The organism is Streptomyces sp. NPDC007095 (genome assembly GCF_040634475.1).
Lineage (GTDB): Bacteria > Actinomycetota > Actinomycetes > Streptomycetales > Streptomycetaceae > Streptomyces.
Map to the genome: position 1 here is coordinate 1 of NZ_JBEYFS010000046.1, position 57671 is coordinate 57671.

Genomic DNA, 57671 nt, shown 5'->3' on the forward strand with positions numbered 1-57671 from the left:
AGGGTGGTGAGGTCGGTGAGGTGGGCGAAGCCGATGACGCGGCGGACGATCTCCGCGCCGGCGAAGCCCAGGGACTCGGTCCAGACGCGGTCCAGTTAGCCTGGAGCGTCAGACTCCAGCCAGCTCAGTGAGGGGCGCAAGGATCCCGTGCGCATCGCCAGGTTCTCCATCGACGGCAACGTCGCTTTCGGCGCGGTCGAGGGCGACAAGCCGGACGAGCTCGTCCTCGACATCATCAAGGGCATTCCGTTCGCGGACTTCGAGCTCTCCGGTACGAAGGTCCCGCTGAGCAAGGTACGGCTGCTGCCGCCGGTGCTCCCGAACAAGGTCGTGGCCTTCGGCCGCAACTACGCGGAGCACGCGAAGGAGCTCGGCAACGAGGTGCCCGACGCCCCGTTCGCCTTCTTCAAGCCGTCGACCTCGGTGATCGGCCCCGGCGACGACATCCAGTACCCCTCCTTCTCCAGTGAGCTGCACCACGAGGCCGAGCTCGCCGTGGTCATCGGCCGCATGTGCCGCGAGGTCCCGCGCGAGCGCGTCAAGGACGTCATCCTCGGTTACACCTGCGCCAACGACGTCACCGCGCGTGACGTCCAGAAGCGCGAGAAGCAGTGGGCCCGGGCCAAGGGCTTCGACAACTCCTGCCCGCTCGGCCCCTGGGTGGAGACGGACCTCGACCTCGCCGCGATCGCCGAGGGCATCACGATCCAGTGCACGGTCAACGGCGCGCAGCGCCAGCTCGGCCGCACCAGCGAGATGATCCACTCCGTCGAGGACCTGATCGTCAACATCACCGAGGCCATGACGCTGCTCCCCGGCGACGTGATCCTCACCGGCACCCCGGCTGGGGTCGGCCCCCTGAACGTCGGCGACGAGGTCGCCGTCACCATCGAAGGCATCGGCACTCTCACCAACAAGGTGATCAAGCGTGGCTAACGCGAACTCCCCCAAGTCCTCGACTCCGCTCGGACAGGGGGTGCCCCCACGCGTACGTTTCTGTCCGTCCCCGACCGGCAACCCCCACGTGGGCCTGGTCCGCACCGCCCTGTTCAACTGGGCGTTCGCCCGGCACAACGAAGGCACCCTGGTCTTCCGCATCGAGGACACCGACGCGGCCCGCGACTCCGAGGAGTCGTACAACCAGCTGCTCGACTCGATGCGCTGGCTGGGCTTCGACTGGGACGAGGGCCCCGAGATCGGCGGCCCGCACGCGCCGTACCGCCAGTCGCAGCGCATGGACATCTACAAGGATGTCGCCCAGAAGCTGCAGGACGCCGGCCACGCGTACCACTGCTACTGCTCCACCGAGGAGCTGGACGCCCGCCGCGATGCCGCCCGTGCCGCCGGCAAGCCCTCCGGCTACGACGGCCACTGCCGCGACCTCACCGACGAGCAGAAGGCCGCCTACGTGGCCGAGGGCCGCACGCCCATCGTCCGCTTCCGGATGCCCGACGAGGCGATCACCTTCGACGACCTGGTCCGCGGCGAGATCACGTACCTCCCGGAGAACGTCCCGGACTACGGCATCGTCCGTGCCAACGGCGCACCGCTGTACACCCTGGTCAACCCGGTCGACGACGCCCTGATGGAGATCACCCACGTCCTGCGCGGCGAGGACCTGCTCTCCTCCACCCCGCGGCAGATCGCCCTCTACAAGGCGCTGACCGAGCTGGGCATCGCCAAGGAGACCCCGGCCTTCGGCCACCTCCCGTACGTGATGGGCGAGGGCAACAAGAAGCTCTCCAAGCGCGACCCGGAGTCCTCGCTCAACCTCTACAGGGAGCGCGGTTTCCTCCCCGAGGGCCTGCTGAACTACCTCTCCCTGCTCGGCTGGTCGCTCTCGGCGGACCGCGACATCTTCTCCATCGACGAGATGGTCGCCGCCTTCGACGTCACGGACGTGAACCCGAACCCGGCCCGTTTCGACCTGAAGAAGTGCGAGGCGATCAACGCCGACCACATCCGCCTGCTCGACGTGAAGGACTTCACCGAGCGCTGCGCCCCCTGGCTGCGGGCCCCGTTCGCCCCCTGGGCGCCGGAGGACTTCGACGAGGCGAAGTGGCAGGCGATCGCCCCGTACGCCCAGTCGCGGATGAAGGTCCTCTCCGAGATCACGGACAACGTCGACTTCCTGTTCCTGCCGGAGCCGGCCGTCGACGAGGCCTCCTGGACGAAGGCCATGAAGGAGGGCAGCGACGCCCTGCTCCGCACGGCCCGCGAGAAGCTGGACGCCGCCGACTGGTCCTCCCCGGAGTCCCTCAAGGAGGCCGTCCTGGCCGCCGGTGAGGAGCACGGCCTCAAGCTCGGCAAGGCCCAGGCCCCGGTCCGCGTCGCCGTCACCGGCCGCACGGTGGGCCTGCCGCTCTTCGAGTCCCTGCAGATCCTGGGCAAGGAGAAGACCCTGGCCCGCATCGACGCGGCGCTGGCGAAGCTGTAGCCGCACGTCGTACGACGAGACGAGGGGGCGACGTCCGGTTCGGACGCCGCCCCCTCGTCGTGTGCCGTGGCGCCGCGTCCGGCCCAACTTCCGCCCGCGGGCCGGCGTTCGAGGCCTTCGCCGACGGTTCACGGGCGTGACAAGCGTCAACCGGCCGACACGGGAACCACACTCCGGGATACCGTCGGACCATGACCATCAGGGCCGTGATCTGGGACGTGGACGACACCCTCTTCGACTACACCACCGCCGACCGCACCGGTATGCACGGTCATCTGGCGGCCGAGGGGCTGCTCGACGCGTACGAGTCCGCCGAGCAGGCCCTCGCTCACTGGCGGGAGATCACCGACCAGCAGTGGGCGCGCTTCTCGGCGGGGGAGACCGACTTCGAGGGGCAGCGCCGGGACCGTGTCCGGGTCTTCCTGGGCGAGCGGCTGACGGACGCCGAGGCCGACGCCTGGTTCCAGCGGTACCTCACGCACTACGAGGCCGCCTGGACCCTCTTCCCGGACGTGCTGCCCGTCCTGGACGCCCTCGCCGCCAGTCACCGGCACGGGGTGCTGTCGAACTCCAGCCTCACCGTCCAGGACCGCAAGCTGCGCGTCCTCGGCGTGCGCGACCGCTTCGAGGCCGTCCTGTGCGCCGCCGAGCTCGGCGTCTCCAAGCCGGACGCCCAGGCCTTCCACGCGGCCTGCGAGGCCCTGGAACTCGCCCCGCGGCAGGTCGCGTACGTCGGCGACCACCCGGAGATCGACGGGCGGGGAGCCGCCGACGCCGGTCTGCTGTCGGTCTGGCTCGACCGCGAGGGCGGCCGGGCCGCCGTCGACACGCCCGTCGACACGCCCGTCGGCCCGCACCGGATTGCCTCGCTGGCCGAACTCCCCGCGATCGTCGGCGCCGATACCCGTTTTGGAGCGCCGTCCACCTTCAGGTAATGTTCTTCCTGCGCCGCCGGAGAGAGGGCCGAAAGGTCCGAAACCGGAGGCGCAAGCTAAAACAAGATCCCCACAGGGGATTGAGTTTCAGTGGCCTATGGTGTAATTGGCAGCACGACGGTTTCTGGTTCCGTTAGTCTAGGTTCGAGTCCTGGTAGGCCAGCTCGCAGAGCTTATCTGCAAACGCGGAGGTCAACTCCGCAACGCCCCCGTTGTGTAGCGGCCTAGCACGCTGCCCTCTCACGGCAGTAGCGCCGGTTCGAATCCGGTCGGGGGTACAGATCCTTCCCAGGAAGGCAGTCAGGGTCGCACCCGCTGCCTCTCATGCAGGATCGCTAGGGCCCCCGTTGTGTAGCGGCCTAGCACGCCGCCCTCTCAAGGCGGTAGCGCCGGTTCGAATCCGGTCGGGGGTACTCGGTGGTCTAGACCACCTTTGGGCTATGGTGTAATTGGCAACACGACGGTTTCTGGTTCCGTTGTTCTAGGTTCGAGTCCTGGTAGCCCAGCTGGATCAGTTGTGATCCTTGCCCCCGTTGTGTAGCGGCCTAGCACGCCGCCCTCTCAAGGCGGTAGCGCCGGTTCGAATCCGGTCGGGGGTACGTGAGTCCGATGGGCCTCCACTTCGGTGGGGGTCCATCGGCGTTTGCGGGGGCCGGAGCCGGCGGTGCCGCCCGCCGGGGTCACGGACTCCGCCGCCCCGGATGCCGTACGCGTCACTCGATGCCGTAGCGCCGGGCCGACTCCTCTTCCTGGGCCAGCCGGTGCAGCGCCTTGAGGACCGGCTCGAAGAGAATCGCCGCCGCGACCGCCGTCTCGACCTTCTCCTCCTCCGACGGATGCTTCTCCAGGAAGTCCAGGTCGCGGACGGCCGCCTGGTGCATCAACTGCGCGTACGGTGCCATGAGTTCGGCGTCCCAGGCGTAGCCGAGCCGGATGAGCGTGGCCACCGCCGACACCAGGGAGCGGTGCACGGGGGAGAGGGTGCTCAGCTCCCGGGCGGTCTCCCAGCCCAGCGACTCCAGCAGCCGGTCCACCTCGTGGCGCGCGGACTGGACGGCCGGGTCCCGCTCGTCCGGTTCGGGCTCCTGCGGCAGCGCCCACAGGGCCGCGCCCAGCCGGATAGTCCGGCCCAGGGACTCGTCGTCGACGTGACCGAGGATCTCCTTGGCCGTCGCCACGGGGACCCGGCCCGCCTGGATCAGCGCCCGCACCAGCCGCAGCCGGCGCAGATGGCTCTCGTCGTACTCCGCCGTCGTCGCACTGATCCGGCGGCCCGGAGCCAACAGCCCCTCGCGCAGGTAGTACTTGATCGTCGCGGTGGACACCCCGCTGCGCTCGCTCAACTCCGACAGCCGCATCCCTTGCGCCCTTCCTTGGGTGGCGGCACTATCCAAACAGACGTCATCGGATAGTGCCGCTAACCAACAGGGGACGACATGTTCGGGAAGCCCGTGGCCGCAGGCCGTACCACCGCGGCAGCCGAGGGGGACGTGGTCGTCCTGCTGATCGGCATGCGCGTCAACCACTTCTGGGCGGTGCACCAGTGGGTGCCGGTGTTCTTCGCCATGCTGCGCATGGTGCGGGATCTGGAGAGGGACGGCAGTCGCGGCCTGCTCGGCCGGGTGCTGCTGACGGCGTCACCACGGACGTACTACGTCGTCCAGTACTGGGAGTCCAAGGAGAAGCTGTACGCGTACGCGTCGGCGCCCGACATGTTCCATCACAGGGTGTGGGCGATCATCAACCGTAAGGAACGGGCTGGGAAGGTGCGGCAGCACGTGGGGATCTGGCACGAGGCGTATGTGGTGCCGGAGGGGTCGTACGAGTCGATCTACGCGGACATGCCGCCCTTCGGGCTCGCGGCCGCGCACGGGGCGTTGCCCGTGGAGAAGCGGGGGCGGCGGGCGGCGGACCGGTTCGCTCACCGGTCGCCCAAGGCGGGGGCGGAGGCCGGGGGAGCGGCGGGTTGAGCGGATCGTGCGGGTAGGTGTCCGGGGGATGAGCCTGCCGCGGCGTTGAGGCCGGCTCGTCTCCCGGTGTCGTACTGAAGGGGTGGCTCAGCCCGTGCGGCGGAGGGCCTCGGAGAGGCGGGCGGCGGCGTCGATGACCGCCTGGGCGTGCATGCGGCCCGGGTGTCGGGTCAGACGCTCGATCGGACCGGAGACCGAGACGGCGGCCACCACCCGGTTCGAGGGACCGCGTACGGGCGCGGAGACCGACGCGACTCCCGGCTCGCGCTCGCCGATCGACTGGGCCCAGCCCCGGCGCCGCACGCCCGAGAGCGCCGTGGCGGTGAAACGGGCGCCCTGGAGACCGCGGTGCAGGCGCTCCGGCTCCTCCCAGGCCATCAGGATCTGCGCCGAGGAACCGGCCTTCATCGTCAGCGTCGAGCCGACCGGGACCGTGTCCCGCAGGCCGGACAGGCGCTCGGCCGCGGCGACGCAGATGCGCATGTCGCCCTGGCGGCGGTAGAGCTGGGCGCTCTCGCCCGTGACGTCGCGCAGGTGCGTGAGCACCGGGCCTGCCGTCGCGAGGAGACGGTCCTCGCCCGCGGCCGCGGCCAGCTCGGCGAGGCGGGGGCCGAGAATGAAACGGCCCTGCATGTCACGCGCCACCATGCGGTGGTGTTCAAGTGCCACGGCGAGGCGATGTGCCGTGGGTCGTGCCAGTCCGGTCGCCGCGACCAGTCCCGCGAGGGTGGCCGGACCGGACTCCAGAGCGCTCAGGACAAGGGCTGCCTTGTCCAGAACGCCGACGCCGCTACTGTTGTCCATGCAACGATACTCGCGTCTCACTCTGTGAAACGCAAGTTCAATTTTCGGTGGAACGCGCCACTCTTGTAGACACAGCGGCCCGCGGACCAACGGGCCTGGTGGAGGGCGTCCGGACGAGGGGTACGGACGCCGCCGCCCCGGAAATCTCTAGTTGGGCCGGCGCCACACAGGCCGGCCGGAGGGAAAGCGATGGGTAGGACACTCGCGGAGAAGGTCTGGGACGACCATGTCGTCCGGCGCGCCGAGGGCGAGCCCGACCTCCTCTTCATCGATCTGCACCTGCTGCACGAGGTGACCAGCCCGCAGGCCTTCGACGGCCTCCGCCAGGCGGGGCGTCCCGTGCGCCGTCTCGACCTCACCATCGCCACCGAGGATCACAACACCCCGACCCTCGACATCGACAAGCCCATCGCGGACCCGGTCTCCCGGGCCCAGCTGGAGACCCTGCGCAAGAACTGCGCCGAGTTCGGTGTACGGCTGCACTCGCTGGGTGACGTCGAGCAGGGCGTCGTCCACGTGGTGGGACCGCAGCTGGGTCTGACCCAGCCCGGCACCACCGTGGTCTGTGGCGACTCCCACACCTCCACGCACGGCGCCTTCGGCGCGCTGGCGTTCGGCATCGGCACCTCGCAGGTCGAGCATGTGCTGGCCACCCAGACGCTGCCGCTGGCCCGCCCCAAGACCATGGCTATCACGGTCGACGGCGAGCTGCCCGACGGCGTCACCGCCAAGGACCTGATCCTGGCGATCATCGCCAAGATCGGTACGGGTGGCGGCCAGGGCTACATCCTGGAATACCGCGGCTCCGCCATCGAGAAGCTCTCGATGGAAGCCCGGATGACCATCTGCAACATGTCGATCGAGGCCGGCGCCCGCGCGGGCATGATCGCCCCCGACGAGACCACCTTCGAGTACCTGAAGGGCCGTGCGCACGCCCCCGAGGGCGAGGAGTGGGACGCCGCGGTCGCGTACTGGAAGACCCTGAAGTCGGACGAGGACGCGGTCTTCGACGCCGAGGTCGTCATCGACGGCCCGTCGCTGGCGCCGTTCGTCACCTGGGGCACCAACCCCGGCCAGGGAGCGCCGCTTTCGGCGTCCGTCCCCGACCCGGCTTCGTACGAAGACGCTTCGGAGCGCATGGCCGCCGAAAAGGCCCTGGAGTACATGGGGTTGACCGCCGGACAGCCGCTGCGCGACATCAAGGTCGACACCGTCTTCGTAGGTTCCTGCACCAACGGCCGCATCGAGGACCTGCGCGCCGCCGCCTCGATCGTCGAGGGCCGCAAAGTCGCCGACGGCGTACGGATGCTGGTGGTCCCCGGTTCCGCGCGGGTCGGTCTGCAGGCCGTCTCCGAGGGCCTGGACGTGGTCTTCAAGGAGGCCGGCGCCGAGTGGCGGCACGCGGGCTGCTCGATGTGCCTGGGCATGAACCCCGACCAGCTGGCCCCCGGTGAGCGCTCCGCGTCCACCTCGAACCGTAACTTCGAGGGCAGGCAGGGCAAGGGCGGCCGTACGCACCTCGTATCGCCGCAGGTGGCCGCCGCGACCGCGGTGCTGGGCCACCTGGCCTCCCCGGCCGACCTGTCCGACGCCCCCGTGCCCGCTGGAGTCTGAGAAGTCATGGAAGCATTCATCACGCACACCGGCCGGGCCGTTCCGCTGCGCCGCAGCAACGTCGACACCGACCAGATCATCCCCGCCCACTGGCTCAAGAAGGTGACCAGGGACGGTTTCGAGGACGGGCTGTTCGAGGCCTGGCGCAAGGACTCGTCCTTCATCCTCAACCAGCCCGAGCGCAAGGGCGCCACGGTCCTGGTCGCGGGCCCCGACTTCGGCACCGGCTCCTCCCGCGAGCACGCCGTGTGGGCGCTGCAGAACTACGGCTTCAAGGCCGTCATCTCGTCCCGGTTCGCGGACATCTTCCGGGGCAACTCGCTCAAGAACGGCCTGCTCACGGTGGTTCTGGAGCAGAAGGTCGTGGACGCGCTCCAGGAGCTGACGGAGAAGGACCCCGAGGCCGAGATCACGGTCGACCTGGAGGCCCGCGAGGTGCGCGCCGAGGGCATCACCGCCGCCTTCGAGCTCGACGAGAACGCCCGCTGGCGGCTGCTGAACGGCCTAGACGACATCTCCATCACCCTCCAGAACGAGGGCGACATCGCGGAGTACGAGGCCAAGCGGCCGTCGTACAAGCCGAAGACGCTCCAGGTCTGACGCCCGGGCCGCTTCGCGGCTGAGGGAGGGCTGATTTCAGCCACCGCAACACCCCTCTGTACCCCCAATCGTGGACGGTTGGGGGTACAGCTGTGTCTGCCTCCGAAGGTCCCCGGAGCGCCTCTTCGAGGGTCCTCAACTCCCCTAGTTACAAAGGAGATTGCCTGGGTACGCGCCTCTTGGGGCCGCGGCGCTCCGGGGCGCTCAGGACCCTCTCCAGGGACGGCAGTTACCCCCTGGGCAGGCGACAACTCGCCCCAGATGGCACAATCTGTGCATGGAACACGACGGCCAACTCGAGCTCTATGCGGCAGTCGCGGCCCAACTGAAGGAAGCGCACACAAGAGTGCGCGCACTGCAAGTCCCGGAGGGCGTACGGATGGCGCTGACCCGGAAGCTGCTGGTCATTACGGCCGTGGCCAAGCACGATCTCGCCGACGCGACAAGGCGGCTGGAGCGGTTCACCACCGACCTCGACGAGGGTCGATTCCTCGAAGGGGAACGCTGAGGAACTCCGCGACAGCCCGAGTTCGTTGCGGCACAAGGGTGATTAGCCCGTTTCGTGTTTGATTTGCGGTATATATCTGCCTAACGTGCGAAAAAGCTTGAACGCATTCGTTCGGGCAATGTCTCCGAAGGGGAAGACGTGAACAAGGCGCAGCTCGTAGAAGCGATTGCCGACAAGGTCGGCGGGCGTCAGCAGGCCGCCGACGCGGTCGACGCCGTACTGGACGCGATCGTCCGTGCAGTTGTCGGCGGGGACCGGGTCTCGGTCACCGGCTTCGGTTCCTTCGAGAAGGTCGACCGTCCGGCTCGTTACGCCCGCAACCCGCAGACCGGTGAGCGTGTTCGGGTCAAGAAGACCTCTGTGCCGCGCTTCCGCGCGGGTCAGGGCTTCAAAGACCTGGTGAGCGGCTCGAAGAAGCTCCCGCGTGGTGGCGAGGTCGCGGTCAAGAAGGCGCCCAAGGGCAGCCTGACCGGCGGCGCCGCGGCGACCGTGAAGAAGGCCGCGGCCAAGAAGGCCACCACCGCCAAGAGGGCGACGGCCGCGAAGAAGACCACCGCCGCCGTGAAGAAGACGGCCGCGAAGAAGACCACCACCGCGGCGAAGAAGACCACGGCGACCGCGAAGAAGACGACCGCCAAGAAGACGACGGCGACCGCCAAGAAGACCGCGGCGAAGAAGACCACCGCCAAGAAGGCGACGGCCAAGAAGGCCCCGGCGAAGAAGGCGACCGCCAAGAAGGCCCCCGCCAAGAAGTCGACGGCTCGCAAGACCACCGCCAAGAAGGCCACCGCCCGCTAGAAGCTGGGGCGCACGGCAACTCACGCGCCGGGCCGGACTCCCACGGGGAGCCCGGCCCGCGGCGTGTCCGGGACCTGGTGAGAAGGCCTGGTCAGACGGTACGGCGAAGGTCTGGCGAAGGCGCGGTCGGAAGGTGCGGTCAGAAGGTCTGGAGCGTCACCAGGGTGATCCGGCGGGCCTCGCCGTCACCCTCGGTCTCGATGCGCACGCGCTGTCCCGGGCGCAGCAGCCTGAGCCCGCCGGCGTCGAACGCCGCGCCGTCGAAGGGCACCGGCGTGCCGTCGTCGAGCAGCACCTGTCCGCTGTGGGTGTCGGGGTCGTACGTGTACGCGGTCGCCTGCATGCCGAAAGCCTATCCAGCGCCGATGCGCGCCGCCGGTGGGTCCGGCGGACCTGACCGGGCTTCGGTGAACGCCGGTTCGCGCGGCAAGGTGCGTTCAGGTGCCGGGTTGGCCCGGGATCAGGAGTTTCGCCGCCAGTGTGGCCGTGCGCGGGCCCACCCCCAGGGCGAGCGCCGCGCGCAGATCGTCGCCGGTGTCCACGTCCTGGCGTACGGAATCCACCGCGGTGAGGAGGAGTTCCGCGGCTCCCGAGGCACGATGACGGGCTCGGGAATCGGTGCCGAAGGCGGGGCGCAATTCCCGGCCGGGGGATGCGGCCAGCAGAGTGGTGCCGATTGCGGCCGCATCGGAGAGAAAAGCACGCGGGAATTCAGCGGCGGCATCGAGTACCCGGGTCAATTCCAGCGGACGCAACGCGGGCAGATCGGCGTTCAGGGCGGCCACGGCGCATTCGGGGCTTCGGGAGCGTACGGCCGCCGTCCCGTGTGCCAGCGCGGCGTTCAGACCGCCTCCCGGCTCGTCCGGCACGATCCACGCCCCCAGTGCGGCCAGCTCCCGCCCGGCCAGCGCGTCGTCCGTGACGACCGCCACATCGCCGACCGCCGCGCAGGCCAGCGCCGCCGCCACGGTGTCCTGCGCGAAGGCGAGGGCGAGTCCGGGGCGCACCGCGTCGGCGGCGGTGTCCGAGAGCCTGCTCTTGGCCCGCGCCAAGGCTTTGAGGGGGATGACCAAGGTCCACTGCACGAGCGCTCCGTTCCTCCCTTGTCGCTCCCATTCTGACCCGGCACCCCTGGCGGTCCGGACGTCGGGGCGTACGGTGTTCTCGACAGACAGGCGGCCTGGGGCGACACTTGTGCGGCCCCCCAGGCCCTAAGAGGAAGGTGTCCGCGTGCCCCGCCGCAGAATCGGCTTCTGGTACCGCTTCGCAGCGGTCCTCTGCAAACCACCACTAGTGGTTCTGATCAAGCGGGACTGGCGCGGAATGGAGCACATTCCGGCTGAGGGCGGATTTATCACCGCGGTGAACCACAATTCGCATGTGGACCCGTTCGCGTATGCCCACTATCAGTACAACACTGGGCGTGTTCCGCGTTTCCTGGCCAAGGCCGGGCTTTTCAGGAAGGGATTCGTGGGGGCCGCGATGCGCGGCACCGGACAGATCCCCGTGTACCGCGAGAGCACCGACGCGCTGAGCGCGTTCCGGGCCGCGATCGACGCCGTGGAGCGCGGCGAGTGCGTCGCGTTCTACCCCGAGGGCACCCTCACCCGCGACCCCGACGGCTGGCCGATGACCGGCAAGACCGGCGCCGCCCGGGTCGCCCTGCAGACCAAGTGCCCGGTGATTCCGGTCGCCCAGTGGGGTGCCAACGAACTGCTGCCGCCGTATGCCAAGAAGCCCAACCTCCTTCCGCGCAAGACCCACCACGTTCTCGCGGGCCCTCCGGTGGACCTGTCGCGTTTCTACGACAAGGAGATGAGCCCGGACCTCCTGAAGGAGGCCACCGAGGTCATCATGGCCGCCATCACCGCGCAGCTGGAGGAGATCCGCGGCGAGAAGGCCCCTGAGACGCCCTACGACCCGCGCCAGGTACGGATCGAACAGCGCAGGCGTACCAGGGCCCAGGAGAGGGCCCAGGAGCGGGCACAGGCACAGCAGCAGGCACAGGCACAGCAGGAAGAGGGGCAGAGCACGTGAGCAAGCCGGTCAAGGCGGCCGTCTTCGGGACCGGATCGTGGGGTACGGCCTTCGGCATGGTGCTCGCCGACGCGGGGTGCGAGGTCACCCTGTGGGCGCGGCGCGCCGAGCTCGTCGAGGCGGTCAACTCCACGCGTACGAACCCGGACTACCTGCCGGGCGTCGAACTCCCCGAGAACCTGCGGGCGACGACCGACGCCGCCGAGGCCGCGCGTGACGCCGATTTCACCGTGCTCGCCGTGCCCTCGCAGACTTTGCGCGGCAACCTCGCCGAGTGGACGCCGCTGCTGGAGCCCGACACGGTCCTGGTCTCCCTCATGAAGGGCGTCGAACTCGGTTCCGCGATGCGGATGAGCGAGGTGATCGAGGACGTCGCCAAGGTCGGCGCCGACCGTATCGCCGTGGTCACAGGACCGAACCTGGCCCGTGAGATCGCCGCCCGGATGCCGGCCGCCGCCGTGGTCGCCTGCACCTCCGAAGCGGTCGCCCAGCGCCTTCAGGCCGCCAGCCACAACCCGTACTTCCGCCCGTACACCAACACCGACGTGGTGGGCTGCGAGCTGGGCGGCGCGGTGAAGAACGTGATCGGTCTCGCCGTCGGCATCGCGGACGGCATGGGTCTGGGTGACAACGCCAAGGGCTCGCTGATCACGCGTGGACTCGCCGAGACCACCCGACTCGGCATCGTCATGGGCGCCGACCCGCTGACCTTCTCCGGGCTCGCTGGCCTCGGCGATCTGGTGGCCACCTGCTCCTCGCCGCTGTCGCGCAACCACACCTTCGGCACCAACCTCGGCAGGGGTATGACCCTCCAGGAGACCATCGCGGTCACCAAGCAGACCGCCGAGGGCGTCAAGTCCTGTGAGTCCGTGCTGGATCTGGCCCGCAGACACGGCGTCGACATGCCCATCACCGAGACGGTCGTCGGCATCGTCCACGAGGGCAAGTCGCCGGTCGTCGCGGTCAAGGAGCTGATGGGACGCAGCGCCAAGCCCGAGCGCCGCTGAGGATCCGCGCCGCGGAGCCGGGAATCAACGCTCCGCAACGGCTCGTACGACGCTGAGCGACCACCCGTGCGACGTTGGACAACGGCCGCGGTGGGGCGCTGACTCAGCGCCGTACCAACGGGTACTCTCAACGCGATATGAGCACCGAGAACCTCCCCCAGAGCCCTGAGCAGCCGCCTCGCAAGCCGTGCGTGGCCGTCGTCTTCGGCGGCCGCAGCTCCGAACACGGGATCTCCGTGGTCACGGCCGGCGCAGTCCTGCGCGCCATCGACCGGACGAAGTACGACGTCCTGCCGATCGGCATCACCCGGGACGGCCGTTGGGCGCTCACCGCCGACGAACCGGACCGGATGGCCATCGTCGACCGGCGCCAGCCGGACGTGGAGCAGCTCGCCGAGTCGAACGAGGGCGGCGTGATCCTCCCCGTCGACCCGGCCAACCGCGAAGTCGTCTACAGCGAGCCCGGATCGGTCCCCAAGGCCCTGGGCGAGGTCGACGTCGTCTTCCCCGTGCTGCACGGCCCCTACGGCGAGGACGGCACCCTCCAGGGCCTCCTGGAGCTCTCCGGAGTCCCGTACGTCGGTGCGGGTGTGCTCGCCTCGGCCGTCGGCCAGGACAAGGAGTACATGAAGCGGGTGTTCACCTCCTTCGGACTGCCCGTCGGCCCGTACGTGGTGATCCGGCCCCGTGAGTGGGAGCGCGACGAGTCCGCCGCCCGCAAGAAGATCATCGACTTCGCGGGTGAGCACGGCTGGCCGCTGTTCATCAAGCCCGCGCGCGCGGGCTCCTCGATCGGCATCACCAAGGTCGTCTCCCTCGAAGGCCTCGACGAGGCGATCGAGGAGGCCCAGCGCCACGACCCGAAGATCATCGTGGAGGCGTTGCTGCGCGGCCGCGAGATCGAGTGCGGGGTGCTGGAGTTCGAGGACGGTCCGCGCGCCAGCGTGCCGGCCGAGATCCCGCCCGTGCAGTCGCACGCGTACTACGACTTCGAGGCGAAGTACATCGACTCGACGCCCGGCCTCGTGCCCGCCCCGCTGACCCCCGAGCAGACCGCCGAGGTCCAGCGGCTCGCGGTCGACGCGTTCGAGGCCGCCTCCTGCGAGGGCCTGGTGCGCGCGGACTTCTTCCTCACCGAGGACGGCGAGTTCGTGATCAACGAGATCAACACCATGCCGGGCTTCACGCCCATCTCCATGTACCCGCAGATGTGGGAGGCGAGCGGCGTGGCCTACCCGGAGCTGGTGGACCGCCTGATCCGGGCGGCGCTGCGCCGCCCGACGGGGCTTCGGTAGACCTGGGGCACCGGGGCTCCGGTTCAGGGCACACGCCCCCGCGCGCACGTGTGTACGTCAGTCGGCGATCCCTTCGGGGATCGCCTTCTTGATGGGCGAGGCCAGGTCGACGAGCGAGTCCGACCCGTCCCGCTGTACCCACTTCTTGGGCACGCTGACCTCGACGTACGCGCGCCGCAGGCTCGTGGTGAAGCGGTACGACCCGTCGTCCTGCTTCTCCATGAGCCAGCCGACGCCGTTCACCTCGCCGCTGAGCGCGTTCTGGTCGCTCATCTTCGCGGGTCGTTCGACACCGCAGCGCAGTATGATCGCCGGGCTTCCCCAGCCCGCGGTCAACGCGGACCGGGGCTCGGGATCGTTCCGGTCGAGGCCGTCGATCTTCTTCGGCAGCACCTTGTCCAGGTTCTGACACAGCCCGGTGACCTTCGCCCCCGGGCTGGGAACCACGGCCGATCCGCCGTCGTCTGCTGAGGAGCAGCCTGTGGCGGCGATCAACAGGGCGAGAACGGGCAGCCCGAAGAGAGCGGTGTGCCGGTGACGGGAGAAGTCCACCGGCCAAGGGTAGACGGGGGCTAGAGGTGCACCACCGGGCAGGTCAGCGTACGGGTGATGCCGTCCACTTGCTGGACTTTCGCGACCACCATGCGGCCGAGTTCGTCGACCGTTTCGGCCTGGGCGCGCACGATCACGTCGTACGGTCCTGTCACGTCCTCGGCCTGGATCACCCCCGGGATCTTGCTGATCGTCTCGGCGACGGTCGACGCTTTGCCGACCTCCGTCTGGATCAGGATGTACGCCTGTACCACGGAACCTCCAGGGCGGCCACGAGGATCATGTGGGGAAAAGGAACGCCACGGTATCGCGTCGCCGCTCGCCACGGGGAGACCCGCGGTGGCTGGGGCTTGCGCGCCGGGGTGCACGGAGTGCACAAGTTGACGGTCAACTCGACCGTACCGAGTACAGAGACGGCTCGCGACCGGGCACGGGTAGCGGCAGAGGGAGCAGTACGATCATGAAGGGCACCGTGGGCGAGTTGGGGGAGTTCGGGCTCATCAAGGAGCTCACCTCGCGTCTCACCACCACCCCGGCGGTCCGGGTCGGTCCGGGCGACGACGCCGCGGTGGTGGCCGCGCCCGACCGCAGGGTGGTGGCGAGCACCGACATCCTCCTGGAGGGGCGGCACTTCCGCCGCGACTGGTCCACGGCGTACGACGTCGGGCGCAAGGCGGCCGCGCAGAACCTCGCGGACATCGCCGCGATGGGCGCCGTACCGACCGCGCTGCTGCTCGGGCTGGTCGTCCCGGCCGAACTCCCGGCCACCTGGCCCTCCGAGATGATGGACGGGCTGCGCGACGAGTGCCAGGTCGCGGGGGCGTCCGTGGTCGGCGGCGATGTCGTGCGCGGCGACACCATCATGATCTCGATCACCGCGCTCGGCGATCTGCGCAACCATGAGCCGGTCACCCGGGGCGGCGCCCAGCCCGGTGACGTGATCGCCGTGACGGGCTGGCTGGGCTGGTCGGCGGCGGGGCACGCGGTGCTCTCCCGCGGCTTCCGCTCACCGCGTGCCTTCGTAGAGGCCCACCGCCGCCCCGAGCCGCCGTACCACGCGGGTCCCGCCGCCGCCGGGCTCGGCGCGACGGCGATGTGCGACGTGAGCGACGGGCTGATCGCCGACCTGGGCCACATCGCCGAGGCGAGCAAGGTGCGCATCGACATCCGTTCGGGCGCGATCGACATCCCCTCGCAGATGAACGACATCGGCCAGGCCGTCGGCGTCGACCCCATCCAGTGGGTGCTGACCGGCGGGGAGGACCACGCGATCGTGGCGGCCTTCCCGCCGGACGTGAAGCTGCCCGCGCGCTGGAAGGTGATCGGCGAGGTCCTCAACCCCTCGGCGCTGCCCCAGGTCACGGTGGACGGCGCGCCCTGGACCAGCAAGGGCGGCTGGGACCACTTCGGGGACATCGAGTCGTAGCCGCCCATCCCGTCAGGCGGGGTATTCGCGGAGTTCGATGCCGGTGGCCGCCTTCTCGGTGAGCTTCTTGAAGAAGCCCGCCAGGAGGCGGGAGCTGAGCAGCCGGTACGTGCGGTCCCGGCTGCGGATCCGCCGCTCGGTCGGCGGCGCGAAGAACGGCCCCGCGTTGCCCGAGATCTTCTGGCAGCCCTTGGCGAAGTCCCGGACACGGGTCTCGTACTCGGCGAAGGCGGTGCGGTGGTCTCCGCCCGCGAGGGCCAGCTCGCCGGCCAGGACGTACGCCCCGACGATCGCCACTCCGGTGCCCATGCCGCCCATCGTGGCCCCGTACCCGGCGTCCCCGAGCAGCGCCACGCGCCCCTGGGTGAGCCGGTCGACATGGATCTGGGCGATCGCGTCGAAGTACAGGTCGTCGGCCCGCTCCAGGGCCTTGAGGACTCCTGGTGTCTCCCAGCCCATCCCCGCGAACCGTTCCGCCAGGATCCGTTTCTGCGCGGCCACGTCACGGCGGTCGAACTCCAGCTTCTCGGACCGGAAGACGAGCAGCGCGCCCGCCCGGTCCGGGTCGCCGTCGTAGTTGCCGACGACCACCGCCCGCCCCGGTTCGCAGTACAGCCGTCCGGTGCGGTCGAGCCCCAGGTCGTTGGGGACGCCGAAGGCCGCCACGTAGTGGTCGAGGAAGCGCAGGTGGCGGGACTCCTCACCGAAGACGAGCCGACGGGTGAGGGAGTGCAGTCCGTCGGCGCCCACGACGAGGTCGAAGCGGCGCGGGGCGCCACGCTCGAAGGTCACGTCGACGCCTTCCGGGGTCTCGGTGAGGGTGGCGATCGAGTCCCCGAAGACGTACTCCACCTTGTCCTTGGTGCGTTCGTACATGATCCGCGCCAGCTCACCGCGGAAGATCTCCACGTCGCCGCTCATCATCTCGGCCGGCAGGTCCACGCGCGGGGTGCCGTCGGCGTCGACGACGGTCTGACGGCCCATGTGCGTCTGATGGGCGTGGATCTCGTCCCAGATGCCCATGGCGGTCAGGACGGTCCGGTGGACGTGCCCCCGGAAGTCGACCGCGAATCCGCCGGGCCGCAGGTCGGGTGCCTTCTCGACGACGGTGACGTGGGCGCCGTACCGGATCAGGTTGAGGGCGACAGCGGGACCCGCGACGCTGGCGCCGGAGACGAGGACGTGGAGGTGGGCGAGTTTCCCCGCCGGGTTCTCCGCCATGTTCTGTGTCGTGTTCGTTGTCATGGGCAGGAGCTTGGCGGGAGGCGCTGACCGTGCTCCTACCGTTCGCTGACCGTGTGCCCGGCCGCCGGTCAGCGCCGCCCTCCTAGTCGGCGGCGAGTGCCGCCGCCCCGAGCACTCGCCCCTGCTCAAAGGCCCTTTCGTATGCTTCGGGGGACAGCTTTTCGCGGATGTCCCGCTCATTGCGTACGGCTTCGGGGTCGCCCCGCAGCGCCGCCCCGCGCAGGCCGACGGCGGCGCCCAGCAGGACGGCGGCGCGCTCGGGCGAGTCGGCGAGGACCGCCAACGCCTCCGCGGACTCGGCGAGTTCCAGTACTCCGGGACTCTCGAAGGCGAGGCCGGCCGCCTGGCGGGCCCAGTCACGCGCCTCGTCGAGGCGCCCCTCCGCGGCCGCGGAGCGGCCCAGACCGATGAGGATGCGCACGGTCTCCCCGATGCTGAACCAGTTGGCGGCGCAGGCTTCCAGGGCGCTTTCGTAGTGCACACGCGCGTGGCCGGTGTCTCCCGCGAGCCGAGCGGCGTCGCCCAGGCCCCGCAGGGCACCCGCCGCCTTGTCGGTGAGGCCCACGGTGCGGGCCAGCGTCAGTGCCTGTCCGAAGTGCTCCCTCGCCTCGGCCAGTTCTCCCTGGTGCAGCAGCACGGTCGCACGGTTGCGCAGCAGGTCCGAGGTCTCCTCGGGGGCGGCCAACTCCCGGACGTACGCGAGCCCTTCGTCGAGCAGTTCGAGAGCGTGCCGGTGTTCCCCGCGCCAGTCGGCGAACATGCCCAGCGGGTCGAGGCAGTTCGCCATGCCCCAGCGGTCCCCGGTCGCGCGAAAACCCGCCAGAGACCGTGCGAACGACTCCTCGGAAGCCGCCGGACGCCCGGCGAACTGCTCCTGGAAGCCGAGGCCGACATCAAGAAGAGCCCGCCCCCACGCGTCGCCCCCGACCTGCACCCGCACCCGGTCGTTCGCGTCGGGCCGTGGTCCGCCCACCACCGACCACAGCACCACGGTGAAGGGCAGCCGCAGGGGTCCGCTCAGCCCGGCCAGCACGTCCTCCACGCGGGCCAGGCGCTGCTGGTCGGCCGGATCGTCGCTCTCACCCGAGAGCGCGTTGATCACGCACAGGGCGTACTCCTCCGCGAGACCCGCCGGCGGCTCGGCGCCCACGGCCGCGAGCAGCTCCCTGGCCGAGGACGCCTGCTCTCCGTAGAGACCGCGCAACCGCCAGAACCAGGAGAGCCCGGCCATCAGCCGCAGGGCCTTCTCCCGGTCGGCGCGCACGAGATGACGCAAGGCCGCGTCCAGGTTTGCGTGCTCGGCGGTCAGCCGGTCCAGCCAGGGCAACTGGCCACCGCCGCGCAGAAGCGGCTCCGCCCGTTCGGCCAGACGCAGGAAGTACGCGGCGTGGGCGTCCCGCAGCCGGCGCTGCTCGCCCGCGCGGACCAGGTGCTCGGCGCCGAACGCGCGGATGGTCTGCAGCATCCGGTAGCGCCCCTCGGTGACCTCCAGGAACGACTTCTCGGCCAGCGAGGCCAGCAGGTCCTCCGGAAAGGGCGTCCCGCACACGGTCTCGACCGCCTCGACCGTCGCGCCCCCGGAGAACACGGTCAGCCGTCGCGCCAGCTCCCGCTCCTCCTCGTCCAGCAGCTCCCAGCTCCACTCCACGACGGCACGAAGGGTGCGGTGCCGGGGTGCCTTGGTGCGGTCACCCCGGGACAGCAGTCGGAAGCGGTCGTCCTCGACGTGCTCGGTGAGGCGGTCGGCCAGTTCGTCCGGGGTCAGCGTCCGCAGCCGCGCCGCCGCCAGCTCGATCGCCAGCGGCAGCCCGTCCAGGGCGGCGCAGATGTCCGGCACGCGCGCGTGCCCCGCGAAACCGGGGCGCACGGCGGCCGCCCGGTCCAGGAACAGTCGGGCGGCCGGTTCCGCCGACAGCGGTGGCACCGGGAACAGCACCTCACCGGTGATCCCCAGCGACTCACGGCTCGTGGCGAGGATCCGCACACCCGGGCAGGCGCCGAGGAGCAGCCCGGTGATCCGTGCCACGTCCTCGACCAGATGCTCGCAGTTGTCCAGGACCAGCAGCAGCTCGCTGTCCTCCAGGGCGGCGAGGAGGCGGTCGGTGGTGTCCCCCGCGGGGGTGCGGAAACCTTCGCGCAGACCGAGGGCGGTGAGCAGGGCGTAGGGAAGCTGGGAGGGGTCGGTGAGAGAGGCGAGCTCGACGAGGCAAACGTGTGCGTAAGCGTTTGCGCATTCGTTTACGCGAGCGTTTTCGTTGACGCGCGCGTCCGCGTTCGCATGGGCGAGTTCGATCGCCAGGCGGGTCTTGCCCGCTCCACCCGGCCCGGTGAGTGTGACCAGGCGCTCCTGGGTGAGCAGAGCGCCGATGCGCGCGAGTTCGCCGTCGCGCCCGATGAAGCGGGTCAGCTGGGCGGGGAGCCGCCGGTGGGCGGGGCCCGCGCCCTGGAGCAGTTCCAGGTGGAGGGCGGACAGGCCGGGCGAAGGGTCGGCGCCCAGTTCCTCGGCGAGGGTGCGCCGCGCCTCCTCGTACACCGTCAGCGCCTCGGCGGCCCGGCCGCTCGCGTGCAGGGCCCGCATCAGCTGTCCGTACAGCCGCTCGCTCAAGGGATGCGCGCCGAGCAGTTCCCGCAGTTCCGGGACGAGTGCGGGGCCGCCGCCGAGCGCGAGGTCCGCGTCGACACGGTCCTGTACGGCGGTGAGCCTCAGCTCTTCGAGGCGGGTCACCTGGGCGTGCGCGCCCGGGAGGTCGGCCAGGGCCGGGCCGCGCCACAGGGTGAGCGCCTCCCGGAGCAAGGCCGCGGCTCGGGAGTGGTCCCCCTGGGCGAGGGCCGAGGCTCCCTCGCGGGAGAGCTGCTCGAAGCGGTGGGCGTCGACGGCGTCGGGAGGGACGGCGATGCGGTAGCCGGTGGGGTCGGCCTCGATCGCGGTGTCGGGGCCGAGCCGCCTGCGCAGCCGGGAAACCTGGGACTGGAGGGCGTTGGCGGCCCCGGCCGGCGGCTCGGTGCCGTACAGGCCGTCGGTCAGCCGCTCCACGGAGACGGTCCGGCCCGCATCCAGGAGGAGCAGGGTGAGCAGCGCGCGGGGGCGGGGGCCGCCGGGGTCCAGGGGGCTGCCGTCCGTGGTGCGGATCTCGAGGGGGCCCAGGATGCCGAAGCGCATTCGGCAGATTCTGGCAGGTCCGGAAGACGGGGGCTACGCGCGCGTGGGACACCCGCCACGACAAAAAACCGGCCCACCGTGAGAGGTGGACCGGTTTTTAAGCGAACCAGCAGTGGCCGCGCGCATGGGGTCCCCCCTGCTCGAGCGGAGTCGAGAGCTCGGGGGAGTTGCGTCAGCGCGAGACCTTGCCGGCCTTGATGCACGAGGTGCAAGCGTTCACGCGCTTCGGCGTCCCGCCCACCACGGTACGGACGCGCTGGATGTTGGGGTTCCAGCGACGGGACGTACGGCGGTGCGAGTGCGAGATGTTGTTGCCGAAGCCCGGCCCCTTGCCGCAGACGTCGCAGTTGGCAGCCACGGGTCACTCCAAAGACTTCAGATGCTCTTACGGTTGATCCCGGCATGCCGGAATCGAGATCTAGGATCTGAGTGGCGGTGCCAGGGGGAAGACCCGATCGAATCGGGCAACTGGAGCAGCATACAACGACTGCGTCCGGAGAACGAAACTACCATGGCGGCCCCGGAGCTCACCCCAGCCCTCCTTGGGGCCCCCTACCGTCAGTAACCCATCCTGGGTCTACGCTGCGTGCCACGTCCAGAAGCTCAAGGAGGCGCAGGTGCCGCAGGTGCCGCAGACATTGGATGCTCTCGCGGTGCGCACCTGGTGCGGCCTCGCGCTGGAGGCGCTGGGGCGGGCCCGCGAGGAGATCGACGCCATCAATGTCTACCCGGTCGCGGACGGGGACACCGGGACGAATCTGTATCTGACGGTGGAGTCTGCGGCAGCTGCGGTGGAGGCGGTTTTCGCGGGCTACGAGACGGTGACGGGGGCCGGTCCCATGGGGTCCGCTCCCACTGGAGCAGTTTCCACGGGGTCCGCTCCCACTGGAGCCGTTTCCACGGGGTCCGCTCCCACTGGAGCCGTTTCCACGGGGTCCGCTCCCACTGGAGCCGTTTCCACGGGGGTCACGGGGATCGGTCTGCCCACTCTCGCCGACGCCGTGCGGGCGATGGCGCACGGGGCGCTGATCGGGGCCCGCGGGAACTCCGGGACGATCCTCGCGCAGCTGCTGCGCGGCATGGCGCAGGTACTCGCCGCCGATGGTGAGGCCGGGAGTGAGACCGCCGGTGAGGCCGAGCGTGGTGCCGAGGGTGAGACCGAGGGTGAGACCGCTCACACCGACGGACAGGCCCTTCGGCTGGCCCTCCGACAGGCCGCCGACTCCGCACGCGAGGCCGTGGCGCACCCCGTGGAGGGCACGGTCCTCACGGTCGCGGCGGCCGCCGCCGAGGCGGCCACCGGTACGGAGGGCGACTGCGGCACGGTCGCGTGCGCGGCGTACGAGGGAGCACGGGCGGCCCTCATGGCGACCCCCGGCCAGCTGGCCGTGCTGGAGCGCGCCGGTGTGGTCGACGCGGGTGGGCGGGGGCTGCTGGCGGTGCTGGCGGCACTGGCGGAGACGTTCACGGGGGAGTCCCCGGGCGCCGGACGGGTGGCGGTCGAGGTCCATACGCGCGTGAATGGCATGGACGGCGTGAGTGGCGTGGACCGTGTGGACGGCCTGGACCGTGTGGATGTGAACGGCGTGTGCGTGGACGGCGGGCCCGGGGAAGACAACCCGGCCTTCGAGGTGACCTATCTGCTGGAGGCCGAGGACGCGGACGTGGCGCGGTTGCGGGCCCGGCTCGACCGCCTCGGCAACTCGCTCGTCGTGGTCGGCGGGGACGGGCTGTGGAACGTCCATGTGCACGCGGACGACGCCGGTGCCGCTGTGGAGGCGGGGGTCGAGGCCGGGCGGCCGTACCGGATCAGGATCACGCACTTCGGGCTCGGCGACGCCCACACGGCGGACGCGGCCGGGCGGCCGCCCCGGGAGCGGGCGCAGCGGGCCGTGGTGGCGGTCGTGCCCGGCGAAGGGCTGGCCGGGCTGTACGCCGAGGCCGGGGCGACCACCGTGCTCGCGCGGCCCGGGGAACCGCCCGCGAGCGGGGAACTCGTCGAGGCCGTACGCCGGGCCCACGCGCGCGAGGTGGTGTTGCTGCCCAACGACGCCGATCTGCGCCACACCGCGGCGGCCGCCGCCGAGCAGGCCCGTACGGAGGGCGTCCGGGTCGCGCTGATCCCGACCCGCTCCGCGGTCCAGGGCATCGCCGCGCTCGCCGTCCACGAGCCCGAACGTCGCTTCGACGAGGACGTCGTCGCCATGACCTCGGCGGCGGGCGCCACGCGTTACGCCGAGGTCGCCGTCGCCGAGCGTCAGTCCTGGACCATGGCCGGCATCTGCCAGGCCGGCGACGTCCTCGGGCTCATCGACGGCGATGTCGCCGTGATCGGCTCCGACATCACCGCCACCGCCGAAACCGTCCTCGACCGCATGCTCGCCGCCGGCGGGGAGATGGTCACCCTCGTCCTGGGCGACGAGGCTCCCGGCTCCATCGCCGCCCATCTCGAAGCGCGGGTCCGGGAGTCGTACTTGGCCGTGGACACGGTGGCGTACCGGGGCGGGCGACAGGGTGCGTTGCTGCTGATCGGGGTGGAGTAGCCGCCTGGGGCGCCGCCGCAGGACCCGGGTGTTTCTTCGGCCGCGGGTGGGTGGGGGCTGGTCGCGCAGCCCCCGGGGGGACGGGAACGGGTGGGGGCGGCGGGGGCGAGCCCCCTGCCCCGGTCCGTCACCGGTCCCGCCCCGGTCCGTCACTGGTCCCGCCCCGGTCCGTCACCGGTCCCGCTGCTTCTCCGTCACGCCCAGCATGTTCTCCGCCTCGGCCCGACGTGCCTCCGCGGCCTGCCCGTCCACACCCGCGTACGCGGAGAGCACCGCACGCGCGCGTGCGGCCGCCGCCGCGGGCCGGAGCAGATCGGCCTCCAGCCACCCCGCCGCGAGCTCGGCCCCGGTGCGCGCGTCGAGGGCGTCGTCGCCGAGGGACGCGAAGACGGAGATGGCCCGCGTGTAGTGGGCCAGAGCCTCCCGCGCGTCGTCCGGAACGGAACGGGCGACGAGGTCACCGAACTGCCGATGTGTGTGACCGAGTTCGGCGACAAGGCGATGACGGGCCTCCACAGCATCGGATTCCTCCACGGCATCCGAGCCCTCCGCGGCATCGGCGCCCACCACAGCCTCGGCCCCGACGGAGGACGACACCGCCAGAAGCCCCTCCTCGCACTCCCGCACCGCCGCCGCCATCGACTCCCGCGCCCCGTCCAGCCCCGAGTCCGTACGCAACGCGACCCACGCCCGGGCCCGCAGCGACCGGATCAGACCGTGGACGTTGCCGACGGCACGCCACAGATCACCGGCGCGCGCGTACGCCTGCTCGGCCTGCGCGGGCAGTTCGGCGTGGCCTAGCGCCTCGGCGGCGAGATGGGCGAGCATCGCGTGGTCACGCTGCCCGGGCCAGTGCCGGGCGATGTCCGCGGCACGCAACCAGTGCTCGGCCGCCGCACGGTGTTCGCCGAGCTCGGTGAGACAGTCGCCGAGCCACCATCGCGTCTGCACGATCGCACCGTCGCCGTGCATCTCGGTGGTCAGGTCGGGCAGCGCCGACTCCAGGATCTCCGCGGCCTCGGCCCACCGCTCCTGACGGAGCAGGAACCCGCCGAGCTGGTGCCGGGCCCAGGCGCCGAGGGTGGGCCCCTGGCCCGCCTCGTCGGCCCAGTGCGCGGCCTCCAGGGCGTGTTCCGATGCGGGCCCGAACTGCCCGGTGGCGCCCAGGACCTCGGCGAGCTGCAGGTGCAGCTGCGCGTGCCCCATCGGCTCCAGGCGAGGCCCTCCGTGCTCCAGCGCCGCGCGTGCGGCCCGCTCGGCCCCCTCCGCGTCGCCCAGGTGCCGGGCGATCCCGGCGAGCCGGGACTCGTACTCGACGGCGAACCACGGCAACCCCGCCGCCACGAACGCCTCCGAGGCCTGCCCGAGCAGTTCCGCGGCGGCCTCGGCGTCCCCGGCGTGCGCCGCGAGCTCACCGAGCATCGCCCGCGCCTCCGCGGCCCGCGAGGCCATCCGCACGTCCGAGATGTGCGGCTCGGCCAGCGCCAACAGCTCCCGCACGGCCGCCTCGGCGGCGCCCACGACCTCGTCCCCGGCGGTCCCGGAATCGGCGGTCCCGGAGCCCGCCGTCCCGTATGCCGTCGCCCCCGGCTCGTCCTCGTCCGCGCCCTCCTGCACCAACTGCATCAATATCCGCGCCCGCCCCACCAGCACGGACGCCGCCTGGGACACCCCCGTCCCGCCGTCCGCGAGCAGGGCGAGCACCCCCTCGTACAGCTCCGAGACGGTCGCGAGCGCCTCCTCGGGCCCGCCGGTGAGAGCGAGGACGTACGCGGCACGGGCACGGGCCGCGAGCGCCTCGCCGGGGTCGCCCGCCTCGGCGTAGAGCCCGGCCGCCTCGTGGAAGAGTTCGATGCCCTCGGGACCGCGTTCCATCGCCGCGTGGTCGGCGATCTCCGCACGGTCGCGGACGCCCAGCTCCCGGCCCTCGGCGGCCCGTGAGACCGCAGCCCAGGCCTCGACGGCGTCCGGGCTCCGGGTCGCGGACAGCCGCCGGGCCTCGGTGAGCAGCGCCGAGAGCGAGGACGGGTCCGAGCCGGCATCCGACTCCACGAAGGCGGCAGACGATCGGGCCGAAGCCGAAGCCGAAGCGGAACCCGTAGCGGAGCCCGAAGGCGACAAGTGTCGCGCGGACCGGGACCGCACCCCCAGCGGCAAGCGCTCGACCAACGGCCGCTGATCCATCCGCCCACGAGCCCGCTCACTGACGTACGACGTGCCGTTACGCGCGTCGAAGAGCGCCGCCAGGGAAAGGGCCTCCCCGCGCGCGTGGACAGCGAGCCCGCTCGCGGTCCACTCCCGGCCGGCCGGTCCCGGCACCGGCTGATCGCCGAGACCGAGCCCGGTCAGGCGGTCCATGAGGAGAGCCGTCACGGCCATGAAGTCGAGCTTGCTGCGCGGGTCCCCGGAGTCGGTGAAGTAGGCGGGGCGCTCCGCGAGCAGCTCCAGGGCGCGCGCCTCGTTGCCGGAGAGCGCGCAGAACTCCACGTGGTCCGCGTACGCGCCGCGCATGCTCTCCATGGGGCGCACCAGCCTGAAGCCCCGCAGGTGATGGGCGCGGGCCTCGTCCAGGCGACCCAGACGCAGCAGGGGGACCAGGGAGGACGCCAGCACGGTGTGCGGCTCGTGGGCGCAGGTGTACTCGCCCTCCAGGACCGGGCGCCACAGTTCCAGCGCCTCCTCGTCGGCGTCGCGCTCCGCCCGCCACCACCCCTGGCTGTGGAGTTCGCACGCGTGGCAGTCGGCCATGGTGTCCCGGTCGGCGGCCAGCCACGCGGTGTACGCCCGTTCGGCGCGGTCCAGGTCGCCCAGGTGCGCGGCGACGCTGAACTCGGCCCCGCGCACGGCCCGTTCGGAGTGCGCGGCCAGCCGGTAGCGGTGCTCCATCTCGCCGAGCCACTTCTCTATGGAGGCGAGCGGGATGTGCGGCTGGTCGAGCATGCCGGCCGACATCCACTTGAAGACCCAGTGCAGGGAGTGGGTCTCGTACTCGTCGAAGTCCTCGGGGCGCTCGTCCCACATGCGCAGCAGGCGCGCGAAGGGGACGAACATCTTGTCCTTCTCGGAGCTGTAGTTGTAGACCTTCAGCTGGTGTCCGAGCGCCTCGATCACGGCGAGCGGGATGTTCAGCTTCTCGGCCTCGACGAGCAGTTGCTCCGCGCGCGCGTTGCGGGCGGGACCCTCCGGCTGCTCCTGGTTGTCCGCCATCGCCTGGCGCAGGGTGTCGAAGTCCATGCCCATGGCCTGGCTCATCGGAGGTCGTCCTTCCCGGGCTCGGTGTGGGTGGCCCACTCCAGGAGGCCGATGAACGCGCGGTTGAGGAGCGCGGAGTCGGCGGGCCGCAGGGGGCGCTGCGCCATGAGGAGGGCCTGTCCGTAGAGGGACTCCGTGGCGGTGCCTATCAGCTCCGGGTCACGCAGTGAACTGATCCTTCGGATCAGTGGGTTGAGGTGGTTGAGGACCAGGCGGGCGCGGGGCGCGCTGCCGCGCAGCGAGCCGAGAATGCCTGCCCACAGGTCGTCGGCCTGCTCCTCGGCCTCCGCGCGGGCCTGCTCGTGGCGGGCCGCCCGGTCGTCCAGGTGCAGGGCGGGCACGGAGAGCGGGTGGAAGGCGCGCAGCACCACGTCGCAGCCCAAGGGGTCGAGCTTGGCCCGGGCGGCCATCAGGAAGCCCGAGAGGGCCAGCTCCTCGGCCGGGTCGACGGCGTCCAGGTGCGCCGTCACGGTGTCGGCGTCCAGTTCCGAGACGACCGTCCCCGGACGCACCGACGGCAGCGCCTCCACCAGCTCGCTGTCGTACGTGTAGCCGCCGTTGATCACCCCGATGCCCTGCGCGGAGGCGATGGGCGCGACCTGCCGGTACTCCTCCACGGTCCGTGTGAAGTGCACCACCGGGTGACGCAGCGCGAACTCCTCCAGGGACAGCCGTCCGTCGGTCGTCTCGAAGGGCAGCCACGGCAGCATCGTGCGCAGCATCTCGTTGTCGTGCCGCGCCAGGGACTTCACGCCCAGGTGGTGCACCGACAGGAAGGCCGCCAGACGCTCCGGGTCGCCCGCCGCGAGCCCCGTCAGCCACGACCGGATGCGCTCGCCCAGGGCCTCGCGTACGGCCGCCAGGGTCTCGTCCTCGTACAGCGACTCGCGCGAGGCGGTGGGCCGCAGGCTGTCCGTGTCCAGGACACAGCGCACGAAGAACGCCCAGTCGGGCAACAGTTGTTCGGCCCGCTCGGTGAGCAGCATGCCCTTCAGGTGCACCCGATGGCTCGCGCGCTGGGCGGGGCTGACCGCGGACGGCAGGACGTACGCCACGCCGCGGACTCCGGCGAGCGGCACGTTCAGGTCGATCGTGTCCAGCGGTGTGAAGCCGAACAGGTCGTGGCAGTGGCGGGCCAGGGCCACCCTGCGGGTGGCGGGGCTCGGATGGGTGCGGTCCCAGGGCGCCGGAAGGTCCGCGATCGCCTCGTCGCCGACGCGTACGTCGTACGGCAGCAGCGAGCCGAAGTCCCGGGCCAGGGAGCGGACCCGCTCCTCGGTGAGCCATTCGCCGGCACCGGCGCGCGCCACCAGGTGCACGGTGGTGCCCGGTTCGGGACGGGCCTCGTGCGGCAGCGTGCGCACGGTGTACGAGCCGTCGTCGGTCGCCGTCCACTCCACGGGGGCCGCGTCGGGCGTACGCGCGCTGCGGCTGACGACGCGGATGCGTTCGGCGACCACGAAACAGGCCAGCAGCCCGATGCCGAACTGCCCCAGGAAGTCGGAGCGCGCCGCCTGCAGGCCCTCCTCCCGCTTGGAACTGCGGCCGATCGTCGCGAGGAGGCTGTGGACGTCGGACTCGGTGAGCCCGATGCCGGAGTCCTCCACACGCAGCGTGCCGCCCTCGGCGTACAGGCGTACGGCGGCCGGGGCGTCCGGCTGCTCCGCCCGTCGGGCGGTGATCGCGTCCACGGCGTTCTGCAGCAGTTCGCGCAGGTAGACCTTGGGACTGGAGTAGAGGTGATGGGAGAGCAGGTCCACCAGACCACGCAGGTCGACCTGGAAGGTGTGAGGTGACTGGGATGCCTGTGATGACTGTGAGGTCTGGGAGTCCATCGTCGCTGCGCCGAGGGTGGGGGGACGTGCGACGGCGCGGGGTCGGGCGGTCCCGGGGGACGGTGACCGCGAAGAGGGCCGGAGCGCGTCATCCTAGGCCCGGAACGAGCCGTCTGACCAGCGGATTTCCGGGACGTATACGGCAATGTCAGTGGTGTGGTGTGCAATGGATCTCGTGCCCGCGCTCGATGAACCACTGAAGAAGGTACTCGGTCCCCCCACCGCGAAGGTGATGGCCGAGCACCTCGGCCTGCACACCGTCGGCGACCTGCTGCACCACTACCCGCGCAGATACGAGGAGCGCGGGCAGCTCACCCACCTCGCCGACCTGCCCATGGACGAGCACGTCACGGTGGTCGCCCAGGTCGCCGACGCGCGCCTGCTCACCTTCGCCTCCGCCAAGGCGCCCCGCGGCAAGGGCCAGCGCCTCGAAGTGACCATCACCGACGGCAGCGGCCGCCTCCAGCTGGTCTTCTTCGGCAACGGCGTGCACAAACCCCACAAGGATCTGCTGCCCGGCACCCGCGCGATGTTCTCCGGCAAGGTCTCCGTCTTCAACCACCGCCTCCAGCTGGCCCATCCGGCGTACGAGCCGCTGCGCGCCGACAGCGACGACGCCGCCGAGACCGTCGACTCCTGGGCGGGCGCGCTCATTCCGATCTACCCGGCCACCGCCAAGCTGGAGTCCTGGAAGATCGCCAAGTCCGTGCAGACGGTGCTGCTCAGCGCCCAGGAGGCCGTCGACCCGCTGCCGGACTCCCTCCGGGACGGTCGTGGCCTGGTCTCCCTCCCCGAGGCCCTCCTGAAGATCCACCGCCCGCACACCAAGGCGGACATCCATGACGCCCGCGCCCGTCTCAAGTGGGACGAGGCCTTCGTCCTCCAGGTCGCCCTGGCCCGCCGCCGGCACGCCGACGCCCAACTCCCCGCCGTGGCCCGTCTCCCCAAGCCGGACGGGCTGCTGACCGCCTTCGACGCCAAGCTGCCCTTCACTCTCACCGAGGGCCAGCAGAAGGTCTCCAAGGAGATTTTCGACGACCTCGCCACCGAGCACCCGATGCACCGGCTGCTGCAGGGGGAAGTCGGTTCGGGAAAGGCTCAGCCGCTTGACTCCCTGGTCCTGACGCCTGCGGGCTTCAAGAGAATGGGTGATGTCTCAGTCGGGGACGCTGTTGTCACTCCCGTGGGTGACATCGCCCTGGTCGACGGAGTCTTTCCGCAGGGCGAACGCGATGTCTGGCAGCTTGTCCTGTCCGACGACTCCACGGTGGAGTGCGATGACGAGCATCTGTGGATCGTCGGCACCAGTTGCGAGTGGGACCGAGGTCAGGAGCCGAAGGTGCTGACTGCCCGGGAGATCAGAGCAGACATCCACAAGGCGAACGGCTCGTCGAAGTGGTACCTCCCGGCGGTCACGCCAGTGGATCTCAGCGATGGAACAACGCCGCCTCTGGATCCCTATCTCTTCGGGCTGCTTCTGGGGGATGGATCCTTCAGGCACAACCTCCGTATGTCGACAATCGACGAGGAGGTTCTGGCGGCTGTCCGCTTCGCCTCGCCTCCGGACTGCGAACTGGTGGCGGTGCCCGGCTCGCGCTGTGATTACACCCTCAGGCTTTCGGGGCCAAGGGGGGGCACACGAAGGAATCCGGTGATCAGTGCGCTGCGTGCGCTCGGGCTTTGGGGGGCGGGTTCGCACGACAAATTCCTCCCTCCCGTCTTCAAGAACACCTCGATCAAGGACCGTCTCGCCGTACTGCAGGGGCTGATGGACACGGACGGGACTGTGGACGCCCAGGGCATGAGCGTCTCGTTCTGCTCGGTCTCCAGGCGGCTGGCCGATGATGTGGCCTGGCTCGTCCGGTCGCTCGGGGGACGTGCGCGGGTCCTGCCGAAGAAGGCCGCCTTCAACGTATCGATCGCCTTGCCCGAGGAGTACGGCCCATTTCGGCTCGCCCGGAAGGCAGACCGGATGCGCCCTCGGCCGAAATACAACACTTTCCGACGCGGGATTCGCGCAGTCGAGTACGTGGGGCGCAAGCAGGTCCAGTGCATCAGCGTCGCTCACCCGAGCCACGCCTACGTCACCGACAACTTCACCGTCACTCACAACACCATGGTCGCCCTGCGCGCCATGCTCGCCGTCGTCGACGCGGGCGGGCAGGCCGCGATGCTCGCGCCGACCGAGGTGCTCGCCCAGCAGCACCACCGGTCGATCACCGAGATGATGGGCGAGCTGGCCGAGGGCGGCATGCTCGGCGGGTCCGAGCACTCCACCAAGGTCGTGCTGCTCACCGGGTCCATGGGGGCGGCGGGACGGCGGCAGGCGCTGCTCGACCTGGTCACCGGTGGGGCCGGGATCGTGATCGGCACCCACGCGCTGATCGAGGACAAGGTGCAGTTCCACGACCTGGGCCTGGTCGTGGTGGACGAGCAGCACCGCTTCGGTGTCGAGCAGCGCGACGCCCTGCGCGGCAAGGGCAAGCAGCCGCCGCACCTCCTGGTGATGACCGCCACGCCCATTCCACGCACGGTCGCGATGACCGTCTTCGGCGACCTGGAGACCTCGGTCCTCGACCAGCTCCCCGCCGGGCGTTCGCCGATCGCCACCCATGTCGTCCCCGCCGCCGACAAGCCGCACTTCCTCACGCGCGCGTGGGAGCGCGTGCGCGAAGAAGTGGAGAACGGCCATCAGGCGTACGTGGTCTGCCCGCGCATCGGCGACGACATCGATGAACCTGCCGACCCGAAGAAGGCCAAGAAGAAGTCCCCCGAGGACGAGGCCGAGAAGCGCCCGCCTCTCGCCGTCCTCGACGTCGCCGACCAGCTCGCCAAGGGACCCCTCCAAGGACTCAAGGTCGAGGTCCTGCACGGCCGTATGCAGCCCGACGACAAGGACGCCGTGATGCGTCGCTTCGCCGCGGGCGAGACGGACGTCCTGGTCGCCACGACGGTGATCGAGGTCGGGGTGAACGTGCCGAACGCCACGGCCATGGTGATCATGGATGCCGACCGGTTCGGCGTGTCCCAGCTCCACCAGCTGCGAGGCCGCGTCGGCCGTGGTTCCGCCGCCGGGCTGTGCCTCCTGGTCAGCGAGATGCCGGAGGCGAGCCCGGCCCGCCAGCGGCTGACCGCGGTGGCGTCCACGCTCGACGGCTTCGAGCTCTCCCGCATCGACCTCGAACAGCGCCGTGAGGGCGACGTGCTCGGCCAGGCCCAGTCCGGCGTCCGTTCCTCGCTGCGCATGCTCGCCGTCATCGAGGACGAGGAGATCATCGCCGAGGCCCGCGAGGAGGCTGCCGCGGTCGTCGCCGCCGACCCCGAGCTCAGCGCCCTCCCCGGCCTGCGCACGGCCCTGGAGGCGCTCCTCGACGAGGAGCGCGAGCAGTACCTGGACAAGGGCTGAGAGACTGGCCCCGACACACTTCCAGCGCAAAGGACCCTCATGACCCGCGTGATCGCCGGCCGGGCCGGCGGACGCCGTCTGGCCGTCCCGCCGGGCACCGGCACCCGCCCCACCTCCGACCGGGCGCGCGAGGGCCTCTTCTCCACCTGGCAGTCCCTGCTCGGCGGCCCGCTGGAGGGCGAGCGCGTCCTCGACCTGTACGCGGGCTCGGGCGCCGTCGGCCTGGAGGCGCTCAGCCGCGGCGCCGGGCACGCACTCCTCGTCGAGGCCGACGCCCGCGCGGCCCGGATCATCCGCGAGAACGTGAAAACGCTGGGCCTGCCCGGCGCCGAGGTCAGATCGGGCAAAGCGGAACAGATCATCCAGGGCTCGGCGCCTACGGATCCGTACGACCTGGTCTTCCTCGACCCGCCGTACGCCGTCTCCGACGACGATCTTCGCGAGATTCTGCTCACACTCCGGACGCAGGGCTGGCTCGCGGACGAAGCGCTCGTCACCGTGGAGCGCAGCACCAGAGGCGGCGAATTCGGCTGGCCGGACGGTTTCGACGCGATCCGGGCCCGTCGTTACGGCGAGGGGACGTTTTGGTACGGTCGCGCCGCCTCTACGTGCGAAGACGCACGATGACCGGACCGGAGAGCGAGGGACCACAGTTGCGCCGCGCCGTCTGTCCGGGGTCATTCGACCCCATCACCAATGGACACCTCGACATCATCGCCCGCGCTTCCAGGCTCTACGACGTCGTGCACGTCGTGGTGATGATCAATCAGTCGAAGCAGGGCCTGTTCACCGTCGACGAGCGGATCGAGCTGATCCGCGAGGTCACCGCAGAGTTCGGCAACGTCCAGGTCGAGGCGTACCACGGCCTCCTCGTCGACTTCTGCAAGCAGCGCGACATCCCCGCCATCGTGAAGGGCCTGCGCGCGGTCAGCGACTTCGACTACGAACTCCAGATGGCCCAGATGAACAACGGCCTCTCGGGCGTCGAGACGCTGTTCATCCCGACCAGCCCCACCTACAGCTTCCTCTCCTCCTCGCTCGTGAAGGAGGTCGCCCAGTGGGGCGGCGACATCTCCCACCTGGTGCCGGAGGTCGTCCTGGAGGCGCTCAAGGGGCGGCTCGGAAAGAGCTGAGCGCCTGACAGTGCGTCACCAGGTGTCGGGCGGGGTGGGAGTGGTCGTACAGTCGACCCGTCCGTCTCCATCACAGCTGTAGAGAGTGGCGAGCACACGGTGGACGTGCAGAAGAAGCTCGATGAGATCGTCGCGGCGGTCGGCAGCGCCCGTTCCATGCCCATGTCGGCCTCGTGCGTGGTCAACCGCGCCGAGCTCCTCTCGATGCTCGAAGAGGTGCGCCAGGCGCTGCCCGGCTCCCTCGCGCAGGCCGAGGAGCTGATCGGCGGCCGCGAGCAGATGGTCGAGCAGGCCCGCCAGGAGGCCGAGCGGATCATCGAGTCGGCGCACGCCCAGCGCGGCTCCCTGATCTCCGACACCGAGGTCGCCCGCCGCTCCCAGAACGAGGCGGACCGCATCCTCGCCGAGGCCCGCCAGGAGGCCGAGGAGATCCGCGCGGAGGCCGACGACTACGTCGACTCCAAGCTCGCCAACTTCGAGGTCGTCCTCACCAAGACCCTCGGCTCCGTCGGCCGCGGCCGCGAGAAGCTCCTCGGCACCGGCCCCGGCACCGACGAGCAGGGCTACGAGGACGAGGACGCACCCGAGCGCAGCCACGACCCGGAGACCCTGCGCCGGGACGCCGACGTGTACGTGGACGTCAAGCTCGGCGCCTTCGAGGCGGTCCTCGCCAAGACCCTGGAGGCCGTCGGCAAGGGTCGCCAGAAGCTGCACGGCCGCATCGCCAGTGACGACCTGGGCGAGCTGGGCACCTTCGCGGAGGACGGGACGCCCGGCCATCACACCAGCGACTCCGACTACCTGGCCGGCCTCGCCGAGCTCTCGGAGACCCCCGAGCGGCCCGTGCAGACCCCCGAGGTGCCGGCCCAGCCGGACTACGGACAGCAGCAGGACGCCTACGCGTACCAGCAGCAGCCCGACCCCTACGGCTATCAGCAGCAGTACGCCCAGCAGGACGCGTACGGCTACCAGCAGGCCGACCCGTACGCCGCCTACCCGCAGCAGCAGGGCTACGACCAGCAGACGGCGTACGACCAGAGCGGGCAGCAGGCCTATCCGCAGCAGCAGCCGGGGGCCCTGGACCCGATGGCGAACGCCCTGGACGAGACCAGCCTCTTCGACACCACCATGATCAGCGCCGAGCAGCTGCGGGCGTACGAACAGGGTCGCTGACCCCGGACGGACCCCTGACGGACCCCTGACGGACATTGTCCGGGTACCGGCTGGGCACCGGATTGGGCCGAGAGCGAAAGGTCCAGTATCCTGGTTCTTCGGTCGCGTGTACGTCCGCGATCACTGCTGCCCGGGAACACCAGGGGCGGCGACCCCTCGAGTTTCGAAGATCGAAAGCAGGAACGGCTCTGAACACCCACCTCGACCACCGCAATCCTCTCGTGTTCGACACACACGAGCTGGGGCGGCGTCCTGGTGCGCTGCAGCGCTTGACCCGCACGATCGACGCCCCCAGGGATCTCGGGATCCAGGGAGTCATCGGAGTGCCGGAAGGCGCCCCGATGGAGCTCGAGCTCCGGCTCGAGTCGGTCATGGAAGGTGTGCTTGTCACAGGCACCGCCCGTGCACGGGCCGAGGGGGAGTGCGTAAGGTGTCTGGAGCCGCTCGAGCTGGAGCTCGCAGCGGACTTCCAGGAGATGTTCTCGTACCCTGACGCCGACGACCGGGGCCGTGTCAAAGCGGAGCCGGCCGACGACGCCGAGGAAGACGAGGACAGACTCTTCATCGAGGACGGACTGTTCGACCTCGAACCCGTGCTGCGTGATGCGGTGGTGCTCGCACTGCCGATGCAGCCGGTGTGCCAGGACGACTGCCTGGGCCTGTGCTCCGAATGCGGAGTCCGGCTCGCGGACGACCCGGACCACCACCACGACGCCGTCGACATCCGTTGGGCGGCACTGCAGGGACTCGCTGGTTCATCCGGAGACGGCGAGAAGGACGAGTTGAGCGGCGCCGAAGCGGGCGTCGACGAGAAGCAGGAGAAGTAGCCGTGGCTGTTCCGAAGCGGAAGATGTCGCGCAGCAACACGCGCCACCGCCGGTCGCAGTGGAAGGCTGCGGTCCCCACCCTGGTTGCGTGCGAGCGCTGCCACGAGCCCAAGCTGCAGCACATCGCGTGCCCGGCTTGCGGCACTTACAACAAGCGCCAGGTCCTCGAGGTCTGAGCGGCTGGTGAGAGGTCTGATGTCTGACGCCAAGGCGGACCCAAACGCCAAGAAAAAGGCGGACAACACAGCCTCGTCCCACACGCTTCTGGAAGGGCGGCTCGGGTACAAGCTCGAGTCCGCCCTTCTGGTGCGTGCGCTGACCCACCGTTCCTACGCGTACGAGAACGGCGGTCTGCCGACCAACGAGCGTCTGGAGTTCCTCGGGGACTCCGTGCTCGGCCTCGTGGTCACGGACACGCTGTATCGCACCCACCCCGACCTGCCCGAAGGCCAGCTGGCCAAGTTGCGGGCCGCGGTGGTCAACTCGCGTGCGCTGGCGGAAGTGGGCCGCGGCCTCGAACTCGGCTCCTTCATCCGGCTCGGCCGGGGCGAGGAAGGCACGGGAGGCCGGGACAAGGCATCCATCCTCGCCGACACCCTTGAAGCGGTGATCGGCGCGGTCTATCTCGACCAGGGTCTGGACGCGGCGGGCGAACTCGTCCACCGGCTCTTCGACCCACTGATCGAGAAGTCCTCGAATCTGGGCGCAGGCCTGGACTGGAAAACCAGTCTCCAGGAACTCACCGCGACCGAGGGGCTCGGCGTTCCCGAGTACCTGGTCTCGGAGACCGGCCCGGACCACGAGAAGACCTTTACTGCTGCCGCCCGCGTCGGAGGCGTCTCGTACGGCACCGGCACCGGCCGCAGCAAGAAGGAAGCGGAGCAGCAGGCCGCGGAGTCCGCGTGGCGTGCCATCCGCGCCGCCGCGGACGAACGAGCGAAGTCGGCCCAGGCCGCCGAGCAAGCGGCTGAGGCCGCCGAGCAGGCTGCCAAGGTCGCTGAGGGGACCGCCGACACCCCCTCGGCTCCGACGAGCGACTCGGCCACGGCCTGATTCCTTCGTAGCACCTTCGTAAGCATCGGGCCCCTGTCGCAGCGCACGCGCCGCGACAGGGGCCCGATGCGTCTTGTGTCCGTGTGTCCGGGACTCCCGTTCGGATGACGCGGGCACGAGGTAACCTTCGGGCGTCGTTCCCGTGCCCGTCCCTACGGAGGAGTCCCGTGCCCGAGTTGCCCGAGGTCGAAGTCGTGCGGCGCGGCCTGGCGCGGTGGGTCAGCGGGCGGACCGTGGCTTCGGTCGAAGTACGGCACCCGCGCGCCGTACGGCGGCATCTCGCCGGACCCGAGGGGTTCGCGAAGGCGCTCGCGGACCACCGCGTGGGACCCGCCATGCGCCGCGGCAAATACCTCTGGCTGCCCCTCGAGGACTCCCCGTTCTCCGTCCTCGCGCACCTCGGCATGAGCGGCCAGCTCCTGGTGCAGCCGGAGGACACCCCGGACGAGAAGCACCTGCGCATCCGCATCCGCTTCGACGACACCCGGACGCCCGCCCCCGCCGGGGCGGAGGGCACCGAGCTGCGCTTCGTCGACCAGCGCACCTTCGGCGGGCTCTCCCTCCACGAGAACACCCCGGACGGCCTGCCGGACGTCATCGCGCACATCGCCCGCGACCCGCTGGACCCCCTCTTCGACGACGCCGCGTTCCACACGGCCCTGCGCGCCCGGCGTACGACTATCAAACGCGCCCTGCTCGACCAGTCGTTGATCAGCGGGGTCGGCAACATCTACGCGGACGAGGCGCTCTGGCGCGCCAAACTGCACTACGAACGTCCCGTGGCCGGCTTCACCCGGCCGCGCACCGCCGAACTCCTCGGCCACATCCGCGACGTCATGAACGAGGCCCTCGCCGTCGGCGGCACCAGCTTCGACAGCCTGTACGTCAACGTCAACGGCGAGTCCGGCTACTTCGACCGCTCGCTCGACGCGTACGGCCGCGAGGGCGAGCCCTGCCGCCGGTGCGGGACGCCGATGCGGCGGCGTGCCTGGATGAACCGGTCCAGCTACTTCTGCCCGCGCTGCCAGCGCCCGCCGCGCGTCACGCCGTAGCCGCTCGGCCCGACGTGGCAGGCCCGGATCAGCTCTCGCGGGTCTCGTCGTAGCGCTCGCGGGCCGTCAGGACATCGTCCATGCGGCCCTCGACGAAGTGGATGAGGGTCAGCAGGCGCTCGGAGACCTCGCGACCGAGCGGGGTGAGGGTGTAGTCGACGCGCGGGGGGTTCGTGGGCTGCGCCTCGCGGTGCACCAGGCCGTCGCGCTCCAGCGCGTGCAGTGTCTGGGAGAGCATCTTCTCGCTGACGCCGTCGACCCTGCGCCGCAGCTCGTTGAAGCGGAACGTTCCCTCGTGCAGTGCTCCGAGCGTGAGCGATCCCCAGCGTCCGGTGACGTGCTCCAACGTGCCCCGGGACGGGCAGCTGCGTGCGAACACGTCGTACGGGAGGTCCTGACACTCACCGCGCTCGGCGGTCTGCACGCTGGGTTTCATGGGCCCACCATACTCCGGCGCAGCGCTAACCACAGGGTTGCACTTACCAGAAGTTAGTGCTTTCCTTTGGTTCGTTGTCACCACCTGGAGGAGTCCCCATCGTGAGCACCACGAGTACCCCTGTCGTTTCCATCGCCTACCACTCCGGCTACGGCCACACCGCCGTCCTCGCCGAGGCCGTTCGCTCCGGTGCCGTCGAGGCGGGTGCCCAGGTGCATCTGATCAACGTCGACTCGATCACCGACGCCCAGTGGGAACTGCTCGACGCCTCGGACGCGATCGTGTTCGGCTCGCCCACGTATATGGGCACCGCTTCCGGCGCTTTCCACGTCTTCGCCGAGGCGTCCTCGAAGCGCTGGTTCGGACAGGACTGGCACGACAAGCTCGCCGCCGGTTTCACCAACTCCGGCTCCAAGAGCGGCGACAAGCTGCACACCCTGCAGTTCTTCCAGATCCTGGCCGCCCAGCACGGCATGAACTGGGTCAACCTCGGTCTGCACCCGGGCTGGAACAGCTCCTCGGCCTCCGAGCACGACCTCAACCGGCTCGGCGTCTTCGCCGGCGCCGCCGCCCAGACCAATGTCGACGAGGGTCCGGAGACGGTTCACAAGGCCGACATCGCCACGGCGGAACACCTCGGGCGCCGGGTCACGGAGGCGGCGCGGGTGTTCGCGCTGGGGCGCGCGGCGGTGGCCGGGGCGGCCGCGTAAACGCTTGCGCAATCGTTTGAGTAAACGCTTGTGCGGGGCCGCGCAAAGGTTTGCGTAAGCGCTTGCGCAATCGTTTACGCACCCGCACGACAAAGCCGCGCCCCATCGTGCAGCGAGGGGCGCGGCTTCGTCTTGTAGCGAGGGGTGGGCCGTCGGCTAGTAGCCGAAGTCCTGCGTCCACCAGGGGCCGCCGGTGCCGAGGTGCACACCCACACCCAGGGTCTTGAAGTCGCAGTTCAGGATGTTGGCGCGGTGGCCGGGGCTGCTCATCCAGGCGTCCATGACGGCGGCGGCGTCGGCCTGGCCGCGGGCTATGTTCTCGCCGCCGAGGCTGGTGATCCCGGCCTTGGCCGCCCGGTCCCAGGGGCTGAGCCCACTCGGGTCGGTGTGGTCGAAGAAGTCGCGCGTGGCCATGTCCTCGCTGAAGGCCTGGGCCAGGTCGGACAGGGCGCTGTTCGCCGCCACCGGACTGCAGCCGACCTTGGCCCGCTCGTCGTTGACCAGCTTGAGCACCTCGGTCTCGGCCGCCGTCTGGGCGGAGACGTCGACCGGGGCGGTGGTCGTGGGCGCCTTCGTCTTCGAGGCTTGGCCGGGCGGAGTCGCGGGCTTCTTCGCGTGGGCGGACTTGCCCGGCTTGGTGGTGGTGGGCGCCTGGGAGGGCGCCGTCGTCGGCGCGGCCGGTGAGGTCACGGGAGCGGTCGACGCCGATGCCGAGGGCGACGCGGAGCGGTCGGCGTCACGGCTCGTCGAAGTGCCCTCGCGGCCGTCCGCGCTCGCGCTGCCCGACGTACCGCCCTGCTGGGTCTCCTGGCTGGACGGGGACCCCACGGCCTGCACGTTGTCCGAGTTGTTGCTGCCACCACCGAGCGAGTAGTTCTCGGTGCCGGGCAGGACGCCGGAGGCGACGGCCACGGTGCCCAGTGCCACGGCTGCGGAGACGCCGAGCAGACCCGTGCGTACCGGTGTCGCGGTCTTCCGCTTGCGGTGCGAGCGGGCAGCGGCGGTCGGCGGGAGGTCGGCGACGGCGGCGTAGCCGTACAGGTTCTCCGGACCGTAACTTTCCGTAAGGGGTCCGTGGGTCTCCGTAACCCCCGTGGCGCGGCCCGTGGCGGCGCGGCCGACGGCGGAGCGTCCGTGGCGTCCCATCTCCTGGCCTTCCTCGTTCTTGGTCAGCGTCCCTCACTCGAAAGAGTGGGTTTCATATGAGACTCATTGGGTCGGGACGGTACCGCATGGCGGGAGTGGGGGAAGTGCTGCGAGAGACTTTGTCCGGTTAGCGTGCAGCCATGAACGAGGTTGTACGGCTGGTCGTCTGGGTGCGCGGACGTGTCCAAGGTGTGGGTTTCCGCTGGTTCACGCGGGCCAAGGCGCTGGAGATCGGCGGCCTGAGTGGCTTTGCTCTCAATTTGGACGACGGACGGGTCCAGGTGGTCGTGGAAGGAACCCGGGCCGGATGCCAGGGTCTGCTCGACTGGCTCCAGGGGGACGACACACCCGGGCGTGTGGACGGAGTCACTGAGATCTGGGACACGCCCCGGGGGATCTACGACGGCTTCGCGATCCGGTGACGGCGACGTGCGCAACACCCCTGGCGGAAGCGGTATGGCATGCCACCGGCACCTGCCAGAAGCAGAAATGACCTGGTGGTTGCCAAGAACGGCTCGGCGTGGCAGGCTCCGCAGAGAAGGATGATCTCCACGCCCCCCGGGTCCCGCAGGAGTCGCAGCGCAGCCGTCCGAAGGGCCGCGCGACAGCGGGTTGCCCGCCAATACGGGGCGTGATCGTGTTGACCGTCAAACTTTTTGGTGAGACGCTGAAAGCCCCGCGCACCTTAGCTGTTTGGCATGTGGAACCGCAGCAAAAATTTAGTAAGTGTCAAGCATCGCGGGTGCGATTCCCTCACGACCCACACCGCTTCGGTCGGTCACTCAGTGTGGAGGACCATCCATCATGGCAAAGGCGCTTCTCGGTTACGTCGGCGGTTCCGACCCGCGACTCATCGCCGAGATGCGACGGCTCCAGCAGCGTGTACAGGACCTCGAATCCGAGCTCGTACGGATTCAGGCCGAGAACGATGCGCTCGCGGCTGCCGCTTCTCACGACTCGCTTCTCGAGAGCATCGACGTACCCCAGGCGGAGCCTGCGCTCACCTGACCACTGCACCGCACTACGACAGCAGTGGTTGGGCTGCCCGTGTCAACCGCTAAGTTGTCAGAATTGCAAGGGACGCCTCTCCGGCGTCCCTTCTTCTTTCCCCCGCGTGCCCTCCCACTCTTTAACGTCTGGTGTGCCCTGCACGTTCATGGGTGAAACCGTGGGTTCATGGAGTGAGACCGGCCCGAAAGGTAGAGTCCGGCGGCGTGCACCTCAAGGCCCTGACCCTGCGCGGGTTCAAGTCGTTCGCCTCGGCGACCACGCTGCGGTTCGAGCCTGGCATCACCTGTGTCGTGGGCCCCAATGGTTCGGGCAAGTCCAATGTCGTGGACGCCCTGAGCTGGGTCATGGGTGAGCAGGGGGCCAAGTCGCTGCGCGGCGGCAAGATGGAGGACGTCATCTTCGCCGGCACCACCGGGCGGCCGCCGCTCGGCCGGGCCGAGGTGTCCCTGACCATCGACAACTCCGACGGGGCGCTGCCCATCGAGTACGCCGAGGTCACCATCACGCGGATCATGTTCCGCAACGGCGGCAGCGAGTACCAGATCAACGGTGACACCTGCCGTCTCCTCGACATCCAGGAACTGCTGTCCGACTCCGGCATCGGCCGCGAGATGCACGTCATCGTCGGTCAGGGCCAGCTCGACTCCGTCCTGCACGCCGACCCGATGGGCCGGCGCGCGTTCATCGAGGAGGCGGCGGGCGTCCTCAAGCACCGCAAGCGCAAGGAGAAGGCGCTGCGGAAACTGGACGCGATGCAGGCGAACCTGGCCCGCGTCCAGGACCTCACCGACGAACTGCGCCGCCAGCTCAAGCCGCTGGGCCGGCAGGCCGCCGTCGCCCGTCGCGCCGCCGTCATCCAGGCCGACCTGCGTGACGCCCGCCTGCGCCTTCTCGCCGACGATCTCGTACGACTGCGGCAGGCGCTCCGGTCCGAGATCGCCGACGAGGCAGCGCTCAAGCAACGCAAGGAAACCGCCGAGGCCGAACTGAAGAAGGCGCTCCAGCGGGAGGCCCTCCTGGAGGACGAGGTCCGGCAGCTCACGCCCCGGCTCCAGCGCGCCCAGCAGACCTGGTACGAGCTCTCGCAGCTCGCCGAGCGGGTGCGCGGCACGATCTCGCTGGCCGACGCGCGGGTGAAGAGCGCCATTTCGGCGCCCGCCGAGGAGCGGCGTGGGCGCGACCCCGAGGACATGGAGCGCGAGGCGGCGCGGATCCGTGAGCAGGAGGCCGAGCTGGAAGCGGCCCTGGAGGCGGCCGAGCACGCCCTGGAGGACACGGTCGCGCACCGGGCCGAACTGGAGCGCGAGCTCGCCGTCGAGGAGCGCCGCCTCAAGGATGTGGCCCGCGCCATCGCCGATCGCCGCGAGGGTCTGGCCCGTCTCAACGGCCAGGTCAACGCCGCCCGTTCACGGGCCGCCTCCGCCCAGGCCGAGATCGACCGGCTCGCCGCTGCCCGTGACGAGGCCCAGGAGCGGGCGTTCGCCGCGCAGGAGGAGTACGAGCAGCTGAAGGCCGAGGTCGACGGCCTGGACGCGGGCGACGCGGAACTGACGGAGCGGCACGAGGCGGCCAAACGGGCGCTGTCCGAGGCGGAGACCGCGCTGAGCGCCGCCCGTGAGGCGGCCACGGCGGCCGAACGCAGGCGCGCCGCCACCCAGGCCCGCCACGAGGCCCTCGCCCTCGGTCTGCGCCGCAAGGACGGCACGGGGGCGCTCCTGGGGGCCAGGGACCGTCTCACAGGGCTCCTCGGCCCCGCCGCCGAGCTGCTGTCCGTCACCCCCGGCCACGAGGTCGCGCTCGCCGCCGCCTTCGGTGCCGCGGCGGACGCCATCGCCGTCACCACCCCCGCCTCGGCCGCCGAAGCCATCCGCCTGCTGCGCAAGCAGGACGCGGGCCGCGCGGCCCTGCTGCTGGCCGGGGCTCCGGAGGAGGCGGGGGTACACGAGACCAAGGGCATCGACGGCAACGGGCAGCACCGGACGGCGGCTGACAACGCTTCCGGTGCGGTGCCCGTCGGCGGTCACCCCGACGGGCGTGACGCATCCGGCGGCGCGGGACCCTCCGCGGCCTTTCTGGGCGACACAACCGCAAGGGCCGCCTCCGGGGCCCTGACTCCGAACGCCACCCCCGGTGACGTAGCGCCGCAGACGGCCCTCACCGGGCCGCCGTACGCCGCCGACCTCGTCCGTGGTCCCGCCGAGCTCATGCCCGCCGTACGGCGGCTGCTGCGCGGGATCGTCGTGGTCGGCACCCTCGAGGACGCCGAGGACCTGGTCTACGCACGGCCGGAGTTGACCGCGGTCACCGCCGAGGGGGACCTGCTCGGAGCGCACTTCGCGCACGGCGGGTCCGCCGGGGCGCCCAGCCTTCTCGAAGTGCAGGCGTCCGTCGACGAGGCGGCTGCCGAGCTCGAGGAGCTCGCCGTGCGGTGCGAGGAACTCGGCGCGGCGCAGCACCGGGCCGCAGAGGAGCGGGGGGAGCGGGCCGCGCTCGTCGAGGAGCTGGGGGAACGGCGGCGGGCCGCCGAGCGTGAGAAGTCGTCCGTGGCGCAGCAGTTGGGGCGGCTGGCCGGGCAGGCGCGCGGCGCGGCCGGGGAGGCCGAGCGGAGCACCGCCGCCGCGGCGCGGGCGCAGGAGGCGCTCGACCGGGCCGCGGAGGAGGCAGAGGAGCTGGCCGAGCGGCTCGCGGTGGCCGAGGAGATGCCCGTCGAGGAGGAGCCCGACACGGCCGTACGGGATCGGCTCGCCGCGGACGGCGCGAACGCGCGGCAGACCGAGATGGAGGCCCGCCTCCAGGTGCGCACGCACGAGGAGCGGGTGAAGGGGCTCGCGGGGCGGGCCGACGGGCTCGACCGGGCCGCACGGGCGGAACGTGAGGCACGCGCGCGTGCGGAGCAGCGGCGGGCGCGGCTGCGGCACGAGGCGGCGGTCGCCGAGGCCGTCGCCTCCGGAGCGCGGCAACTCCTCGCGCACGTCGAAGTGTCGCTGCGCCGGGCGGAGGAGGAGCGCACCGCCGCCGACACGGCCAAGGCCCGCCGTGAGCAGGACCTCGTCGCAGCGCGCAACGAAGGCCGCGATCTCAAGGCGGAGCTCGACAAACTCACGGATTCGGTTCACCGCGGCGAGGTACTCGGTGCCGAGAAGCGGCTGCGGATAGAGCAGCTGGAGACGAAGGCGCTGGAGGAGCTCGGTGTCGAACCGGCGGGGCTTGTCGCGGACTACGGTCCGGACCAGCTCGTGCCGCCCTCGCTGCCCGCCGAGGGCGAGGAACTGCCCGAGGATCCGGAGCACCCGCGCAACCAGCCCCGGCCCTTCCACCGCGCTGAGCAGGAGCGACGGCTCAAGTCGGCCGAGCGGGCCTACGCGCAGCTGGGGAAGGTCAACCCGCTGGCGTTGGAGGAGTTCGCCGCGTTGGAGGAGCGTCACAAGTTCCTCAGCGAGCAGCTGGAGGACCTCAAGAAGACGCGGGCCGATCTGCTGCAGGTGGTGAAGGAGGTCGACGAGCGTGTCGAACAGGTCTTCACAGAGGCGTACCGGGACACCGCGCGTGAGTTCGAGGGTGTCTTCAGCAGGCTGTTTCCGGGAGGGGACGGGCGGCTGATCCTGACCGACCCCGACAACATGCTCACCACGGGTGTGGACGTCGAGGCGCGGCCCCCCGGCAAGAAGGTGAAGCGGCTGTCCCTGCTGTCCGGTGGGGAGAGGTCCCTCACCGCCGTCGCACTCCTTGTGTCGATCTTCAAGGCGCGGCCCAGTCCGTTCTATGTGATGGACGAGGTGGAGGCGGCGCTCGACGACACCAACCTGCAGCGGCTGATCCGGATCATGCAGGAGCTGCAGGAGGCCTCGCAGCTGATCGTGATCACGCACCAGAAGCGGACGATGGAGGTCGCCGACGCGCTGTACGGCGTCTCCATGCAGGGCGACGGTGTGTCGAAGGTCATCAGCCAGCGGCTGCGCTAGATGCGTGTAGTGCGCACCGGTCATGACCTGGGCTTCTAGTTGAGTTCAAGTAGTGAATGCACGATGACCGCTTGGGTGCGAAAAATTCACAGCTGCCGAACTGTTGACTTCGAAACTTGAAGGCATAGTCTCTGCAACGTTGCTTTTACCTTCAGGTGGTGGGAGGCGTGAACTTGTGCGCCACTGGTACCACCACCGAAGGGCTTGCCCCCACACCCCCGGCAGCGAGGCCGGGTGGCCCGAGGAGTTACACGTGACCAGCACCGCGCAGGCACCCCAACCAGGAGCCAGGACGGCTCACCCCGAACATCTCGGGCATGTCATCTTCATCGCGGCGGCGGCCGCAATGGGCGGCTTCCTTTTCGGTTACGACAGCGCCGTGATCAACGGTGCCGTCGAGGCCATCCGGAGCCGATACGACATCGGCTCGGCAACCCTGGCCCAGGTCATCGCCATCGCGCTGATCGGCTGTGCCATCGGCGCCGCGACCGCGGGCCGCATAGCCGACCGCATCGGCCGCATCCGATGCATGCAGATCTCCGCCGTCCTCTTCACGGCCAGCGCCGTCGGTTCCGCGCTGCCGTTCGCGCTGTGGGACCTCGCCTTCTGGCGCATCATCGGCGGATTCGCCATCGGTATGGCCTCCGTCATCGGCCCCGCCTACATCGCCGAAGTCTCCCCGGCCGCGTACCGCGGACGCCTGGGCTCCTTCCAGCAGGCCGCGATCGTCATCGGCATCGCCATCTCGCAGCTGGTCAACTGGGGCATCCTGAACGCCGCCGGCGGCGACCAGCGCGGCAAGCTGATGGGCATCGAGGCCTGGCAGGTCATGCTCGGCGTCATGGTCGTCCCGGCCGTCCTCTACGGCCTGCTCTCCTTCGCGATCCCCGAGTCGCCGCGCTTCCTGATCTCCGTGGGCAAGGAAGACCGCGCCCGTGAGGTGCTCAAGGAGGTCGAGGGCGACAAGATCGACCTGAAGGCCCGCGTCGCCGAGATCGAGCACGCCATGAAGAGCGAGCACAAGTCGACCTTCAAGGACCTGCTCGGCGGCAGCTTCTTCTTCAAGCCGATCGTCTGGGTCGGCATCGGCCTCTCGGTCTTCCAGCAGTTCGTCGGCATCAACGTCGCGTTCTACTACTCCTCGACGCTGTGGCAGTCGGTGGGCGTCGACCCCTCGGAGTCGTTCTTCTACTCGTTCACGACGTCGATCATCAACATCATCGGCACCGTGATCGCGATGATCTTCGTGGACCGGATCGGCCGTAAGCCGCTGGCCCTCATCGGTTCCGTCGGTATGGTCATCGGTCTCGGACTCGAGGCCTGGGCCTTCTCGTACGACCTCGTCGACGGCAAGCTGCCGGCGACACAGGGCTGGGTCGCCCTCATCGCCGCGCATGTCTTCGTCCTCTTCTTCGCCCTGTCCTGGGGTGTCGTGGTCTGGGTCTTCCTCGGCGAGATGTTCCCGAACCGGATCCGCGCCGCCGCCCTTGGCGTCGCCGCCTCCGCGCAGTGGATCGCCAACTGGGCCATCACCGCGAGCTTCCCGTCGCTGGCCGACTGGAACCTCTCCGCGACCTACGTGATCTACACGATCTTCGCCGCGCTCTCCATCCCCTTCGTGCTCAAGTACGTCAAGGAGACCAAGGGCAAGACGCTGGAGGAGATGGGCTGAGCCTCCTGAAGAGGCCCCGAGACTCGAGGAGAAGGGCCAAGTCCCCGCTGCCCCTCTCCTCGTACCCGTAAGACGTACTGCCCCGGCTCACTCCCCGAGCCGGGGCAGTACGTCTTCGCAGAACAGGTGCAGGCTGCGCCAGCCCTCGTCGATCGGCATCCCGCCGGACAGCGGGTGCAGCACGTGGTTGTCGAGACCCTGCGCCACGCACTGGTCGGGCGTCAGGATCCGGTACACGCCCTCCGCGCGCAGTTCCTCGACCGTTGTGGCAGCCGACTTCACGGCCGAGCGGATGTCACCGGACTGCCAGGAGGCGTACGTCCGTGCCTCGTGCAGGAAGTGCCCGCCGTACTCGGCCCACGCCCGGTCCGGGTCCTCGGCGATGTGCAGCAGAGGGGTCTCGGCGGCGGGCATCATGGTCCAGCCCTCGGTGCCGTACTCGACGAGCCGCTCCTTGTAGTACGTCTCCAGCCCAGGGAGGTGCGCGCTGGGGAAGAAGGGGAGCCCGAGCCGGGCGGCGCGCCGGGCCGCGGCCCTGGACGAGCCGCCGACCAGCAGTAGCGGGTGCGGATCGGAGAACGGGCGCGGTGTGATCCGTACCGTACGGTCCCGGTAGGTGAACTCCTCGCCGGTCCACGCCTTCAGCACCGTCTCCAGGAGTTCGTCCTGAAGCGCCCCGCGCCGCTTCCAGTCGACGTCGAAAAGGGCGTACTCCTCGGGCCGGTAGCCGATGCCCGCGACGGTGACGAGACGGCCGCCGCTGAGCAGGTCGAGCACGGCGATGTCCTCGGCGAGGCGCAGCGGATCGTGCAGCGGGCCGATGACGGCGGAGACGGTGACCGCGAGATGCCGGGTCGCTCCGAAGACCGCGCCCGCGAACGCGAACGGCGAGGGCAGCCAGTTGTTGGCGACGCCGTGGTGTTCCTCGGTCTGCACGGTGGTGATGCCGCGGTCGTCGGCGTAGGCGGCCATCTCGATGGCCGCCTTGTAGCGGGCACTCAGCGACGCGGGGGTGGCGGCGGGGTCGACGAGGTTGAAGCGCACGACGGTTACGGGCATGGAAGCCCCCCTTCGGTGTGGAGGGGGACGGTAGCTGACGGTACGTCAGACAGCCATAGTCGCGGACCCTTTCGCGGGCTGCGCCGCGGGCGCCACCGCGGGCTTCGGCAGCACCACGTACAGCAGGAAGGAGACGGCGACGGTCGCCACCCAGCCGAGGCCGTACTCGCCGACGGGGTTGTCCGACGCCGGCGGACCCGTGAACCAGTCGGACGTGCTGAACAGCAGGCCCGAGCCGAGCCCGAGCGCCCAGGCGGCGACCGCGGCCGGACCGAAGCCGCCCCGGTACCAACAGGCGCTGGTGCGCGTGGTGCCGAGCAAGGCCGGCGCGTACTCCTCGCGGCGCAGCATGTCCGCGCCGAAGACGCCGACCCAGGCCGAGAAAGAGACCGCGAGCAGCGACAGGAACGCGATGAACGAGCCCATGAAGGAGGTCGCCACCAGCATCAGGACACCGTCGAGGACCAGTGAGATCACGGCGTTGACCGCGACCGCCCGGTGCCGCGACACCCTGATGCCGAGGGTCTGCGCGGTGAAGCCCGCCGAGTACATCGACATCGCGTTGATCAGCAGCATGCCGACCAGGGCGATGAACAGGTAGGGCACCGCGATCCACAGCGGCAGGATCGTGCCGAGGAAGGAGACCGGGCCGCGGCCGAGGCCAGGTCCGGCGTCGAGACCGCCATCACCGCGCCCATCGGGATCAGAGGGAGTACGACGATGCCGGCGCCGCCCAGCGAATTGCGCACGATCGCCGCCGACGAGGCCGTCCGCGGCAGACAGCGCGTGAAGTCCGGCGCCGACTGCGCCCAGCTGATGCCACCCGCCGCGATCAGTCCGACCCCCGTGATCATCAGGGATGCCGGGCCGGCGGGCTGCCCGAAGACCCTGCCCCAGTCGGTGTCAGCGACCAGATGGCCGAGGACGAGCACGGAGAAGCCGCCGAAGAGGCACGTCGCCCATGTGCTGCACGTCCGGACGGCGCTGATGCCGAGGCCCGAGATCGCGAACGTCGTGACCACGAAGGCCGGCAGCGTAGCGACCATCAGGAACGTGGTGCTCCTGATGCCGAAGAGCACGTTCAGGACGGTGAACAGGGCGTAGGAACCCGTCACCGCGTTGATCGTCTCCCAGCCCCAGCGAGCGGTCCAGATCAGCGAACCCGGCAGGAGGTTCCCGCGCTGGCCGAAGACCGCGCGGGACAGGGGCATGGCGGGAGCGCCGCCCCGCTTGCCCGCGATGCCGGCCAGACCCACCAGGCCGTACGACACGACCGGCGCCGCGAGACCGACGGCCAGGGCCTGCCAGAAATTGAGTCCGAAGAAGACGGCCGACGTCGCACCCATGGTCGGCGACACGTCGATGTGACGGCGAGGGTGTGTCACGGTCCACGGTATGGGCCGTGACACGCCCTGGGCACGCTGCGCGCACCCGACGCGTCCTTTCGCGTACTGGACGCGTTGTGACTCCACCGCTGAGGGGCTTCCCGGCCGACGCGAGGTCGGGCGGCGGGCCGGCCCGACCCGTAGGACATGCGGCCCTACGCGGACAACGAACGGTCGAGCGGGTGGTCGCGCCATACTGGGCTTGTTATGGAAACCGTCATCCTTGCTGTAGTCATCGCCGTGGTCGTGATCGGCGCGCTCGGCGGGCTCGTCATCGGCAGTCGCCGCAAGAAGCAGCTGCCCCCGGCGCCCCCCACCACGCCCGACATCACCGCCCCTCCGGCCGAGCCGCACGTCGGCGACGAGGCCGAGATCCCGCACGACGAAGAGCGCCGGACGATAGAGGAGGTGGATCTCCCGGACGGCTCGGCCGCGCCGGTCGTCGTCGAGGAACCCGCACCCGTTGTCGAAGTCCCCGCGATCGAGATCCCGGAGCCGACCGCCGGCCGTCTGGTCCGGCTGCGTGCCCGCCTCTCCCGCTCGCAGAACGCGCTCGGCAAGGGGCTGCTCACGCTCCTCTCGCGCGAGCACCTCGACGAGGACACCTGGGAGGAGATCGAGGACACGCTGCTGACCGCTGACGTCGGCGTGCAGCCCACCCAGGAGCTGGTCGAGCGGCTGCGCGAGCGCGTGAAGGTGCTCGGTACCCGGACGCCCGACGAGCTGCGCACCCTGCTGCGCGAGGAACTGCTGCAGCTCCTCGTCCCCGAGTTCGACCGGACGGTCAAGACCGACTCGAACCTCGACACCCCTGGCATCGTGATGGTCGTCGGTGTCAACGGCACCGGGAAGACCACCACCACCGGCAAGCTCGCCCGCGTACTCGTCGCCGACGGCAAGAACGTGGTGCTCGGCGCCGCCGACACCTTCCGTGCCGCCGCCGCCGACCAGCTGCAGACCTGGGGTGAGCGCGTGGGCGCCCGTACTGTGCGGGGCCCCGAGGGCGGCGACCCCGCCTCGATCGCCTTCGACGCGGTCAAGGAGGGCATCGAGGAGGGCGCCGACGTCGTCCTCATCGACACCGCCGGACGACTTCATACCAAGACCGGGCTCATGGACGAGCTCGGCAAGGTCAAGCGTGTCGTCGAGAAGCACGCCCCGCTCGACGAGGTGCTGCTCGTCCTCGACGCCACGACCGGACAGAACGGTCTGGTGCAGGCCCGCGTCTTCGCCGAGGTCGTCGACATCACCGGCATCGTGCTGACCAAGCTCGACGGCACCGCGAAGGGCGGCATCGTGATCGCGGTCCAGCGCGATCTGGGAGTGCCGGTCAAGCTGGTGGGTCTGGGCGAGGGCGCGGACGATCTGGCGCCGTTCGAGCCGGAGGCGTTCGTTGACGCCCTTATCGGAGAGTGACCCCCACCTCCCGAAGTTGGTAGGTGGTTCAGGAAGCGTCCGCCCCCGAGGTGCAGTTCGGGGGGCGGGCGCTTTGCTGTGTACGGCGTTGTCGCTAGGCGCGCGACCGGTGCGCCACGTACGCCAGCGTCCCCAGCAGCAACCGTGCCTGCGGCGGCTTCGTCGCCGAGTCCAGGGCGGGGGAGCGCAGCCAGCGGACCGGACCCAGGCCGGCGCGGTCGGAGGGCGGGGCGGTGACGTACGTACCGGGGCCGAGGCCGTGCAGGTCGAGGGAGGCGTCGTCCCAGCCCATCCGGTAGAGCAGCTCGGGGAGCTCGGCCGCGGCGCCGGGGGCGACGAGGAAGTGGGCGCGGCCGTCCGGGGTCGCGGTGACCGGCCCCGTGGGCAGTCCCATCCGCTCCAGACGGACGAGCGCGCGGCGACCGGCGGCCTCGGCGACCTCGATGACGTCGAACGCGCGGCCGACCGGGAGCATCACCGCGGCACCCGGGAACTCGCCCCAGGTCTCGGAGACCTCGTCGAGCGTGGCGCCCGCTTCGAGCACCGGTGCGAAGTCCAGCGGATGCGCCCCCGGCGCGGGGCAGCCGGTCTTGCCACAGGAGCACGCGCCCGCGGCGGCCCGGGCGCCGGGGACCACGTCCCAGCCCCACAGCCCGGTGAACTCGGCCACTGCGGTGCACTCCGACGAGCGGCCGCGGCGACGGGTGCCGGGCCGGCTTTCGCGCATCCCCCGACTGCTGCCGATCGTGAAGCCCATGCCCCCTCCAACGGGTTCGACGCACCGACGGTTACGCCTTGAACGCGGAACATTACTCAGTGTGTTCCCGTCCCCGGATGTCACGTGATTGGCGACGCGATCCCGGCGGCGTCCGGAAGCGTCCCGGGTGGTGCACCCGGCGGCGTGCGCCCCCGAATGCATCGCAGCGCCACTTCTGGCTGTCCTATGTCAAGTGAATCGCGTACAGGCGATCTGGAGTTCATTCGAAGGGGTGGCGAATGGTGGCGTTTCCGGGATCGCCATGGCTGGACGCGTGATCGTAGGATTACTTTGAGTGCACGAGTCCTGGGGACGTATGCACTCGTGGGTATGCCGGAGGCAACTCGGCTTCCCGTTCGAAGGGTGAGAACCGCCGGACGTGCGGCCGTATTTACCGGCATTCTGATAGGGCTTGGCGCACGCAGCGTACAAGTGGTCTCAGGGATGGGGGCGTTCCAGTGGGCGGCAACGGCGGAAGCGGTACGAACGCTGACAAGCGCCCGAATGAGCTGTTGGGCTCGTGGTTCGTGCGCAGTGGCTGGTCGAAGGGCGAGCTGGCGCGGCAAGTGAACCGAAGGGCCCGCCAGTTGGGGGCCAATCACATCTCCACGGACACCTCCCGGGTGCGCCGCTGGCTGGACGGCGAGAGTCCGCGCGAGCCGATTCCGCGGATCCTGTCCGAGCTGTTCTCCGAGCGGTTCGGCTGTGTGGTCGCCGTCGAGGACCTCGGCCTGCGCGCCGCCCACCAGTCACCGTCCGTGTCGGGTGTCGACCTGCCCTGGACCGGCCCGCAGACCGTGGCGCTGATCAGCGAGTACTCGCGCAGTGACCTGATGCTGGCGCGGCGCGGCTTCCTCGGCAGTTCGCTGGCCCTCGCCGCGGGCCCCGCCCTCATCGAGCCCATGCAGCGCTGGCTGGTGCCCTCGCCCGCCGCGCCCCAGGAGGAGCCGGAGTCCCCGGCCGCCGCGCGCCGCCCCGGCCGGCTCTCCCAGCCCGAGCTGGACCTTCTGGAGTCCACCACGGTGATGTTCCGCCAGTGGGACGCCCAGTGCGGCGGCGGTCTGCGCCGCAAGGCGGTAGTCGGCCAGCTGCACGAGGTGACCGACCTGCTCCAGGAGCCGCAGCCCGGGGCGACCAGCAAACGCCTGTTCAAGGTCGCCGCCGAGCTGGCCGAGCTGGCGGGCTGGATGAGCTACGACGTGGGGCTGCAGCCCACCGCGCAGAAGTACTTCGTGCTCGCCCTGCACGCCGCCAAAGAGGCGGGCGACAAGCCGCTGGGCTCGTACATCCTCTCCAGCATGAGCCGCCAGATGATCCACCTCGGCCGGCCCGACGACGCGCTCGAACTCATCCATCTGGCCCAGTACGGGAGCCGTGACTGCGCGAGCCCGCGCACCCAGTCCATGCTGTATGCGATGGAGGCCCGCGCCTACGCGAACATGGGCCAGCCCGGAAAGTGCAAGCGGGCCGTCCGGATGGCCGAGGACAGCTTCGAGGACGTTCACGAGTGGGACGACCCGGACCCCGACTGGATCCGCTTCTTCTCGCTGGCCGAGCTGCACGGCGAGAACTCGCACTCCTACCGCGACCTGGCCTACGTCGCGGGCCGCAGCCCCACGTACGCCTCGCTCGCCGAGCCCCTGATGCAGCAGGCCGTCGACCTCTTCGCCAAGGACGGCGAGCACCAGCGTTCGTACGCACTCAATCTCATCGGCATGGCCACCGTGCACCTGCTGCGGCGCGAGCCCGAGCAGAGTGCGGTATCGGCCAAGGACGCGATGGCGATCGCCAAGAAGGTGCGCTCCGAGCGCGTCAACACTCGTATCCGAAAGACGGTCGACACGGCCGTCCGCGACTTCGGTGACCTCGCCGAGGTCGTGGACCTCACCGAGCAGCTCGCCGTCGACCTTCCCGAGACCGCGGAAGCGGTCTGAGCGCGGGCCGCGGAAGCGGTCCGATCCCAGTACCCCGGCCACGGCCGGTCGTCCCGAACCGCCCGACTCGGCTCCCCCATGCCAGGTCATCGGACGACCAGCCGTGGCCGGTTTGTTTGCCTTCTGGGAAGGTTGCGCCACGATAACGATCGCTCCGCCCGGTATCAGCCAGTTCATGTAGGCGTAACACGCGAGGTGCCTTCGTCACTGCGGCGAAACATCGAGGGGCGTCGACGGAAACCGCGCTGCGTCAATCTCATGGCGCATAACCGGCCCACCCCTCATGACCGCTCAGGCTTCGCCCGCACGGGGCCGTACCAACGACGAGGAGACGCCGATGGCACCAGCCATCACGCTAGCCGCAGAAGCTCCCAAGCTCTCGGCCGCCAACACCGGGTTCATGCTCATCGCTTCCGCCCTGGTGCTGATCATGACCCCCGGCCTCGCCTTCTTCTACGGAGGCATGGTCCGTGTCAAGAGCACCCTGAACATGCTGATGATGAGCTTCATCAGCATGGGGATCATCACGATCCTGTGGGTGCTGTACGGCTTCTCGCTCGCCTTCGGCACGGACAAGGGTTCGTTCATCGGCTGGACCTCGGACTGGGTCGGCCTCAGCAACATCGGCCTGACGGAGCTGTGGCCGGGGTACACCATCCCGATCTTCGTCTTCATGGTCTTCCAGCTGATGTTCGCCATCATCACGCCCGCGCTGATAAGCGGTGCGCTGGCGGACCGGGTGAAGTTCACGGCGTGGTCGCTGTTCATCGCGCTGTGGGCCACGGTCGTCTACTTCCCCGTCGCCCACTGGGTCTGGGGCACCGGCGGCTGGGCGTTCGACCTCGGCGTGATCGACTTCGCCGGTGGCACGGCGGTCCACATCAACGCGGGTGCCGCGGCGCTCGGCGTGATCCTGGTCATCGGCAAGCGCGTCGGCTTCAAGAAGGACCCGATGCGTCCGCACAGTCTCCCGCTGGTGATGCTCGGCTCCGGTCTGCTGTGGTTCGGCTGGTTCGGATTCAACGCCGGTTCGTGGCTCGGCAACGACGACGGCGTCGGTGCGCTGATGTTCGTCAACACGCAGATCGCCACCGCGGCCGCCATGCTGGCCTGGCTCATCTACGAGAAGATCCGCCACGGCGCGTTCACCACGCTGGGCGCCGCCTCCGGCGCGGTCGCCGGTCTGGTCGCCATCACCCCGTCCGGTGGCGCGGTCTCCCCGCTCGGCGCGATCGCCGTCGGTGCCATCGCCGGTGTGGTGTGCGCCATGGCCGTCGGCCTCAAGTACAAGTTCGGCTACGACGACTCCCTCGACGTGGTCGGCGTGCACCTCGTCGGCGGTGTCATCGGCTCCCTGCTGATCGGTTTCTTCGCCAGCGGCAAGGGCCAGTCCACCGTCGAGGGCCTCTTCTACGGCGGCGGTCTCACCCAGTTCTGGAAGCAGTGCGCCGGTGTCTTCGCCGTCCTCGGCTACTCCCTGGTCGTCTCCGCGATCCTCGCCTTCATCATCGACAAGACGATGGGCATGCGGGTCACCGAGGACGAGGAGATCGCCGGCATCGACCAGGCCGAGCACGCCGAGACCGCATACGACTTCAGTGGAGCGGGCGGCGGCATCGTCGGCGGCTCGGTTTCCGCCCTCGCGGGTACGGAGAGCAAGAAGGTGGACGCATGAAGCTCATCACCGCCGTCGTGAAGCCCCACCGGCTCGACGAGATCAAGGAGGCCCTGCAGGCCTTCGGGGTGCACGGTCTCACGGTCACGGAGGCCAGCGGCTACGGTCGGCAGCGGGGACACACCGAGGTCTACCGTGGTGCCGAGTACACCGTCGACCTGGTCCCCAAGATCCGCATCGAGGTGCTGGCCGAGGACGACGACGCCGAACAGCTGATCGACGTCGTCGTGAAGGCGGCCCGTACCGGCAAGATCGGTGACGGCAAGGTGTGGTCCATCCCGGTCGAGACGGCCGTCCGCGTCCGGACCGGCGAGCGCGGCCCGGACGCGCTCTAAACAAAGAAAAGAACAGGAGCCACTGGGTGACGAGTACGGGCATGCGTACGGAAGCAGAGGACTCGGGACCCAGCGGCTACGCGGCGGCCCGGCTGCGCCTCCTCCAGGAGGGGGCGCAGTCCGGGCCGCCGCGCCGTGCTGCCCTCGCCGGACTCACGGACGAGTGGCTGACCGGCTTGTTCAGCGCCGGCACCGAGGGTCTGCGCGGCGTCTCACTCGTCGCCGTCGGCGGCTACGGCCGCGGCGAACTCTCCCCACGCAGCGACCTCGACCTGCTGCTCCTGCACGACGGCGCCGACTCCGGCGCGGTCGCCGCCCTCGCCGACCGCATCTGGTACCCCATCTGGGACCTCGGCCTGGCCCTCGACCACTCGGTGCGTACGCCCGGGGAGGCACGCAAGACCGCGGGCGGGGACCTCAAGGTGCAGCTCGGCCTGCTGGACGCCCGCCACATCGCGGGCGACCTCGGCCTCACCGCCGGATTGCGTACGGCCATCCTCGCCGACTGGCGCAACCAGGCGCCGAAACGTCTCCCCGAACTCCAGGAGCTGTGCGCCGAGCGCGCCGAGCGCCAGGGCGAGCTGCAGTACCTCCTGGAACCGGACCTGAAGGAGGCTCGCGGCGGCCTGCGCGACGCCACCGCCCTGCGTGCCGTCGCCGCCTCCTGGCTCGCGGACGCGCCCCGTGAGGGCCTCACGGACGCCCGTCGCAGGCTCCTGGACGTCCGTGACGCCCTCCACCTGACCACCGGCCGCGCCACCGACCGCCTCGCGCTCCAGGAGCAGGACCAGGTCGCCGCCGAACTCGGACTCCTGGACGCCGACACCCTCCTGCGCCAGGTGTACGAGGCCGCGCGCGTCGTGTCTTACGCCAGTGACGTCACCTGGCGCGAGGTCGGGCGCGTGCTCAAGTCGCGCGCAGTGCGGCCACGGCTGCGCGCCATGCTCGGCGGCGGTGCCAAGCCCGCCGTGGAGCGCTCACCGCTCGCCGAGGGTGTGGTCGAGATGGACGGCGAGGTGGTACTCGCCCGCGCCGCGCGCCCCGAGCGCGACCCCGTACTCCCGCTGCGTGCCGCGGCCGCCGCCGCGCAGGCCGGGCTCCCGCTCTCCCTGCACGCCGTACGGCGCATGGCCGCCGTCGCGCGTCCACTGCCCACACCCTGGCCCGCCGAGGCCAGGGAACAGCTCGTCACGCTGCTCGGCTCGGGCCGCCCGACCATCGAGGTCTGGGAGGCACTGGAGGCCGAGGGCCTGATCACCCGGCTCCTGCCCGACTGGGAGCGGGTGCGCTGCCGCCCGCAGCGCAACGCCGTACACATCTGGACCGTCGACCGCCATCTCATCGAGACGGCCGTCCGCGCCTCCGAACTGGCCCGCCGCGTGGGCCGCCCCGACCTTCTGCTCGTCTCCGCCCTGCTGCACGACATCGGCAAGGGCTGGCCCGGTGACCACTCCGTCGCCGGCGAGATCATCGCCCGGGACGTGGCCGCCCGCATCGGCTTCGACCGCGCCGACGTGGCGGTGCTGGCCACCCTCGTACGCCACCACCTGCTGCTCATCGACACCGCGACCCGACGCGACCTGGAGGACCCGGCGACCGTCCGGTCGGTCGCCGAGGCCGTCGGATCGCAGGGCACCCTCGAACTGCTGCACGCCCTCACTGAGGCGGACGCGCTGGCCACCGGGCCCGCGGCCTGGTCCTCCTGGCGCGGATCCCTCGTCGCCGACCTGGTCAAACGGGTCGTCGCCGTGCTCGCCGGAGACGCCCCCGAGGAGCCGGAGGCCGCCGCGCCCACCGCCGAGCAGGAGCGGCTCGCCATCGAGGCGTTCCGCACCGGCGGCCCCGTACTGGCACTGCGCGCGCAGACCGAACCGCCCACCGGGGAGGATCCCACCGGCGATCCCGAGCCCCTGGGCGTGGAACTGCTCATCGCCGTACCCGACCAGTCCGGAGTGCTCCCCGCGGTCGCCGGTGTCCTCGCGATGCACCGCCTGACCGTGCGCACGGCCGAGCTGCGCGCCCTGGACCTGCCCGACGGCGTCGAGGGCTCGGTGCTGCTGCTCAACTGGCGGGTCGCCGCCGAGTACGGCTCCCTGCCACAGGCCGCCCGGCTGCGCGCCGACCTCGTGCGCGCCCTGGACGGCTCCCTGGACATCGCGGCCCGGCTCGCCGAGCGCGACGCCGCCTATCCGCGCCGCCGGGGCACGATCGCGCCGCCGCCCCGGGTGACGGTCGCCTCCGCCGCCTCCCGTCACGCGACGGTCATCGAGGTCCGCGCCCACGACGCTCCCGGTCTGCTGCACCGCATCGGCCGGGCGCTGGAGGACGCGAGCGTATGGGTGCGCAGCATGCATGTCTCCACCCTCGGCGCCAACGCCGTGGACGCCTTCTACGTGACCGGCCCCAAGGGTGCGCCCCTGCCGGCGGAGGAGGCGGTCTCGGTGGCGCGTGGGCTGGAGGAGATGCTGCGGGGATGACCTCGTGACAGATGCCGCGGGAGTGACCTCGCGGTCTTCTCTCCGTCCATCGCGCGCGGTCGCTGTCGGGTATTCACACCGGGCAGGGGCCACCAACCCTTTTCGGGCAGATACCCTGGAGGGCAACCCAAACCGCCCCCGACTCCGAGGACCGACGCCACCGTGTTCGATACCCTCTCAGACCGCCTGAGCGCGACTTTCAAAAACCTCCGCGGGAAAGGCCGGCTCTCCGAGGCGGACATCGACGCCACGGCCCGCGAGATCCGCATCGCGCTCCTCGAAGCCGATGTGGCCCTGCCGGTCGTGCGGACCTTCATCAAGAACGTCAAGGAGCGCGCTCTCGGCTCCGAGGTCTCCAAGGCGCTGAACCCGGCCCAGCAGGTCCTGAAGATCGTGAACGAGGAGCTCGTCACGATCCTCGGCGGCGAGACCCGCCGCCTGCGGTTCGCCAAGAACCCGCCCACCGTGATCATGCTCGCGGGTCTTCAGGGTGCGGGTAAGACCACGCTCGCCGGAAAGCTCGGCAAGTGGCTCAAGGACCAGGGCCACTCCCCGCTGCTGGTCGCCGCCGACCTCCAGCGCCCGAACGCCGTGAACCAGCTGAGCGTCGTCGCCGAGCGTGCCGGTGTGGCCGTCTACGCGCCCGAGCCCGGCAACGGCGTCGGTGACCCGGTCAAGGTCTCCAAGGACTCCATGGAGTTCGCGAAGACCAAGGTCCACGACATCGTGATCGTGGACACCGCCGGCCGTCTCGGTATCGACCAGGAGCTGATGCAGCAGGCCGCGGACATCCGCGACGCCGTCAGCCCCGACGAGATCCTCTTCGTCGTCGACGCGATGATCGGTCAGGACGCGGTCAACACCGCCGAGGCCTTCCGCGACGGCGTCGGGTTCGACGGCGTCGTCCTGTCGAAGCTCGACGGTGACGCCCGCGGTGGCGCCGCGCTCTCCATCGCCTCGGTCACCGGCAAGCCGATCATGTTCGCGTCGAACGGCGAGAAGCTCGACGACTTCGACGCCTTCCACCCGGACCG

At 70.4% G+C, this 57671-nt stretch carries 47 protein-coding genes, 5 tRNA genes and 1 pseudogene (1 of these 53 running past the window's edge); 37 read left to right on the forward strand and 16 right to left on the reverse strand.

Annotation, left to right across the window (positions count from 1 at the left end; translation table 11 throughout):
- Positions 1-147 precede the first annotated feature (147 nt).
- The 8 genes from ABZ656_RS17700 (at position 148) to ABZ656_RS17735 (ending at position 3971) form a co-directional block, all read left to right on the forward strand.
- Positions 148-936, forward strand: a complete 789-nt coding sequence (locus ABZ656_RS17700) for a fumarylacetoacetate hydrolase family protein (RefSeq protein ID WP_101400869.1) — start codon at positions 148-150, stop codon at positions 934-936.
- A complete protein-coding gene (gene gltX, locus ABZ656_RS17705) occupies positions 929-2437 on the forward strand; it encodes a glutamate--tRNA ligase (protein ID WP_180362083.1) in 1509 nt (502 codons plus the stop codon). Before ABZ656_RS17700 ends, gltX begins: the two co-directional genes overlap by 8 nt.
- A gap of 191 nt (positions 2438-2628) precedes the next feature.
- The gene (locus tag ABZ656_RS17710) at positions 2629-3372 is read left to right on the forward strand and encodes an HAD family hydrolase (protein ID WP_101400871.1); all 744 of its coding nucleotides are present in this window, start codon (positions 2629-2631) and stop codon (positions 3370-3372) included.
- Between the two features lie 91 nt (positions 3373-3463).
- A tRNA-Gln gene (locus ABZ656_RS17715) sits at positions 3464-3535 on the forward strand.
- 42 nt (positions 3536-3577) lie between these two features.
- Positions 3578-3650, forward strand: a tRNA-Glu gene (locus ABZ656_RS17720).
- A 62-nt stretch (positions 3651-3712) separates the two neighbouring features.
- A tRNA-Glu gene (locus ABZ656_RS17725) sits at positions 3713-3785 on the forward strand.
- Between the two features lie 21 nt (positions 3786-3806).
- Positions 3807-3878: transfer RNA gene (locus tag ABZ656_RS17730), tRNA-Gln, on the forward strand.
- Positions 3879-3898: 20 nt separating this feature from the next.
- Positions 3899-3971, forward strand: a tRNA-Glu gene (locus ABZ656_RS17735).
- 114 nt (positions 3972-4085) lie between these two features.
- Here ABZ656_RS17735 and ABZ656_RS17740 read toward each other — a convergent pair.
- The gene (locus ABZ656_RS17740; protein WP_101400872.1) at positions 4086-4730 is read right to left on the reverse strand and encodes a MerR family transcriptional regulator; all 645 of its coding nucleotides are present in this window, start codon (positions 4728-4730) and stop codon (positions 4086-4088) included.
- A gap of 78 nt (positions 4731-4808) precedes the next feature.
- On the opposite strand from ABZ656_RS17740, the gene ABZ656_RS17745 reads away from it, so the two are divergent.
- Positions 4809-5342: a DUF4188 domain-containing protein gene (locus ABZ656_RS17745; RefSeq protein WP_101400873.1), complete on the forward strand. Its 534-nt coding sequence runs from the start codon at positions 4809-4811 to the stop codon at positions 5340-5342.
- A gap of 87 nt (positions 5343-5429) precedes the next feature.
- On the opposite strand, the gene ndgR is transcribed toward ABZ656_RS17745, so the two are convergent.
- Entirely contained in the window at positions 5430-6146 is a 717-nt protein-coding gene (gene ndgR / locus ABZ656_RS17750) for an IclR family transcriptional regulator NdgR (RefSeq protein WP_015036427.1), read from the reverse strand.
- 189 nt (positions 6147-6335) lie between these two features.
- On the opposite strand from ndgR, the gene leuC reads away from it, so the two are divergent.
- The 4 genes from leuC to ABZ656_RS17770 all read left to right on the forward strand — a co-directional run bounded on the left by leuC (position 6336) and on the right by ABZ656_RS17770 (position 9666).
- Positions 6336-7760 (forward strand): 3-isopropylmalate dehydratase large subunit, encoded by a 1425-nt coding sequence (leuC, locus tag ABZ656_RS17755; RefSeq protein ID WP_101400874.1) that lies wholly within the window; start codon positions 6336-6338, stop codon positions 7758-7760.
- A gap of 6 nt (positions 7761-7766) precedes the next feature.
- Entirely contained in the window at positions 7767-8360 is a 594-nt protein-coding gene (leuD, locus tag ABZ656_RS17760; protein WP_101400875.1) for a 3-isopropylmalate dehydratase small subunit, read from the forward strand.
- Between the two features lie 277 nt (positions 8361-8637).
- A complete protein-coding gene (locus tag ABZ656_RS17765; RefSeq protein WP_101400876.1) occupies positions 8638-8868 on the forward strand; it encodes a hypothetical protein in 231 nt (76 codons plus the stop codon).
- A gap of 138 nt (positions 8869-9006) precedes the next feature.
- Entirely contained in the window at positions 9007-9666 is a 660-nt protein-coding gene (locus ABZ656_RS17770) for an HU family DNA-binding protein (RefSeq protein WP_054235399.1), read from the forward strand.
- A gap of 139 nt (positions 9667-9805) precedes the next feature.
- On the opposite strand, the gene ABZ656_RS17775 is transcribed toward ABZ656_RS17770, so the two are convergent.
- Positions 9806-10009 (reverse strand): hypothetical protein, encoded by a 204-nt coding sequence (locus ABZ656_RS17775; RefSeq protein WP_360268966.1) that lies wholly within the window; start codon positions 10007-10009, stop codon positions 9806-9808.
- 94 nt (positions 10010-10103) lie between these two features.
- Positions 10104-10751, reverse strand: a complete 648-nt coding sequence (gene cofC, locus ABZ656_RS17780; protein ID WP_101400878.1) for a 2-phospho-L-lactate guanylyltransferase — start codon at positions 10749-10751, stop codon at positions 10104-10106.
- Positions 10752-10896: 145 nt separating this feature from the next.
- Here cofC and ABZ656_RS17785 point away from each other — a divergent pair, with 145 nt between their 5' ends.
- The 3 genes from ABZ656_RS17785 to ABZ656_RS17795 all read left to right on the forward strand — a co-directional run bounded on the left by ABZ656_RS17785 (position 10897) and on the right by ABZ656_RS17795 (position 14005).
- Positions 10897-11703: a lysophospholipid acyltransferase family protein gene (locus tag ABZ656_RS17785; protein WP_360268969.1), complete on the forward strand. Its 807-nt coding sequence runs from the start codon at positions 10897-10899 to the stop codon at positions 11701-11703.
- Entirely contained in the window at positions 11700-12710 is a 1011-nt protein-coding gene (locus tag ABZ656_RS17790) for an NAD(P)H-dependent glycerol-3-phosphate dehydrogenase (RefSeq protein WP_360268972.1), read from the forward strand. Before ABZ656_RS17785 ends, ABZ656_RS17790 begins: the two co-directional genes overlap by 4 nt.
- A 137-nt stretch (positions 12711-12847) precedes the next feature.
- Positions 12848-14005 (forward strand): D-alanine--D-alanine ligase family protein, encoded by a 1158-nt coding sequence (locus tag ABZ656_RS17795; protein WP_360268975.1) that lies wholly within the window; start codon positions 12848-12850, stop codon positions 14003-14005.
- 57 nt (positions 14006-14062) lie between these two features.
- Here the strand turns inward: ABZ656_RS17795 and ABZ656_RS17800 are convergent, their stop codons facing one another.
- Both ABZ656_RS17800 and ABZ656_RS17805 read right to left on the reverse strand, forming a co-directional pair.
- The gene (locus ABZ656_RS17800; RefSeq protein WP_101400882.1) at positions 14063-14557 is read right to left on the reverse strand and encodes a DUF3515 domain-containing protein; all 495 of its coding nucleotides are present in this window, start codon (positions 14555-14557) and stop codon (positions 14063-14065) included.
- A 20-nt stretch (positions 14558-14577) separates the two neighbouring features.
- Positions 14578-14811 (reverse strand): Lrp/AsnC ligand binding domain-containing protein, encoded by a 234-nt coding sequence (locus tag ABZ656_RS17805; protein WP_101400883.1) that lies wholly within the window; start codon positions 14809-14811, stop codon positions 14578-14580.
- A gap of 206 nt (positions 14812-15017) precedes the next feature.
- Between ABZ656_RS17805 and ABZ656_RS17810 the strand changes: the two genes are divergently transcribed.
- Positions 15018-15983: a thiamine-phosphate kinase gene (locus tag ABZ656_RS17810; protein ID WP_054235392.1), complete on the forward strand. Its 966-nt coding sequence runs from the start codon at positions 15018-15020 to the stop codon at positions 15981-15983.
- 12 nt (positions 15984-15995) lie between these two features.
- On the opposite strand, the gene ABZ656_RS17815 is transcribed toward ABZ656_RS17810, so the two are convergent.
- The 3 genes from ABZ656_RS17815 to rpmB form a co-directional block, all read right to left on the reverse strand.
- Complete coding sequence (locus tag ABZ656_RS17815) at positions 15996-17228, reverse strand: FAD-dependent monooxygenase (RefSeq protein WP_360268980.1); 1233 nt, start codon at positions 17226-17228, stop codon at positions 15996-15998.
- Between the two features lie 82 nt (positions 17229-17310).
- The gene (locus ABZ656_RS17820; protein ID WP_360268983.1) at positions 17311-20388 is read right to left on the reverse strand and encodes a BTAD domain-containing putative transcriptional regulator; all 3078 of its coding nucleotides are present in this window, start codon (positions 20386-20388) and stop codon (positions 17311-17313) included.
- 172 nt (positions 20389-20560) lie between these two features.
- Positions 20561-20746, reverse strand: a complete 186-nt coding sequence (gene rpmB, locus ABZ656_RS17825) for a 50S ribosomal protein L28 (RefSeq protein WP_003993230.1) — start codon at positions 20744-20746, stop codon at positions 20561-20563.
- Between the two features lie 259 nt (positions 20747-21005).
- Here rpmB and ABZ656_RS17830 point away from each other — a divergent pair, with 259 nt between their 5' ends.
- The gene (locus ABZ656_RS17830; protein ID WP_360268986.1) at positions 21006-22931 is read left to right on the forward strand and encodes a DAK2 domain-containing protein; all 1926 of its coding nucleotides are present in this window, start codon (positions 21006-21008) and stop codon (positions 22929-22931) included.
- A 171-nt stretch (positions 22932-23102) separates the two neighbouring features.
- Here the strand turns inward: ABZ656_RS17830 and ABZ656_RS17835 are convergent, their stop codons facing one another.
- Together ABZ656_RS17835 and ABZ656_RS17840 are read right to left on the reverse strand one after the other, a co-directional pair.
- Positions 23103-26183, reverse strand: a complete 3081-nt coding sequence (locus ABZ656_RS17835) for a tetratricopeptide repeat protein (protein WP_360268989.1) — start codon at positions 26181-26183, stop codon at positions 23103-23105.
- Positions 26180-28018, reverse strand: a complete 1839-nt coding sequence (locus tag ABZ656_RS17840; RefSeq protein ID WP_101400887.1) for an HSP90 family protein — start codon at positions 28016-28018, stop codon at positions 26180-26182. Before ABZ656_RS17840 ends, ABZ656_RS17835 begins: the two co-directional genes overlap by 4 nt.
- A gap of 166 nt (positions 28019-28184) precedes the next feature.
- Here ABZ656_RS17840 and ABZ656_RS17845 point away from each other — a divergent pair, with 166 nt between their 5' ends.
- The 8 genes from ABZ656_RS17845 to mutM all read left to right on the forward strand — a co-directional run bounded on the left by ABZ656_RS17845 (position 28185) and on the right by mutM (position 36662).
- A complete protein-coding gene (locus ABZ656_RS17845) occupies positions 28185-31424 on the forward strand; it encodes a helicase-related protein (protein WP_360268992.1) in 3240 nt (1079 codons plus the stop codon).
- Positions 31425-31463: 39 nt separating this feature from the next.
- Positions 31464-32051 carry a 16S rRNA (guanine(966)-N(2))-methyltransferase RsmD gene (rsmD, locus tag ABZ656_RS17850; protein WP_101400889.1) on the forward strand — a complete coding sequence of 196 codons (588 nt, stop codon included), beginning with the start codon at positions 31464-31466 and terminating at the stop codon, positions 32049-32051.
- A gap of 26 nt (positions 32052-32077) precedes the next feature.
- Positions 32078-32557 (forward strand): pantetheine-phosphate adenylyltransferase, encoded by a 480-nt coding sequence (gene coaD, locus ABZ656_RS17855; RefSeq protein WP_180362364.1) that lies wholly within the window; start codon positions 32078-32080, stop codon positions 32555-32557.
- Positions 32558-32656: 99 nt separating this feature from the next.
- A complete protein-coding gene (locus ABZ656_RS17860) occupies positions 32657-33730 on the forward strand; it encodes a cell division initiation protein (protein ID WP_101400891.1) in 1074 nt (357 codons plus the stop codon).
- 188 nt (positions 33731-33918) lie between these two features.
- Positions 33919-34557: a DUF177 domain-containing protein gene (locus tag ABZ656_RS17865; RefSeq protein ID WP_101403778.1), complete on the forward strand. Its 639-nt coding sequence runs from the start codon at positions 33919-33921 to the stop codon at positions 34555-34557.
- 2 nt (positions 34558-34559) lie between these two features.
- Complete coding sequence (gene rpmF, locus ABZ656_RS17870; protein WP_006139588.1) at positions 34560-34733, forward strand: 50S ribosomal protein L32; 174 nt, start codon at positions 34560-34562, stop codon at positions 34731-34733.
- Positions 34734-34752: 19 nt separating this feature from the next.
- Positions 34753-35610: a ribonuclease III gene (rnc, locus tag ABZ656_RS17875; protein ID WP_101400892.1), complete on the forward strand. Its 858-nt coding sequence runs from the start codon at positions 34753-34755 to the stop codon at positions 35608-35610.
- A gap of 167 nt (positions 35611-35777) precedes the next feature.
- Positions 35778-36662 carry a bifunctional DNA-formamidopyrimidine glycosylase/DNA-(apurinic or apyrimidinic site) lyase gene (mutM, locus tag ABZ656_RS17880; RefSeq protein WP_101400893.1) on the forward strand — a complete coding sequence of 295 codons (885 nt, stop codon included), beginning with the start codon at positions 35778-35780 and terminating at the stop codon, positions 36660-36662.
- A 28-nt stretch (positions 36663-36690) separates the two neighbouring features.
- Here mutM and ABZ656_RS17885 read toward each other — a convergent pair whose 3' ends face one another.
- Positions 36691-37098, reverse strand: a complete 408-nt coding sequence (locus ABZ656_RS17885; RefSeq protein ID WP_101400894.1) for a helix-turn-helix domain-containing protein — start codon at positions 37096-37098, stop codon at positions 36691-36693.
- A gap of 98 nt (positions 37099-37196) precedes the next feature.
- Here ABZ656_RS17885 and ABZ656_RS17890 point away from each other — a divergent pair, with 98 nt between their 5' ends.
- The gene (locus ABZ656_RS17890; protein ID WP_101403779.1) at positions 37197-37808 is read left to right on the forward strand and encodes a flavodoxin family protein; all 612 of its coding nucleotides are present in this window, start codon (positions 37197-37199) and stop codon (positions 37806-37808) included.
- 156 nt (positions 37809-37964) lie between these two features.
- Here ABZ656_RS17890 and ABZ656_RS17895 read toward each other — a convergent pair whose 3' ends face one another.
- Positions 37965-38954 carry a CAP domain-containing protein gene (locus tag ABZ656_RS17895; RefSeq protein ID WP_101400895.1) on the reverse strand — a complete coding sequence of 330 codons (990 nt, stop codon included), beginning with the start codon at positions 38952-38954 and terminating at the stop codon, positions 37965-37967.
- 140 nt (positions 38955-39094) lie between these two features.
- Here ABZ656_RS17895 and ABZ656_RS17900 point away from each other — a divergent pair, with 140 nt between their 5' ends.
- From ABZ656_RS17900 to ABZ656_RS17915, 4 genes are all read left to right on the forward strand, one after another.
- Positions 39095-39376, forward strand: coding sequence for an acylphosphatase (locus ABZ656_RS17900; protein WP_360268999.1), 282 nt, complete (start codon positions 39095-39097; stop codon positions 39374-39376).
- Between the two features lie 382 nt (positions 39377-39758).
- Entirely contained in the window at positions 39759-39962 is a 204-nt protein-coding gene (locus ABZ656_RS17905; RefSeq protein WP_028802434.1) for a hypothetical protein, read from the forward strand.
- Between the two features lie 206 nt (positions 39963-40168).
- Entirely contained in the window at positions 40169-43927 is a 3759-nt protein-coding gene (locus ABZ656_RS17910; protein ID WP_360269002.1) for an AAA family ATPase, read from the forward strand.
- Positions 43928-44180: 253 nt separating this feature from the next.
- Positions 44181-45599, forward strand: coding sequence for a sugar porter family MFS transporter (locus ABZ656_RS17915; protein WP_101400897.1), 1419 nt, complete (start codon positions 44181-44183; stop codon positions 45597-45599).
- Positions 45600-45686: 87 nt separating this feature from the next.
- On the opposite strand, the gene ABZ656_RS17920 is transcribed toward ABZ656_RS17915, so the two are convergent.
- Positions 45687-46658 (reverse strand): LLM class flavin-dependent oxidoreductase, encoded by a 972-nt coding sequence (locus ABZ656_RS17920; protein ID WP_101400898.1) that lies wholly within the window; start codon positions 46656-46658, stop codon positions 45687-45689.
- Between the two features lie 45 nt (positions 46659-46703).
- Positions 46704-48007, reverse strand: a pseudogene (locus ABZ656_RS17925) (cytosine permease); the annotation flags it as partial.
- 243 nt (positions 48008-48250) lie between these two features.
- On the opposite strand from ABZ656_RS17925, the gene ftsY reads away from it, so the two are divergent.
- The gene (gene ftsY, locus ABZ656_RS17930; RefSeq protein WP_101400900.1) at positions 48251-49459 is read left to right on the forward strand and encodes a signal recognition particle-docking protein FtsY; all 1209 of its coding nucleotides are present in this window, start codon (positions 48251-48253) and stop codon (positions 49457-49459) included.
- Between the two features lie 94 nt (positions 49460-49553).
- Here the strand turns inward: ftsY and ABZ656_RS17935 are convergent, their stop codons facing one another.
- Entirely contained in the window at positions 49554-50216 is a 663-nt protein-coding gene (locus ABZ656_RS17935; protein ID WP_360269007.1) for a bifunctional DNA primase/polymerase, read from the reverse strand.
- A 458-nt stretch (positions 50217-50674) separates the two neighbouring features.
- Here ABZ656_RS17935 and ABZ656_RS17940 point away from each other — a divergent pair, with 458 nt between their 5' ends.
- The 5 genes from ABZ656_RS17940 to ffh form a co-directional block, all read left to right on the forward strand.
- Positions 50675-52150 (forward strand): hypothetical protein, encoded by a 1476-nt coding sequence (locus ABZ656_RS17940; protein WP_101400902.1) that lies wholly within the window; start codon positions 50675-50677, stop codon positions 52148-52150.
- A 337-nt stretch (positions 52151-52487) separates the two neighbouring features.
- Positions 52488-53825: an ammonium transporter gene (locus ABZ656_RS17945; RefSeq protein ID WP_067371081.1), complete on the forward strand. Its 1338-nt coding sequence runs from the start codon at positions 52488-52490 to the stop codon at positions 53823-53825.
- The gene (locus ABZ656_RS17950; RefSeq protein ID WP_054235369.1) at positions 53822-54160 is read left to right on the forward strand and encodes a P-II family nitrogen regulator; all 339 of its coding nucleotides are present in this window, start codon (positions 53822-53824) and stop codon (positions 54158-54160) included. The genes ABZ656_RS17945 and ABZ656_RS17950 overlap by 4 nt, the downstream gene beginning before the upstream one ends.
- Positions 54161-54186: 26 nt before the next feature.
- Complete coding sequence (locus ABZ656_RS17955; RefSeq protein WP_360269012.1) at positions 54187-56637, forward strand: [protein-PII] uridylyltransferase; 2451 nt, start codon at positions 54187-54189, stop codon at positions 56635-56637.
- A 162-nt stretch (positions 56638-56799) separates the two neighbouring features.
- Positions 56800-57671, forward strand: the 5' portion of a protein-coding gene (gene ffh, locus ABZ656_RS17960) for a signal recognition particle protein (RefSeq protein WP_101400904.1). It continues 682 nt past the right edge of the window; the window shows 872 of its 1554 coding nt (coding positions 1-872); its start codon is at positions 56800-56802; its stop codon lies beyond the right edge, outside the window.

Bases quoted from the DNA above. Each gene is read 5' to 3' on its own strand.
- leuD (WP_101400875.1), top strand. From the start codon at position 7,767: ATGGAAGCATTCATCACGCACACCGGCCGGGCCGTTCCGCTGCGCCGC.
- ABZ656_RS17740 (WP_101400872.1), bottom strand. From the start codon at position 4,730: ATGCGGCTGTCGGAGTTGAGCGAGCGCAGCGGGGTGTCCACCGCGACG.
- ABZ656_RS17885 (WP_101400894.1), bottom strand. From the start codon at position 37,098: ATGAAACCCAGCGTGCAGACCGCCGAGCGCGGTGAGTGTCAGGACCTC.
- ABZ656_RS17775 (WP_360268966.1), bottom strand. From the start codon at position 10,009: ATGCAGGCGACCGCGTACACGTACGACCCCGACACCCACAGCGGACAG.
- ftsY (WP_101400900.1), top strand. From the start codon at position 48,251: ATGGAAACCGTCATCCTTGCTGTAGTCATCGCCGTGGTCGTGATCGGC.
- rsmD (WP_101400889.1), top strand. From the start codon at position 31,464: ATGACCCGCGTGATCGCCGGCCGGGCCGGCGGACGCCGTCTGGCCGTC.
- ABZ656_RS17745 (WP_101400873.1), top strand. From the start codon at position 4,809: ATGTTCGGGAAGCCCGTGGCCGCAGGCCGTACCACCGCGGCAGCCGAG.
- leuC (WP_101400874.1), top strand. From the start codon at position 6,336: ATGGGTAGGACACTCGCGGAGAAGGTCTGGGACGACCATGTCGTCCGG.
- ndgR (WP_015036427.1), bottom strand. From the start codon at position 6,146: ATGGACAACAGTAGCGGCGTCGGCGTTCTGGACAAGGCAGCCCTTGTC.
- ABZ656_RS17920 (WP_101400898.1), bottom strand. From the start codon at position 46,658: ATGCCCGTAACCGTCGTGCGCTTCAACCTCGTCGACCCCGCCGCCACC.
- ABZ656_RS17810 (WP_054235392.1), top strand. From the start codon at position 15,018: ATGAAGGGCACCGTGGGCGAGTTGGGGGAGTTCGGGCTCATCAAGGAG.
- rnc (WP_101400892.1), top strand. From the start codon at position 34,753: ATGTCTGACGCCAAGGCGGACCCAAACGCCAAGAAAAAGGCGGACAAC.
- ABZ656_RS17950 (WP_054235369.1), top strand. From the start codon at position 53,822: ATGAAGCTCATCACCGCCGTCGTGAAGCCCCACCGGCTCGACGAGATC.
- ABZ656_RS17820 (WP_360268983.1), bottom strand. From the start codon at position 20,388: ATGCGCTTCGGCATCCTGGGCCCCCTCGAGATCCGCACCACGGACGGC.
- ABZ656_RS17900 (WP_360268999.1), top strand. From the start codon at position 39,095: ATGAACGAGGTTGTACGGCTGGTCGTCTGGGTGCGCGGACGTGTCCAA.
- ABZ656_RS17815 (WP_360268980.1), bottom strand. From the start codon at position 17,228: ATGACAACGAACACGACACAGAACATGGCGGAGAACCCGGCGGGGAAA.
- ABZ656_RS17905 (WP_028802434.1), top strand. From the start codon at position 39,759: ATGGCAAAGGCGCTTCTCGGTTACGTCGGCGGTTCCGACCCGCGACTC.
- ABZ656_RS17710 (WP_101400871.1), top strand. From the start codon at position 2,629: ATGACCATCAGGGCCGTGATCTGGGACGTGGACGACACCCTCTTCGAC.
- ABZ656_RS17895 (WP_101400895.1), bottom strand. From the start codon at position 38,954: ATGGGACGCCACGGACGCTCCGCCGTCGGCCGCGCCGCCACGGGCCGC.
- ABZ656_RS17835 (WP_360268989.1), bottom strand. From the start codon at position 26,183: ATGAGCCAGGCCATGGGCATGGACTTCGACACCCTGCGCCAGGCGATG.
- ABZ656_RS17845 (WP_360268992.1), top strand. From the start codon at position 28,185: ATGGATCTCGTGCCCGCGCTCGATGAACCACTGAAGAAGGTACTCGGT.
- ABZ656_RS17765 (WP_101400876.1), top strand. From the start codon at position 8,638: ATGGAACACGACGGCCAACTCGAGCTCTATGCGGCAGTCGCGGCCCAA.
- ABZ656_RS17945 (WP_067371081.1), top strand. From the start codon at position 52,488: ATGGCACCAGCCATCACGCTAGCCGCAGAAGCTCCCAAGCTCTCGGCC.
- ABZ656_RS17795 (WP_360268975.1), top strand. From the start codon at position 12,848: ATGAGCACCGAGAACCTCCCCCAGAGCCCTGAGCAGCCGCCTCGCAAG.
- ABZ656_RS17840 (WP_101400887.1), bottom strand. From the start codon at position 28,018: ATGGACTCCCAGACCTCACAGTCATCACAGGCATCCCAGTCACCTCAC.
- ABZ656_RS17935 (WP_360269007.1), bottom strand. From the start codon at position 50,216: ATGGGCTTCACGATCGGCAGCAGTCGGGGGATGCGCGAAAGCCGGCCC.